27 protein-coding genes, 1 tRNA gene and 7 pseudogenes (1 of these 35 running past the window's edge) are annotated in these 57,671 nt (G+C 70.9%); 16 read left to right on the top strand and 19 right to left on the bottom strand.

Annotation, left to right across the window (positions count from 1 at the left end):
• Window positions 1-156 (top strand): annotated as a pseudogene (locus ACZ6KY_RS33535) (transposase); its annotated part reaches 319 nt to the left of the window's first position; the annotation flags it as partial.
• A gap of 231 nt (window positions 157-387) precedes the next feature.
• Here the strand turns inward: ACZ6KY_RS33535 and ACZ6KY_RS33530 are convergent.
• From ACZ6KY_RS33530 to ACZ6KY_RS33515, 4 genes are all read right to left on the bottom strand, one after another.
• Window positions 388-1,335 (bottom strand): CPBP family intramembrane glutamic endopeptidase, encoded by a 948-nt coding sequence (locus tag ACZ6KY_RS33530; RefSeq protein WP_469314015.1) that lies wholly within the window; start codon window positions 1,333-1,335, stop codon window positions 388-390.
• A gap of 330 nt (window positions 1,336-1,665) precedes the next feature.
• A complete protein-coding gene (locus tag ACZ6KY_RS33525; protein ID WP_469314014.1) occupies window positions 1,666-4,224 on the bottom strand; it encodes an ABC transporter permease in 2,559 nt (852 codons plus the stop codon).
• Window positions 4,225-4,227: 3 nt separating this feature from the next.
• A complete protein-coding gene (locus tag ACZ6KY_RS33520) occupies window positions 4,228-5,001 on the bottom strand; it encodes an ABC transporter ATP-binding protein (protein WP_469314013.1) in 774 nt (257 codons plus the stop codon).
• A complete protein-coding gene (locus tag ACZ6KY_RS33515) occupies window positions 4,998-5,243 on the bottom strand; it encodes a hypothetical protein (protein ID WP_469314012.1) in 246 nt (81 codons plus the stop codon). Before ACZ6KY_RS33515 ends, ACZ6KY_RS33520 begins: the two co-directional genes overlap by 4 nt.
• Before the next feature lie 222 nt (window positions 5,244-5,465).
• Here ACZ6KY_RS33515 and ACZ6KY_RS33510 point away from each other — a divergent pair, with 222 nt between their 5' ends.
• The 7 genes and pseudogenes from ACZ6KY_RS33510 to ACZ6KY_RS33480 all read left to right on the top strand — a co-directional run bounded on the left by ACZ6KY_RS33510 (window position 5,466) and on the right by ACZ6KY_RS33480 (window position 20,918).
• Entirely contained in the window at window positions 5,466-6,740 is a 1,275-nt protein-coding gene (locus tag ACZ6KY_RS33510; protein ID WP_469314011.1) for a sensor histidine kinase, read from the top strand.
• Between the two features lies 1 nt (window position 6,741).
• Window positions 6,742-7,401, top strand: a complete 660-nt coding sequence (locus tag ACZ6KY_RS33505) for a response regulator transcription factor (protein ID WP_328551230.1) — start codon at window positions 6,742-6,744, stop codon at window positions 7,399-7,401.
• A gap of 117 nt (window positions 7,402-7,518) precedes the next feature.
• A pseudogene (locus tag ACZ6KY_RS33500) lies at window positions 7,519-7,693 on the top strand (transposase); the annotation flags it as partial.
• 2 nt (window positions 7,694-7,695) lie between these two features.
• A complete protein-coding gene (locus ACZ6KY_RS33495; protein WP_469314010.1) occupies window positions 7,696-8,049 on the top strand; it encodes a hypothetical protein in 354 nt (117 codons plus the stop codon).
• Between the two features lie 135 nt (window positions 8,050-8,184).
• Window positions 8,185-9,663, top strand: a complete 1,479-nt coding sequence (locus tag ACZ6KY_RS33490) for an alpha/beta fold hydrolase (RefSeq protein ID WP_469314009.1) — start codon at window positions 8,185-8,187, stop codon at window positions 9,661-9,663.
• Between the two features lie 27 nt (window positions 9,664-9,690).
• Window positions 9,691-19,470: an amino acid adenylation domain-containing protein gene (locus tag ACZ6KY_RS33485; RefSeq protein ID WP_469314008.1), complete on the top strand. Its 9,780-nt coding sequence runs from the start codon at window positions 9,691-9,693 to the stop codon at window positions 19,468-19,470.
• Window positions 19,467-20,918: an MFS transporter gene (locus ACZ6KY_RS33480; protein WP_469314007.1), complete on the top strand. Its 1,452-nt coding sequence runs from the start codon at window positions 19,467-19,469 to the stop codon at window positions 20,916-20,918. Before ACZ6KY_RS33485 ends, ACZ6KY_RS33480 begins: the two co-directional genes overlap by 4 nt.
• On the opposite strand, the gene ACZ6KY_RS33475 is transcribed toward ACZ6KY_RS33480, so the two are convergent.
• The gene (locus ACZ6KY_RS33475; protein WP_469314006.1) at window positions 20,907-21,731 is read right to left on the bottom strand and encodes an ISL3 family transposase; all 825 of its coding nucleotides are present in this window, start codon (window positions 21,729-21,731) and stop codon (window positions 20,907-20,909) included. The genes ACZ6KY_RS33480 and ACZ6KY_RS33475 overlap by 12 nt on opposite strands.
• 116 nt (window positions 21,732-21,847) lie before the next feature.
• On the opposite strand from ACZ6KY_RS33475, the pseudogene ACZ6KY_RS33470 reads away from it, so the two are divergent.
• Window positions 21,848-22,357 (top strand): annotated as a pseudogene (locus tag ACZ6KY_RS33470) (IS256 family transposase); the annotation flags it as partial.
• Between the two features lie 800 nt (window positions 22,358-23,157).
• Here ACZ6KY_RS33470 and ACZ6KY_RS33465 read toward each other — a convergent pair.
• Window positions 23,158-23,835, bottom strand: a complete 678-nt coding sequence (locus ACZ6KY_RS33465; RefSeq protein ID WP_469314005.1) for a hypothetical protein — start codon at window positions 23,833-23,835, stop codon at window positions 23,158-23,160.
• Window positions 23,836-24,217: 382 nt separating this feature from the next.
• On the opposite strand from ACZ6KY_RS33465, the pseudogene ACZ6KY_RS33460 reads away from it, so the two are divergent.
• Window positions 24,218-25,062: pseudogene (locus ACZ6KY_RS33460) on the top strand (IS5 family transposase).
• Window positions 25,052-25,555: an MFS transporter gene (locus ACZ6KY_RS33455; protein ID WP_469314032.1), complete on the top strand. Its 504-nt coding sequence runs from the start codon at window positions 25,052-25,054 to the stop codon at window positions 25,553-25,555. The pseudogene ACZ6KY_RS33460 and the gene ACZ6KY_RS33455 overlap by 11 nt, the downstream one beginning before the upstream one ends.
• 13 nt (window positions 25,556-25,568) lie before the next feature.
• Here the strand turns inward: ACZ6KY_RS33455 and ACZ6KY_RS33450 are convergent.
• Window positions 25,569-25,836: pseudogene (locus tag ACZ6KY_RS33450) on the bottom strand (Tn3 family transposase); the annotation flags it as partial.
• Between the two features lie 39 nt (window positions 25,837-25,875).
• Between ACZ6KY_RS33450 and ACZ6KY_RS33445 the strand changes: the two are divergent.
• The 5 genes and pseudogenes from ACZ6KY_RS33445 to ACZ6KY_RS33425 all read left to right on the top strand — a co-directional run.
• Window positions 25,876-25,974, top strand: a pseudogene (locus ACZ6KY_RS33445) (HNH endonuclease); the annotation flags it as partial.
• Between the two features lie 237 nt (window positions 25,975-26,211).
• A tRNA-Met gene (locus ACZ6KY_RS33440) sits at window positions 26,212-26,285 on the top strand.
• Window positions 26,286-26,516: 231 nt separating this feature from the next.
• Window positions 26,517-27,677, top strand: coding sequence for a hypothetical protein (locus ACZ6KY_RS33435; RefSeq protein ID WP_469314004.1), 1,161 nt, complete (start codon window positions 26,517-26,519; stop codon window positions 27,675-27,677).
• A 118-nt stretch (window positions 27,678-27,795) separates the two neighbouring features.
• Window positions 27,796-28,344 carry a GNAT family N-acetyltransferase gene (locus ACZ6KY_RS33430; protein ID WP_469314003.1) on the top strand — a complete coding sequence of 183 codons (549 nt, stop codon included), beginning with the start codon at window positions 27,796-27,798 and terminating at the stop codon, window positions 28,342-28,344.
• Window positions 28,345-28,473: 129 nt separating this feature from the next.
• A pseudogene (locus ACZ6KY_RS33425) lies at window positions 28,474-29,258 on the top strand (transposase family protein).
• A gap of 159 nt (window positions 29,259-29,417) precedes the next feature.
• Here the strand turns inward: ACZ6KY_RS33425 and ACZ6KY_RS33420 are convergent.
• The 12 genes from ACZ6KY_RS33420 to eccCa all read right to left on the bottom strand — a co-directional run bounded on the left by ACZ6KY_RS33420 (window position 29,418) and on the right by eccCa (window position 57,497).
• Window positions 29,418-41,399, bottom strand: coding sequence for a WXG100-like domain-containing protein (locus tag ACZ6KY_RS33420; protein WP_469314002.1), 11,982 nt, complete (start codon window positions 41,397-41,399; stop codon window positions 29,418-29,420).
• Entirely contained in the window at window positions 41,396-41,746 is a 351-nt protein-coding gene (locus ACZ6KY_RS33415; RefSeq protein WP_469314001.1) for a WXG100 family type VII secretion target, read from the bottom strand. Before ACZ6KY_RS33415 ends, ACZ6KY_RS33420 begins: the two co-directional genes overlap by 4 nt.
• A 10-nt stretch (window positions 41,747-41,756) precedes the next feature.
• Window positions 41,757-42,221 carry a YbaB/EbfC family nucleoid-associated protein gene (locus ACZ6KY_RS33410; RefSeq protein WP_469314000.1) on the bottom strand — a complete coding sequence of 155 codons (465 nt, stop codon included), beginning with the start codon at window positions 42,219-42,221 and terminating at the stop codon, window positions 41,757-41,759.
• Between the two features lie 107 nt (window positions 42,222-42,328).
• Window positions 42,329-44,629, bottom strand: coding sequence for a WXG100 family type VII secretion target (locus tag ACZ6KY_RS33405; protein ID WP_469313999.1), 2,301 nt, complete (start codon window positions 44,627-44,629; stop codon window positions 42,329-42,331).
• Window positions 44,630-44,760: 131 nt separating this feature from the next.
• Window positions 44,761-45,366: a hypothetical protein gene (locus ACZ6KY_RS33400; RefSeq protein WP_469313998.1), complete on the bottom strand. Its 606-nt coding sequence runs from the start codon at window positions 45,364-45,366 to the stop codon at window positions 44,761-44,763.
• A 5-nt stretch (window positions 45,367-45,371) separates the two neighbouring features.
• Window positions 45,372-45,659 (bottom strand): WXG100 family type VII secretion target, encoded by a 288-nt coding sequence (locus tag ACZ6KY_RS33395; protein ID WP_469313997.1) that lies wholly within the window; start codon window positions 45,657-45,659, stop codon window positions 45,372-45,374.
• Between the two features lie 84 nt (window positions 45,660-45,743).
• A complete protein-coding gene (locus ACZ6KY_RS33390; protein ID WP_469313996.1) occupies window positions 45,744-46,085 on the bottom strand; it encodes a WXG100 family type VII secretion target in 342 nt (113 codons plus the stop codon).
• Window positions 46,086-46,189: 104 nt separating this feature from the next.
• Window positions 46,190-49,453 carry a right-handed parallel beta-helix repeat-containing protein gene (locus ACZ6KY_RS33385; RefSeq protein WP_469313995.1) on the bottom strand — a complete coding sequence of 1,088 codons (3,264 nt, stop codon included), beginning with the start codon at window positions 49,451-49,453 and terminating at the stop codon, window positions 46,190-46,192.
• The gene (locus tag ACZ6KY_RS33380; protein WP_469313994.1) at window positions 49,450-50,670 is read right to left on the bottom strand and encodes a hypothetical protein; all 1,221 of its coding nucleotides are present in this window, start codon (window positions 50,668-50,670) and stop codon (window positions 49,450-49,452) included. The genes ACZ6KY_RS33385 and ACZ6KY_RS33380 overlap by 4 nt, the downstream gene beginning before the upstream one ends.
• A complete protein-coding gene (eccB, locus tag ACZ6KY_RS33375) occupies window positions 50,667-52,046 on the bottom strand; it encodes a type VII secretion protein EccB (protein ID WP_469313993.1) in 1,380 nt (459 codons plus the stop codon). The genes ACZ6KY_RS33380 and eccB overlap by 4 nt, the downstream gene beginning before the upstream one ends.
• A gap of 13 nt (window positions 52,047-52,059) precedes the next feature.
• Entirely contained in the window at window positions 52,060-53,472 is a 1,413-nt protein-coding gene (eccD, locus tag ACZ6KY_RS33370; RefSeq protein ID WP_469313992.1) for a type VII secretion integral membrane protein EccD, read from the bottom strand.
• A 26-nt stretch (window positions 53,473-53,498) separates the two neighbouring features.
• Window positions 53,499-57,497: a type VII secretion protein EccCa gene (gene eccCa, locus ACZ6KY_RS33365; protein WP_469313991.1), complete on the bottom strand. Its 3,999-nt coding sequence runs from the start codon at window positions 57,495-57,497 to the stop codon at window positions 53,499-53,501.
• Window positions 57,498-57,671: the final 174 nt, after the last annotated feature.

Below are 57,671 nucleotides of genomic sequence, written 5' to 3'. Positions count from 1 at the left end.
ATCGCGGGTCGCGGTTTCGGTCCCGAAATTCCTCCGGGCGCTCGGCTGGCACCAGGTCACCGGCTCGATAGGGAGGGTCGGGGCCGCAGGCGACAACCCGGCCATGGAGTCGTCTTCAGCCTGTTGCGGAAGAATGTCCTCGACCGACGGAAGTATCGGCGCGCAGTCCCTCGGCGACGTGTCGGGGTCGCGGCCCGCAGCGTGGCGGTCGGCGACAGTCCCGCCTGGACCAGGTACCGCGGTTCGTGGTGGACGCCGGCGCCGTGGGCGTCGCTGCCGAGGCCGTCGCCCTGCTGCCCATCGCCGCACGGGCCGGCGGCTGGTACACGGTGGAGTCCGCAAGGTGAGCGAGTCCGGTCCCGCGCGTGACGTGGACGACCGCCGCGGTCAAGGCGTCCGGCCTGGCAGTGCGGAGGCGTCGTGTGCCGGTGGGCAGCCCAGTCGGCCGCGGGTGGTGACCAGCAGGACGAGGGCCGCGGTGGTGGCGCTGAGCAGGAAGGCGTGTGTGGCGTCTTCGCGGGACAGTGTGGGGAACATGGCGGACCAGGCGAGGGACATGTAGTTGTTGACGCCGCAGTGCAGCAGCATGGCCATCGGCAGGCTCTCGCCGGTGCGGTTGAACACCCATGTCATGACGAAGCTGAAGGCGATCGCGGTGGCGACGAACTCCAGCGGCGTGGTCCAGGACACGTGCGGCCAGTTGCCCCACTGGGTCAGGAACAGCGGGAGGTGCCAGGCGCCCCACAGCGGACCGACGACGAGGGTGCCGAACAGCGGGCCGTAGCGGCGCTGCAGGCGGGGCATGGCGAACTCGCGCCAGCCGGGCTCCTCGGCGAGGCCGGTGGTGACCATCTGCACGAGCAGGCCGGGCAGGAACGCGGCCAGCATGACGACGGGCGGCATCACGGGACCGCGGCCGGACAACGCGACCGAGGTGAGGGTCAGCACGGCGGGCACCGAGAGCAGGACCACGGCGTACCAGCGCCAGCCGACCTTGAACTTGGTCATCCGGCCGCGCCAGGCCCGTAGTCCACGGCGTCCTTCGGTCGCGCCGGTCACCAGGAGTGCTGACAGGATCGGGCCGAGGTAGGCGCCGGGCAGGACGCCGAAGAGCTGGCTGCCGGGGCCGCCTCCGGGAAAGGTGAAGTGCCAGACGCCCAGGCCGTTCTCGGACAGGACGTACGGCGTCCATGCGGTCCAACTCAGCAGGTAGGCCAGTGAGAAGAACCAGGTCAGGGGGCGGCGGCGGAGGCTGCCCCGTAGGCCGGTGCCGTCCTCGCGGCCCGTGTCGGCCGGTCGGGTTTCGATACTGACGGGGTCTTGGATGCTGCTCACCGTGGTGTCCCTTCGGAAGCGGTCGGAAGCTGTCGGAGCCGTGTCGGAAGCCGGCTGACGTGACGTGTTCAGCACACCAGTCACGCGTCCGCGGATCATTGCCGTGCGCGCCCCGAGTGGCGGTACAGCAGGCTGTACCGCCGTCGATCGGAGCCGTGGTCGCCGCCGGGCCGAGGGCGGCGTCCTGGTGGGTCGTCGCCGGGGGTGGACCCGCCGTACTCGCCTGAGCGCGGTGGCGTCAGGCCGCTGGGGCACCCCCGACGGCACCCCCGACAGGGCCGGACGTATCGCCGGACGAGCGGTCCCGCCTCGTCGTGGACGCGAGCCGGGTCACTGGGCGCGGATGGCGTCGGCGGGTGGTGTGCGCAGCGCCTGGCGGGTGGGGAGTTCGATGGTGAGGAATGCCGTGACGGTGACGGTGAGCCCGAGGGCGGGCAGCAGCCAGGCGGGGCCCGCGGGCCAGGGGCGGCCGAGGAAGCCCTGGCCCAGGAGGGCGAGGGGCACGGCGGACAGCAGCAGGGCCGTGGTGAGCGCGGTGGCGGCGGTCACCGCTGCCTCGCGCCGCATCATCGCGCGGATCTGACGGGGTGTGGTGCCGATGAGGCGGAGCGCCCCCAGTTCGACACGGCGCTGGGCGGTGGCGGCGACGAGTTTGTTGGCGATGCTCAGCAGGAGGTAGACGAGCAGGACCACGATGACGGCCAGGTTGATCCACACCTCGGGCGGGGCGTCCCTCAGACCGTCGCCGGACGGGGGATTCGTGTCCTCCAGTGCCAGACCCGGGTGGGACGCGGCGAGGGCTGTCAGTGCCTGGCGGGCGGTCGCCGTGCCGTCCGTGCGCACGAGGATGCTCTGGTCGAGCCCCGTCGTGGTGTGTCCGGCCGCCAGATCGTGGGAAAGCACCACCGTGCCGAAGCCGAGAGCACGGGCGTAGACGGCGACGACCTCGGCGTCGACCCGCGCGCCGTCCCCGAGGACCAGGCTCACCCGGTGGCCCACTTCCGCGGCGCGCGAGCGGGCGACATCGCTGCTCACGGCGATCGTGGCGCCGGTGAGACGGTCCAGGCTCCCCGCCCGTACATCGAGGTCGAGGACGTCCGACGCGTCCGGGGTGAGGATCGTCGCGGAGCCGGAATCGGTCTCCGTGTCGCCGAACATCTTGTACGGCCACACCACCGTGGTCGTGCTCACCGGGGCCGCCGCCCGTACGCCGGTCGTGTCCCGTACGGCGGAGAGCGTGCCGTCGGGCAGTCCGCCCAGGCCCGGCGCGCCGAGGCGCTGCTGGGCGAGGGTGCCGACGCGGGTCTCGTCCGCCGTGGCGGCCAGCACGGTGGTCTGGGTGAGGGTGTACGTCAGGACGAACACGACCGCCATGGCCAAGGAGCTGACGATTCCCGCGTTGCGCAGGGCGTACGCGCGGACGTTGGCCATCGCCAGCCAGGTCGGCGCGGAGACGCCGGAGCGGGTGCGCCGGGCCGCCGCGTTCCCGATGCCCCGGACGAGAGCCGGGCCGGCCAGGGCCAGGCCGATCGCGCCGAGAATGCCCGCGATGGAGGTGGCCGTCGCGCCGATGGCGGTACGGGAGAAGAGGGGTGTGGCCGACATGGTGGTCGCGGCGACGATGACGAGGAGCCCGATGCGCGTCCGGGTCCGCGACGGATCGCGCGGCTCGCTGCGCGACTCGGCGACGGCCTCGGTGGCCGGCATGCGGGAGGTGCGCCAGGCCGAGCCCCGTGCCGAGACCTGTACGACCAGGGCCATGAGGACGATCGTCGCGAGGGCGGGCAACGGGCTGAGGGTCAGCGGGAGTTCGGAGGGAACGACCCCGCGGTCCGCCAGCAGCCCGCGGAACTGCCCGGCCAGCAGGTAGCCGAGCGCCACACCGGGGACGAGGGCCATGGCCGCGACGACGGTGGACTGGGCGGCGGCAAGTCGCCGGATCTGCTTCGGAGTCGCGCCGACGGCCCGCATCAGCGCCAGGTCGCGGCGCTGCCCGGAGATCGACACGGCCAGCGCGCTCGCCATGACGAACCCGGTGATCAGCAGGATGATGCCGGCGAGCGAACCGGCGAGGAGGACCAGGAGGGAGCGGCTCGCGCCCGCGCCGGGCGACACGAGGTCCCCGCGACTCGCGCCGGTGACCGCCTCCAGCCCCGTGAACCCCGTGCCCTTCAGCTTCGTACGGACTTCGTCGGCGACCCGCTCCTCGGAGCCGGGTGCGGTGCGCAGACCGATGAGGTCGACGGTCCCGGCGCGCGAGTGGCCGTTCCGCCCATCTCTCCCGGACAGTCGTACGGCCGTCCTGTCGGCGAAGAAGACACCGGCGCCCGGCGCGTCGACGACCGCCGAGACGCGATAACGGGCGGCGGGCCGGGCGCCCGCGACGGCCTCGATCGGGTCGCCCACCTTCACTCCCGCCGCGGCGGCGGTGGCGCTGTCCACGGCGATCTCGCCGGAACCGGACGGCCCGCTGCCGTGGACCTGAGCACCGTCCAGCAGCTTCACCGAGGACCAGCCGTGCCCCGATGCCCGGGGATCCCCGGCCGGTACGACCTGTCCATGGGCGTCGACGAGGGCGGCGGGGAAGCCGATGTCGCCGACCGCCTCGGTGACACCCGGCAACTCGGCCAGTTTCCCGACCAGTTCGGCCGGGACCGTACGACGTTCCGGGAGCGCGATCGGCAGGTCGCCGCTCGGGTGGAACTCCTGGTCGGCCGCGACGACGACGCCCGCGCCGCCGAGACGGCCGACGGGCAGGTGGGAACGCAGACCGGACTCGGCCAGTACGCCGGTACCGGTGATCAGGGCCGCGCCGCCGAGAACCGCGCAGGCCACGGCGATCAGCGCGGTGATCCGGTGTCCGACCATCCGCAGGGCGAGAGGGAACATGACTCAGCCCCCCGCCAACGCGACGAGACGGCGGGCCAGTTCGGGGGCGGTCGGCGTTTCGAGGGCCTCGACCACCCGGCCGTCGGCCATCACCAGCACGTGGTGTGCCCGGGCCGCGGCGGCCGGATCATGGGTGACCATCACCACCGTCTGGTGCAGGTCGTCGACGAGGTCGCGCAGCAGGTCGAGGACCTCGTGGGCGCTGCGCAGGTCCAGCGCGCCGGTCGGCTCGTCGGCGAACACGACGGCCGGCCTGGCCACCAACGCCCGTACGACGGCGGCCCGTTGCTGCTGGCCGCCGGAGAGTTCGGCCGGGCGGTGGGTGAGCCGGTCGGCAAGACCGACCCGCTCCACCAGAGCCCGCAGCCAGTCGTGGTCCGGGGTACGGCCCGCCAGTCGCAGCGGCAGCAGGATGTTGTCCGCGATACTGAGGGAGGGGATCAGGTTGTACGCCTGGAACACGAAACCGACGCGTTCCCGGCGCAGTTCGGTACGGCGGTTCTCGTTCAGGCCGCCGATCTCGTGGCCGTCGATACGGACACTGCCCGACGTCGGGGAGTCCAGCCCCGCGGCGCAGTGCATCAGCGTGCTCTTGCCGGAGCCCGAGGGGCCCATCACCGCGAGGAACGTGCCGCGTGCCACGGTCAGCGACACCTCGTCGAGGGCGCGTACGCCTCCCGCGTACTCCTTGACGACCCGGTCCAGGGCGATGACCGGCGTCGACGCGTCGTGTGCGGTGGCCGCCGGGCGGCGGGTCCGGGCGAAGGCGGCGTTCATCGACGGCCCCGCAGGTGGCGTACGGCGAGGGTGCCCGCGCCGAAGAGGGTGACCGCACCACAGGCCAGGTGCACCCGGATGTCCGCCTCGGCGTAGGTGGCCACCGTGTTGGCGACCACGCCGGCCACGACCAGGATCCAGAGCAGCGTACGGACCACCTCCCCGCCGGTGACGGCGGGCGGCGACGCTCCGCGCGTGCCGTCGGCGGGAGTGGTGAGGCGGTAGGGGTCGGTGGTCGCCATGGGGCTTCTCCCGTGGTGCTGAGCGATGGGTCCGGGGGTTCCGGCTGACATCACCGAAGCTACGGATCGACACCCCTCCCGGCCGATCCCGCAGTCCGCCCGGTTCGAGGTACAGCAGGCTGTACCTCCACCCCGCCGCTGACGGCGAACTGGTGCACGTCATAGGGTCGTTCGCGAAGCGGGTGCACGGTCGCGAGACACGGCGGAAGGGAGGGAGAACGGATGGCGGTCCAGCAGGACGCGACAGCCGGTGACGGGCGGGTGGGCCTCAGGGACACCGTCGTAGGGACCACGAGAGCGGCCGGCGCCGCGATCGCACAACTCGCCTCCGGGCTCGGTACGGCCTTCCTCGCGCTGCTCGTGCTGCTCTGGCTGGCGGTCACCGCCGTGACGAGCCTGGTCGGGGTGGGACTGCTCATGGCGCCCGCGGTCCTGAGCGCGCTGCACGCCCTGGCCGGCCGGGAACGCGGCCGGCTCCGCCGCCGGGGCCTCGACGTCATCCCCCCGGAACCTCCGCCGACACGGCTGCGGCTCGCCCTCGTCGACCCCACCACCCGACGGGAACTGCGCTGGCTGGCCCGGCACGCCACCCTGGGGTTCCTCCTGGGGCTCCTCGGTGTCCTCCTGCCGGTCATCGCCGCGCGCGACAGTCTCTTTCCGCTGTACTGGAAGCTCTTTCCCAAGGACGCGACCGCCACGTCCTTGGGGCTCGGCCACGCACACTCCTGGCCACAGGCGCTCGCCGTGGTCATGCTGGGCGTGGGCTGGATCGCCATCATCCTGGGGCTCGGCCCCGGCATGGCCCGTTCCCAGGCCCGGCCCGGACGCCTGCTCCTCGCGGCCGGACCGGAAACGGATCTCTCGCGCCGCGTCGCCGAACTCACCGCCACCCGTGCCGCCGCCCTGGACGCCCACGCCACCGAACTGCGCCGCATCGAGCGCTCCCTGCACGACGGCACCCAGAACCGGATCGTCTCCGTCACCGTCCTGCTCGGCGCCGCCCGCCGCATGGTCGCCCGCGACCCCGCGGGCGCCGACGAACTCCTCGAACGCGCCCAGTCCGCCGCCGAGCAGGCCCTCGCGGAGCTGCGCACGGTCTCCCGGAGCATCCTGCCCCCGGTGCTGGACGACCGCGGGCTGGCCGGCGCGCTCTCGGGGCTCGCCGCGAACTGCGCGGTGCCCTGCCGGATCGACGTGGCGGTACCCGAACGGTGTGCCGCCTCCGTCGAGGCGACCGCCTACTTCATCGTGGCCGAGGCTCTGACCAACATCGCCAAACACAGCGGCGCCGCAAGCGCCACCGTCATCGCGCGCAGCCGCGGCGGGCGCCTCCACCTGTGCGTCGAGGACGACGGCCGGGGCGGCGCGGACGAGGACGGCGGCTCCGGACTCACCGGCATCCGCCGCCGGATCGCGGCGCACGACGGCGCCCTCTCCCTGGCCAGCCCGCCCGGCGGCCCGACAACCCTGAAGGTGGACCTTCCCTGTGGATCGTGACATGCGGATCGTGATCGCCGAGGACGACCCCTTGCTGCGCGAGGGCCTCGCTCTGCTGTTGCGCGCCGAGGGCCTCGACGTGGTGGCCACCGCGGGCACCCCCGACGAGGCGCTGGCCGCCATCGACGAACACAAGCCGGACGTCGCCATCCTCGACGTACGGATGCCGCCGACCCACACCGACGAGGGGATCGTCGCGGCGGTCGAGGCCCGGCGCCGGCGGCCCGACCTGGCGGTCCTCGTGCTGTCCGCGTACGTCGAGCAGTCCTTCGCCACCGAACTGCTCACCAGTGGTGTGAGCGGTCTCGGCTACCTGCTGAAGGAACGCGTCGGTCGGGTGGAGGAGTTCCTGGACGCGTTGCGGCGCGTGACGGACGGCGGTACCGCCATCGACCCCGAGGTCATCGCCCAGCTCTTCACCCGCTCCCACCAGGACACCCGCCTCGACCGGCTCAGTCCCCGCGAGCGGGACGTACTCGCCCTGATGGCCGAGGGGCTCGGCAACACCGCCGTCGCCGAACGGCTCGTCGTCACCGAGGGCGCCGTCCACAAACACATCCGCAGCATCTTCGCCAAACTCGACCTGTCGCCGACGGACCGGGTGGACCGGCGGGTCGCCGCGGTCCTGCGGTATCTGGAGGATCCACGCCGTCCGGCCTGAGCACATCGGGCTCCACCGCCGGCCGACCTGACCGGACTCCCCGAGCGGTTTCTGCCATCAGGATGCCGTGTCCGGGTTGCTCCCACGGCGCAGTACAAGGGCGCACCAGCCGATGACCAGGGCGTTGACCAGTGCTCCGAGAACCATGGCCGCCACCGCTGGGTCGTCGAGCGGACGATGTCCTGGTTGTACGGCTACCGTCGCCGCACCGTCGCTACGAGCGCAAGGCTGAACACTTCCTCGCTTCGTCGGCATCGCCGGCACCCTCATCTGCTACCGCAGAGCCGACTGACCGTGCTCGCCCACCGCCAGAGCAGCGAGCCCACCGAAGGCCAACGGCAATGGTCGGCCAGCGACATGAGCGGTGAAGGCAGCGAGCACATGGAGCTGATCGACCGATGGCTGCGTGGCGAGGTCGTGGACGGCAAAGTGGGCATCAAGGTCCAAGGCGGGCCGTTCCACGGTCGCATCCGGATCGTGGTGCTGGACGAGTCAGGTCAGCCGCCGACACGGCAACGCGCGCGTGGCTCGCGCAGGCACACGCCGACCGATGTGTGGCACGTCTACGAGCTCACACCCGCTCCCGACACAACCGCGAAATGGTCGTACGACCACGCCGGAACCCAACCCTGCAACGTCACGCGGTAGACAGCAGGCCAACTGAGACAACATCCAAATGCCCCTCGCCCATGTACGCCGCCGAAGTATTGTTGGCTCGTCCTCAGCGCCTGGACTCTGGGCATCCCACTGGAACTCGCCAATGAGCAGGTAGAGGAGGGCAGCATGGCACAAACATTGTTCTGCATCCCGCCCGCCGGAGGTACCGCCGGTGTCTTCCGAGACCTGCACCTGTACCTCGGGGACAGCGTGCGGCTGCACCCGGTGGAGCTTCCCGGACGTGGCGCGCGAGCCGTGGAGCTGCCATGCACCGACTTCGCCCATGCGGTGCGCGACATCGCCGACCAGATACGCCAGGCGGCACCGTCGGATGGCTGGGCCGTCTTCGGACACAGCATGGGCGGGTTGCTGGCCTACGAGGTGGCCCGGAGCCACCGCTCGTTGGGGCTGTCCCGGCCGATCTCACTGATGGTCGCCGCCTGCGCGGGTCCCCTGCGGCACTCCGCGATCGTGGCGGCCGACGCGGGCTGGGGCACCGACCAGGAAATCGCCGACCGGTTGGTCGAACTGGGAGGCCTGCCCCGAGAGATCGCTGCGGATCCGGATGCGGTCGCCTACTTCACCGGGTTGGTTCGGGAGGACGGGAGGCTGCTTGCCGGATACCGACACGAGCCCGACGGGGACGTGCTCGGCTGCCCCCTGGTCTTGTTCCTCGGCTCCGAGGACCCGCTGACGGACGACGGGATCGCGGCGGACTGGAACGAGGCTGCGGGCGGCCTGGTGCACGTGCGGCGCATCGAAGGCGCGGGTCACTTCTTCGTCACGGAACGCCCCAAGCAGACGGCACAACTACTGACCGAAGAACTGAGCGGGGGACGGGTGACCGCGACCGCGGACACAAATCGTGATCGATACCTGGACTTGATGAAGAAGATCCTGACCAACGTCGTCTACGAGGACGTGCCCCTGGCCAGTGAGTGGTCCCCGGACTCCGAATACGACCTCATCAGCCGCAGCACCGGTCTCGACTGGCCGAGCGTGGCGCACACCATGGTCGGATTGCGACGTCTCGACAACGTGCAATTCTGCGTCGAACAGGTGCTCCGGGACGCTGTCCCCGGCGATTTCATCGAAACTGGAGTGTGGCGCGGTGGCACCTCTATTTTCATGCGGGCGTTGCTTCAGGCATGGGGTGTGACGGACCGGATCGTCTGGGCCGCGGACTCCTTCCAAGGCATGCCGGAGGTTGCGGAAGGCGCACACCCCAAGGACGTCGCACTCGGCACGCACCGGTTCAACGACGTCATGGGCGTCTCATTGGAGACCGTAAAACGCAACTTTCAGATCTATGGCCTGCTTGACGACCAAGTGCGCTTTCTGCCGGGCTGGTTCAAGAACACGTTGCCCTCGGCGCCAGTCCGTGAACTGGCCCTCATCAGGCTGGACGGTGATCTGTACGAGTCGACCATGGTCGCTCTCGAGCACTTGTACCCGAAGCTCACGGTCGGCGGCTTCGTCATCGTCGACGACTACATCATTGACGTGTGCCGCCAGGCCGTGCACGTCTTTCGGGACCGCCACGGCATCACCGACCCCATTCAGGACATCGACGGCGTTGGAGCGTACTGGCGCCGCACCCGTTGAGCACCGTCGTTCAAGGAGACAAGTGCCATGGGCCAGCAGGAGACGCCCCGTCGGACCGACAGCGCACGGCCGCTCGCCCTATGTCATGGACCCGAGATCACCCGGGACCCTATGGCGCCGCGTGATGTCGGCATGCTGCTGGCCCATGCGGCGCAGACGGCCCCGGAGCGGGGGGTGCTCACGGTGGACGACGTCGGACGAGCATTACTCACTCCCTATCCGGAGTTGCTGGAGCAGTCCCGTGCGCTCCTGTCCGTCCTGCGTGACCATGGCTTTGCGCCAGGCGACCCGGTTCTTCTGCACGGCCTGCCTCTGACGGACTTCTTCCCGTTTCTGTGGGCCTGCCTGGCAGGTGGGCTCGTTCCTTTGGCAGTCGAGGCAGGTGACGACGAGGCGGCACGGGTCCGGGCCGCCGAGCGAACGGTTGAAGCCTGTGCGCTCCTTGACGGCCCCAAGCTGATCACGGACGCGGCGAGCGTGGTGCGGCTCGCCGCGGCGGGGCTCGACGCGAGCGTCCGCGTAGTCGACGCCGCCGAATGCAGTGACGCGGCGAGAGCCGTTCCACGTTCGGCTCCCCAGCCCGAGCTCGCCCCCGTCGATCCGGCATCGGCGGCGCTGCTCATGCTCTCCTCGGGCAGTACGGGGCGCGCCAAGGTGATTCCACTGACCCATGAAGGGCTGCTCGAGTTCGCCCAGGGGTCGCGCGACGCGCTCGGCTGGCGGTCCGACGAAACCACTCTGAACTGGTTGCCCGTGGACCACAGCGCCAGTCTGCTCCTCTACCACCTGCTGCCCGTCTACATGGGCAGTACCAACGTGCACGTCCGGTCGTCGCGTGTGCTCGGCGATCCGCTGTGCTGGCTGGACCTGTGCGCAGAACACCGGGTACGGCACACCTGGGCGCCCACCTTCGGCTACCAACTGGTCCGGCGGGCCTTGGTTGACCAGCCCAACCGTTGCTGGGACTTGTCGACGATCCGTACGCTCGTCAGCGGTGGGGAACAGATCGTGCCAGAAGTCGTCGACGCCTTCTTGGCTGCCACCGCACCGTTCGGCGTGCGCGGTGATTGCTTCATCCCAAGCTGGGGCATGTCCGAGACCTGCACCGGCATCACCTGGGGCCAATACGGGGAACGCGGAAGTGTTCAGCCGATAGCGCTCGACGGGCCGGATGGCCAGGTCCGACACCTGGATGCCGCCGCCCCAGGAGCGCTGTGCCTGGTCGCCGTCGGGCGGCCGGCACCGGGCGCCGCCGTCCGGATCGTCGACGACCATGGGCGAGTGCTGCCGGAGGACACCGTCGGCCGGCTCCAGGTGAAGTCGGTGCGGATCACTCCCGGATACCTGGGGGATGACGAAGCCAACTCCCTTGCCTTTCCCGAAGGAACGGGAACGGGCGTGTGGTTTGACAGTGGCGACCTGGCCTATGTCAGTGAGGGCCAGGTGGTCATGACGGGCCGTCGGAAAGACATCGTCGTCCTCAACGGCGCGAATCACTACTGTCACGCGATCGAGGCAGTGGTGGCCGCCGTTCCCGGAGTGTCCGACACGGCTGTCGCCGTGTGCGGGGTGCCGGATTCTTTGACGGGCAGCGAGGTGCTCGCTGTCTTTCTGTCCGGAGCGGACGGCAGTGCTCCCACCACCGAAGCCGTCCGAGCCGTGCGCGCGGCGCTGGCCGAAAGGCTCGGCCTTGTTCCGGGTCACCTCGTCGGGCTTACGGCCGCGGAGTTGCCGCGTACGTCAAGTGGCAAGATACAGCGGGCTGCTCTTGCCGCGTTACTCCCCGCTGCCGGCCAACCGGAGGAGAACCGCAGCCCCGGGGAGCCGGCGATGGCTGCCAGTTCCGTTTTGGCCGAGCGGATACGGCGCGCGGTCGTCGAGGTGCTCGGCGAGGCACCTGCGTCGGAGGGTTCGTACGACGACGTTCCGCTGCGGGAGCTCGGGATCACGTCGGTAACGCTGGGACGATTGAGGGCACGACTGCAGCGGGAATTCGACCGTGAGCTACCAATGTCCGCCCTGTTCGAGCATCCCACAATCACCTATCTTGCGACCTACCTCGGCAAGGTCGCGCCGTTGCCCGACGCACCGGAGCCCAGCACCCGGCAACCTCCGGGCGCGGCGGCGGACGGTGAGCCCATCGCCGTCATCGGCATGGCGCTGCGCTTCCCCGGCGCCTCCAGCCCGGACCAGTTCTGGGACAACCTTCGACACGGTCGCAACTGTCTGACCACATTCACCTCCGACCGACAGCGCGCCGCCGGACTCACCGAGGCAGAGGTCGCAGATCCAGCGCGCCGACCGGTCGCCGGTGTCTTGGACGACGCTCACGCCTTCGACCCTCAGTTTTTCGGCATGAGCCCCGCGGAGGCTGCCCTCACTCACCCCGCCCATCGGCTGTTCCTCGAATGCGCCTATGAGGCGCTGGAATCCGCCGGATACGCCGATGCTCCCGACACCAGTCGCATCGGCCTGTACGCGGGCGCCGGGATGAACCTCGTTGACTATCAGACGGCTTCTTGGGCTGCCACCGACGGCGATCTGGCAACGTCGATGCGCGCCACGCTCGGCAGCGAGCCGGACTTCCTGGCGACTCGTACGGCATACCGGCTGGGACTCACTGGGCCCGCTGTGTCGGTGCAAACGGCCTGTTCCACCTCCCTCGTCGCTGTTCACCTCGCCGTGCAGGCGCTGCGAAGTGGCGACGCGGACATGGCACTGGCCGGAGCCGCCGCCCTCCATCTGCCGCAAGAGTCCGGATACGTGTACCACCCTGGCGCAGTGCTGTCCGAGTCCGGCAGTTGCCGTCCCTTCGATATCGAAGCGGACGGCACGGTAGGTGGCAACGGCGTCGCTGCCGTCCTGCTCAAGCCTTTGGAAGCGGCGCTCGCCGATGGCGACCCAATCCTCGGCCTGATCACCGGCACGGCCGTGAACAACGACGGGGCCCGCAAGGTCGGCTTCACCGCCCCGAGCGTCGTCGGCCAGATCGATGTCGTGCGCGCTGCTTTGCGGCGTGCCGGGGTCACCGGTGGCGATCTCAGTTATGTCGAGGCGCACGGCACCGGCACACCGATCGGCGACCCGATTGAAATCGAGGCGCTCGGCCGAGCATTGGCCGACACTTCGAGCAGAACAGGTCAATGTGGCATCGGCTCCGTCAAGGGAGACATCGGACACCTCGATACTTGCGCTGGTATGGCGGGGCTGATCAAGGTGCTGCTGATGCTGCGGCATCGGGCCGCGGTCCCCACGGGGAACCTTCGCGTTCCGCACCCGGCGCTCGGCACGGCCAAGAGCCCGCTCAGACCGACCACGGCGTACGGGCCGCTGTACCCCGCCCGAGCCGGGGCGCCGTTACGTGCCGGGGTGAATGCGTTGGGCGTCGGGGGGACCAATGCATTCGTCGTGGTTGAGCAGGCCCCAGCGGAGGCCGAGCCAGTCACCTGGCGCGACGGTCGGAGCCGCCCCACCCTGGTGTCGCTTTCCGCCCGTACCGATGGAACGCTTCAGAAGCTCGCCGCACGTCTCTGTGACTGGCTGCGAGATCATCCGGAGACCAGCGCCGCAGCCGTCGCGGCGAGCCTGGCGACCCGTAGGCAACGTCAGGTTCGTGCCGTGGCTTTCGGAGTCTCGTGCGCGGAGATCGTCGCGGCCCTGGAGCCGCTGGCCGAGGGGCCATTGCGGGAGCGCGGGCCGGCCCACCGGGCTGGGCGGTCCACTCCGGCCGCCGACGCCGGTGTCGTGCTGGCCTACTCCGGTCAGGGAACCGCCACGTACGGCATGGCCGAGGAGCTCTTCCGGGCCGTACCTGTCGTACGGGAGGTCCTGGAACACTGTGATCGCGTCCACGCGGACGCCCACGGCCCCGGCTTGCTCGACGTCTTGCTCGACGGGTCCGCGGACGTTGCGTTGCCCGCCCGCCTTGCCCAGCCGGCCCTGTTCGCCTTCCAAGCGGCGCTCACCGCGTACTGGCGGGCGCTCGGTGTCGTACCGCGGCATGTACTCGGTCACAGCCTCGGTGAGATCGCGGCGCTCCACGCTGCCGGCGCCCTCTCGGTCGATGACGGTGTACGGCTCACCGCCGAGCGTGGGCGGTTGATGGCTGAGGGCACGGCGGAGGGCATGATGCTGGCCGCCCGCCTGGGCGATGATGCCGCGCGGCGCATCGCGCGAGCCTGCGGACTCGACATCGGTGCCCGCAACGGGGCCGACTCCGTGGTGCTGAGCGGCGCGCCCAGCGCGATCGAACATGCGGAACGTCTGCTCGATGAGGGAGAGTTCGCCTGGCGCCGACTGGCCGTCGACCGGGCCTTCCATTCGGCGCTCATCGACCCGGTCCTTGAGCGGTACGCCGAATCCGTTCGCGCATGCGACCTCAACCGCCTTGACATCGCCCTGATCTCCGGCGTGGACGGCAGGCTTCATCCAGCCGGGTCGGCGATCGATCCCCGGCAGTTGGTGGACCAGGCCCGCCGCACCGTACGGTTCGACCTCCAGTTGGAGTCGCTGGCCGAGACAGGCACTCCGGCGGTGATCGAGATCGGTCCGCGCGACGAGTTGACCGTGCTCGGCAGAAGGGCACTTCCCGAACTCCGTTGGATTCCCACGGTGGACCGCTCCGGCGATCCGGTGCGGTCGGCCTTCCTGGCAGCCGGGGAGTTGCACTGTCAGGGGTATCCAGTCGAACTCGGCGCCGGGTCTTCTCCCGTACAGCGCGTGCCACTGCCCGTGACTCCCTACCAGCGCCGTGACTTCCGATCGACAGACCGGCGCCCCGTGCGGCGCGAACAGCCCATACAGCAGGGAGACCGGCATATGTCCGACGAGTTCCTCACGGCAGTGACCGACCTGGTGGCACGTCACCTTGGGTTGCGGCCCGAGGAAGTGGAGGCGGACAGTGGGTTCGTCGCGATGGGCGGGGACTCACTGAGCCTGGTCGCCTTGGCGCGGAACGTCGAGCGGGAGCACGGACTGCGTGTTCCCGTACGGGAGCTGTTCACAGGCTGGGGTACCCCGCGCAAACTGGCCCAGGCAATCGCCTCCCTGCGCCCCGGCGCCGGCGCGGACGGCAGTACGGATGCGCCGGCCGCGACGGCGAAGCCCGTGGCCGACAGCGGGCTCGGGGCCGGGCAGGAGCCGTCCAGGCGCCGCTCCACGCCCCGGGCCGACCGCGACGTGCGGCCGGTTCAGGAACCGGCGGCCGAAGCGCGGTCGACGGCGGTCGGCACCGGTGATGTGGACTCGTTCCTCCGCGCCCAGTTGGGAGTCGTCGACAACCTGGTCCACCAAGTCACCGATCTGCTTGGTCGTCAACTCGACACACTGTCCGCGGCACGACACCTACCACCGGCAGAGATTGCCGAGCGGGCCCAGGCGAGGGAAACATCCGGCGCGGCAGCGGACACAACGGTGAACACCGCAACAGAGTATGACGTTGCTGCTCATTCCACCCGGAGTGTCGCCCCGATGCGCAGCCGATCGGTCCCGGTGGCGGATGCGCACGTCGGGGCAGGGAAGAGCGCAAGGCTGGGCGCGGCCGCGGTCGACTTCAGCCTCTACTTCTTCGGTGACTATCCGGATCAGTCCGGTGGGGGCCGGTACCAACACATCCTGGATGCCGCGGAGTTTGCTGATCGCAACGGATTCCACGCCCTCTGGTTACCCGAGCGGCACTTCCATTCCTTCGGCGGCCTCTTCCCCAATCCCTCGGTCCTTGCTGCGGCACTCGCCGCGCGTACCTCACGCGTCCGGCTGCACGCCGGTTCCGTGGTTCTCCCCCTGCACCACTCCGTCCGCGTCGCGGAGGAGTGGTCAATGGTCGACAATCTGTCCGGCGGTCGCGCCGGAGTCTGCGTAGCCTCCGGGTGGCACGCCAGGGACTTCGTCCTCGCGCCCGACAACTTCGGGCACCACAAGGAGCTGATGTATCAGCAACTGGAGGAGGTGCGTGCCCTCTGGGCGGGGGAGCGCCTGTCCGCCACTTCGGGAACTGGTGCACAGACCGAGGTCACGCTGTTCCCTCGCCCGGTACAAGGAGACATCCCGCTCTTCGCAGCGGTGGTCGGCAACGCGGACAGCTTCCGCCGTGCCGCCCGTCACGGCCTGGGCATCGTCACCAACCTGATGTCTCAGAGCGTGGCTGAGCTGGCGGACAACATCGCCCTCTACCGGCACGCCCGGGAAGAACACGGGCTCGATCCTGCCGACGGCCGGGTGGTGGTACTCATGCACACCTACCTGGGGCAGGACCTAGCCATCGCGCGCCAGGAGGCTGCCGGCCCCTTCGTCTCCTACTTGAGGTCCTCGTTGTCGCTGTTCGACAAGGTGGCGAACAGCCTTGGACTCGACGCCGATCTGGAACGGACGGCGCCGGAAGACGTGGACTTCCTGCTGCAGCGCGCCTACGAACGGTACTGCGAGGAAAGGGCTTTGATCGGCACGGTCGAGAGCAGTGCGTCGATCGCGGCAGCTGTCCGCGATGCGGGAGCAGACGAGATCGCCTGCTTCGTCGACTTCGGCATGCCGCCCGCGTTGATGGCGGCCGGCCTGCCCTTGATCTGTGAGCTGCGTGAACGGCAGGCCGCCGGCTCCACCAGTACCCCCACGGTGCCGTCTCAGGTACCTGCCGTCTCGCCGACCCTCCCTGTCCAACGGACCGCTGGTACCGCGGTGCCTGGACGTGACACCGGCACCGCAGCCTCACCGGCTCAGCGCCGGCTGTGGGTGCTCGATCAGATGTACCCGGGGCAGAACGACTATCACGAGCCCAAGGGCATCCTCCTCAGCGGACGCTTGAACACCTCCGCGCTTCAGGACTCGCTCGACCGTGTTGTCGCCCGGCATCCACATCTGCGCTCGGTCTTCCGCGAAGTCGAGGGTGAGGTACGACGGTTCGAGCAGCCCGCCGTGCCCGTGCCCTGCCCGACCATCGACTGCGAGGGCGTGTCGGTGGACGAGGCACTCGCCGATGCGGTGCGTGCGGAACGGCACACCGTGCTCGACCTGGCCAATGGCCCGCTCCTGCACGCGCGCCTGCTGAGACTCTCCGACGAACGGCACGTGCTGTTCCTCCTCGCACACCACATCATCTTCGACTCGCTCTCGACGCAGGTGTTCGCCCGCGACCTCGGCGCGTACTACCGGGTTTGGCCTGGACTGCCCACGGACCTTCCTCCGCTCGTTTCCAGTGCCGCAACGCTGCCGCCGACAGAGGGACCGAGGGAGGGTGGGCTCGACTTCTGGGTGAAGGAACTCGAAGCGGCGCCCGTACTGGAGTTGCCGACGGACCATCCGCGTCACGGTCGTACGCACGGCCGGGGTTCCCATCTCGTCCATGAATTCGGCGAGGATCTCGCTGACCGCCTGTCGGCGTTCGCCCGCGGTCAGGGAGCAACGCCGTTCATGGTGCTGGTTGCCGCTGTGAGCGCCGCCTTGGGAAAGATGAGCGGGCAGCAGGACCTGGTGCTCGGCACCGCGGTGACCAACAGGCCTTCAGGAGCGGAGGGGGCGGTTGGCCTCTTCGTGGACACCGTGGCGCTGCGGATTGACCTGTCCGGCGAGCCTGGGTTCGGCGATCTGGTCCGAAGGGTGCTGGAGCGCAGCACACGCGCGTACGAACATCAGGACGTCTCATTCGACGACCTCGTGACGACCCTCAGCCCGCCACGAGTGCCCGGGGCGAACCCGCTCTTCCAGGTGATGGTGGAGTACGAGAAGCACACTGGTGTGGAGTTCGCCGAACCCATGGTCCGAGCCGAACTCCTCGACGTCCCCAGTGACCGGGCGCCGTTCGACCTGACATTTTACCTTGCTCAGCACGACGGCGGCATGCGCTGCACCATCGAGTACCGCGCCGACCTCTACGCGGAAGCCATGGTGCGCCGCATACTCACCTACGTTGCGCAGGTCCTGCGCCGCGGCTGCGAAGATCCCGAAATGCGGCTCGCCGAGCTCACCACTCCCACCAACGCGGAACGGGACCGCCTTGCCGCCTGGCAAGGCTCGGAGGGCAGGGAGCCGTCGACCACGCTGCACGGACTGGTCAGAGACCAGGTCAGAGCCGTACCGCACGAGCCCGCCGTTCTCGACGGTGACTTGGTCCTGACGTATGCGGAGCTGGACAGCGCTGCCGATAGGATGGCTCGCCACCTTGCCGACCGGGGGATAGGCCCGGGCGACCTCGTCGCCGTCGGGATGGCACGGGGAGCGAGCCTCGTCGTCGCCCTGCTCGCCGTGCTCAAGACCGGTGCGGCCTATCTCCCCTTGGACCCTGCGCTGCCGACGGCGCGGCTGGATTACTTCGTCTCCGACAGCGCGGCCGTGTTGCTCGTCAGCGATGCGGGGTTCCGTAAGGAACATCCGGTGCTGCAAAGGAACCTCGACGACCTGGACTCCGAGCTCGAAGGGCTTGATCGCAAGGAACCCGGCAACGGCGTAGCCACCGAGCCCGGCGGTGCTTCTGTGTGGCCGGACAGCCCCGACGCCGTCGCCTACTGCATCTACACCTCAGGCTCGACCGGCCGTCCCAAGGCCGTACAGGTTCCGCATCGTGGGCCGGTCAACTTGATGCGATGGCACCTGCGAGAGAACAAGCCGCTGCGCACCGCGCAATGGACGTCAGTCGGCTTCGATGTCAGTGTCCAGGAGATTTTCGCGACGCTGGCCTCCGGCGCCGCGCTCGTGATCGTGCCCGAGGAGGCACGACAAGATCCCGCCGTTCTCGAGAGGCTCATCGCCCGGCACGCGGTCGAACGGCTCCACCTCCCCAGCACGCCTCTGAAGTACCTGGCCGAGTACGGGCTGCAAGTCCCCTCCCTGAAAGAGGTGTGTACGGCCGGGGAACAATTGGTGATCACGCCCGCACTGCGTGCCTTCCTGGACGCTCATCCGGAGCTGAGGCTCTTCAACCAGTATGGTCCGACGGAGGCATCGATCATCGTCACGTCGCACGAGGTGACGGAGCGGGACGGCGGCCGCGTGCCGATCGGCCGGCCGATCGCCGGGGTCACGACCCATGTGCTCGATGGGACCGGCCGACCCGTTCCGGTGGGAGCGGCCGGCGAGCTCTACATCGGTGGCACAGCTCCCGCCATCGGATATCTCGGTGACCCACGGCGTACAGCCGAACGATTTGTCACCCTCCCCGCTGTGTCGGGCAACCGTCTCTTCCGCACCGGAGATCTCGTACGCCAACGAGCCGACGGCGCAATGGAGTTCCTTGGCAGGCTGGATGACCAAGTCAAGATACGGGGACACCGGGTGGAGCCCGGCGAGGCGCAAGCCGAGCTGTGTCGCCTCGACGGTGTGCGGGATGCTGCGGTCACTGCCCGCACGGACGAGCAAGGCGAGAGCACCTTGGTAGCCCATGTGGTCCTTGCCCCGGAACCGGCCGGGGACGCGGACTGGGCGGCACCCCTGCGTGCCGGACTCAGGGCAGTGCTCCCGGACTACCTCGTACCGGAACAGTGGGTGAGAGCGACCCACCTGCCTGTGGGGCCCAACGGCAAGCTGGCAGTCGATCGGTTGCCGGAGCCCTCGCACCCATCCATCGAACCTGACCTGCGCGATACGCGGAAGCAGTTCTTGTACGACACGTGGTGCCAGGAACTTGGCATCGCCTCTGTCCCCGATGACCAGTCGTTCTTCGACATCGGCGGGAACTCGCTGCGGGCGGTCCGGGTCCTCACCCGGATCAGAAACGAGTTCGGAATCCAGTACCCGATGGTCGACTTTGTACGGGAACCCACCCTGCGGGCCCTGGCCCACGGGCTGTCTCAGCTCGAGAAGGGCAAGGAGCGCCGGTGACCACGGCCCGCCGCACCGGGGTGCAGCACGTTCCACCGCCACGCATCTGGGGCCGTGCCCTCATTCCGACCCTGGCGTCCTGTGGCACGTCAGTCTCCCTCATGAACACCTTGCCCGTGCCGATGCTCCCTCGACTGCCCCAACTCCTCGGTACCTCGGCCACGAACGTCTCCTGGGCTGTGACCGCGACCCTGCTCGCCGCTGCGGTCTCCACGCCGATCACTGGACGGCTGGGGGACATGTACGGCAAGCGGAAAGTGATGCTCTATTGCCTGGCCCTGATGGCCGGTGGCTCACTGCTGTGCGCCGTGGCCGATTCGGTCGGGGTGCTCGTTGCCGGTCGAGCGTTACAAGGTTGTGCGGCGGGCATTCTGCCGCTGGGCCTGAGCACCTTGCGCGACGAGTTGCCACCGGAGCGGCTGGGTCGTGCGCTGGCCTTGGTGAGTTCATCCGTCGGACTCGGCGGAGCCGCCGGGTTTCCTCTGGCCGCGTTCATGGCGCAGCACTTCGACTGGCACGCCGTGTACTGGACGGCAGCCGCGCTGAGCGTGGTCAACCTCCTGCTGGTCGTCCGGTGCGTCTCTCCCTCACCGACAGCACTGGGCGGCAGGTTCGACCTTCTGGGTGCCGTCGGCCTCACTGTCCTGCTCAGTTTGCTCATGCTGGGGATCGCGAGGGGGGCTGAGTGGGGCTGGGGGAGTCCCACCACTCTCGGTGCGTTCGGAGTCGCCACCGTGACCGGCTGGGCTTGGGCTCACCACCAGCTCCGGCGCCCTGACGCTCTGGTGGACCTGCGTGCATCCGCAGGGAGATCCGTGCTCACCATAAACGTCGCCTCGCTGCTTGTCGGCTTCTCCATGTTCGCGCTGTCGATGATCCTGCCTCAGCTCCTGCAGATTTCCCGGGCAACCGGGTACGGCTCCGGACTCTCGATGGTGGGCACCGGTCTCTGCCTGGCTCCCGCAGGCTTGGTGATGATGCTGCTCTCGCCCCTGTCAGCTCGGTACTGTGCGCGGCGGGGCGCCGACTCCATCCTGGCGTGGGGAGCCGCGGTCATCGGACTCGGCTACATGGCAGGCCTACCGTTGCGCGGTGGGGTCTGGGGGATGGTTCTCGTATCCGTCCTCGTCGGAGCCGGACTCGCCCTGGCCTTCAGCGCCATGCCGGCCCTTGTCATGGCTGCCGCTCCGCCTCAGCACACGGCGGCGGCCAACGGCCTCAACACACTCATGCGTTCTATCGGCATGACCGTGTCCAGCGCGGTCATGACGGAGATCTTGGTGCACAGTGCCAAGCCCGCAACGGTCGCCAAAGGTGCGGTACCCATACCGTCGGCGGGCGGTTTCCAGACCGCCTTCGCCGTGGCTGCCCTGGCGGCGGCAGCAGTCGTATTCATAACGATGGCGTTTGCAGTCCGCGTTCCGGCGCAGCGTCTATCACCTGAATGAGCAGGACGGGCACCGGGGCGCGATCTTCAGCTCTGCCGGCGGCTGGACCACCTGCGGTTCCTCGGGGGTGTCTGCGGGTTCGGAAGACGGTTCGGCCAGACGGGAGCGACGAGCGTTCACTGTCTTCTCGACCGCCTGGCCGAGATTGGCCCACAGGTGATAGCGATCAGCGACCTGCTCGGCCTGCGGCGCTCCGATGCGTGCGCCCTCCGCGTAACCGCTGGAGCGGTCCCGGCGGATGACCTTCACCTCGGGATGGTCGCGGAGCCATGCGGCGAGGTCTTCGCCCTCGCGCCCCTTGCAGAGATGCAGTGGACGGTGGGTGGCCATGTCGATCAGCACCGTGCCGTAGTGACGGCCCTTGCGGAAGGCGAAGTCGTCGACGCCCAAGACCTCCACCTCACCGACCTCCGGTTCGGGCAGGGCTCTGACCAGCCGCAGCAGCGTGTCCTTGCCCACGGTGATGCCGACCGCGGAGGCCAGGCGGGCTCCTGCCCGGCCGGCCGGGGCCAGTCCGATCCGCGTCAGCACCCCGCGCGACAACGGGGTCTGCCGACTGTGCGGGGTCGTCAGTCCCACGATCTGTTCGGCGAACGTCACCGCCGTGCAGGCAGGGTTCTCGCAGCGGAACCGGCGTATGCGTATCTCGATCACCACGCCGAGCCCGCCCACGGCGACGTCACGCAGCTTGCGTACGTACCGGCCGTGCACCCGAGCGGAGCTCTGACCGCACCGGCAGGACCCGCTCGCCGCCCGCATCCTCGTCCTCAACACCACCTTGTCCGGCCATCGCTCGACCTCCTCGATGAGCAATGCGGACAGGTAAGGAAACAGCTCCAAAAGCACATCACGAGAGCACGCGATGCATGATTGCGAACGGTCGGCACGAACCGCTCAACCGTCCGGATCACAAGATCGTCGACAGAACCAAGATCAGGGACGGGAAGGTCGCGAACCGGCCCATCTATGTCGTCATGGCCGTCACCGTCGAGGGCACCCGGGACATCCTCGGCATCTGGGCCGGCGATGGCGGAGAGGGCGCGAAGTACTGGCTGCAGGTGTTCACCGAGCTGAAGAACCGCGGCCTGGACGATGTGCTGATGCTGGTCTGCGACGGGCTCAAGGGCCTCCCCGACGCGGTCGAGACCGTCTGGCCCCGCACCGTCGTGCAGACGTGCATTGTCCACCTCCTGCGCAACAGCTTCCGATACGCCTCGCGTGCGGACTGGGACAAGATCGCCAAGGCGCTCAAGCCCGTCTGCACCGCGCCGACCGAGGACGCGGCCACGGCACGGTTCCTGGAATCCGCCGAGACCTGGGGCAAGAAGTACCCGGTGATCGTCCGCCTCTGGGAAAGCGCCTGGGCCGAGTTCGTGCCCTTCCTCTCCTTTGACGTCGAGATCCGCACCGTCATCTGCTCGACGAACGCCATCAACGCGAGCCGGGATCAGCGATCACGCGAAGGTCCATATGTTTTTGGTCAAGAAACACCCGCCCGCTTTTGGACACGGGGCCGTCGATGTGGTCGGGCAGGTCGCGGAGGGGATCACCCAGTCAGGCCGCTGACAGTGTGCCCGGCGGGGTGGCCCCGGACGGTGGCCCGTCCGTAGCTCGGGCTGGGGCCAGCAAGCCGGTGTGGCGTCGGCCACGGACGAACCGTCTGGGCGAGAGGCGGTCAAGGGGCAGAACCGGACACTGCGGGCTGGATGAGCAGTCTGCGGCCAAGGCCGTGCACGATGTCCGACACCGGGTGGAGCCCATCGAGTGGGCTCCACTCAGCCGAGATCAGAACAGCCCATGGCTGACGCTGGGCGCCGCAAGCGCACCGAACATCTGCTCCGAGGACCCGCAACCGTGCACCGGGTTGAATACCGCACGTTCCGAATGACGCTCCCCGCCAGCTGGTGGCTTCGCGTGGGATGCGGCCCGGCGTGAGGCGTACGCGAACGACCAGGTATCCCCGCTGACGCCGATTGCGGTGACCGCGAAGTCGAACCGGTCCAAGGCCGACAAGGACCCTGCGCAGTGGCCGCCGCTGGCTGGCGGTTGCCACTGCGAGTACGTCGCCCAGTGGACGGCGACGAAGCTGCGCTGGAACCTTGCCGCCGACGACGCCGAGCGCCAGGCCCTGCTCGGGGTGGCCGAGGACTGCCCGAACACCAGTGTCGTCTTCGGTGACGCGCACGCGGGCGCGGTGTTCGTTCGGTGTCGGGAGTGGCGGATGTGCCGCGCAGCCGGGTCAGCCGGTGGTGAACGTGGCGGTGTGTTTCTGGAGCACGACTCGGTCCTTGCCGGTGCGGGTTTTGCCGTCGGTGGTGCGTCTGCCCTTGGTCTTGGTTCCGGTGATCTCGACCTGGTAGGTGCCGGGCTGCAGGTTGGTGTAGGTGCGTGTGACGGTGCACAGGTAGGAATCTGATCCCGTACCGGCGTGGAAGGCGTGGCTCTGCAGGACGTTCTGGTCCTGGCTGAGGGCGATCGTCCCGTCGATGACCGGTTTGAACTCCTCGGACAGGCCTTCTCCCTCGCGGTGCCACATGATGGCGTCCCAGAACCAGCACTCGGCGTCGTAGCGGACGGTGGCTTCCTGGAATTCCTGACCCCAGGACACTTCCACGGTCAGGACGGCGCCGACGCTGGAGATGTTGCCGTTGTCGCCCTTCGAGTCCAGCGTCCCGGTCTGCGGGGATCGAACGGTGGTGGTGACCGCGGGCGACCGGGACTCGATCCAGTCCACCTGCCCGAGGGCGCCCTCCTGGCAGGTGGTCACGTACCGGCTGTCGCGCTGGCTGCGCCGGCGGGTGCCCTTGGGCCGCTGCGATCCGTCGTTGGCCACGCAGTAGTCGATCGCGCCTGTACCGGGGAGTTTGATCGGCTGGGGAGGCGTCCACAGGGGGAATCGCTCCTGATCGTCTGTCATGAGTGAATCTTCACCGCTCACGCTGGGAATCAAGCCCCGCCGCTCGTGGCACCACCCCGTAAGACGATCTGGGCGGCGAACGCCACAGGCGAGCACAACCTTCTCCGACGCGTACGCCGAGGGTATCGACGCAGCGGTGAAGTCTCAGAGGACGTCCGCATTACCTTTGCGACTATTTCAGAGGGTTTAATACCCGCCAGGATTGGCCTTATACAGGCAGAACAAGCAGTATGTCGCACCAGCCGAGGCGGACATGACCTTGCATTTTGCCCCGATTCTCACCGAGAGCTCCTGTCCGGTTTGAATACGGGCGTGAACGCCGCTTTTGCCTCGCCCGATCGAGCGATATGCCCGGCTGGACACCTCGTGCGTCAGTATCCTCATGACCTCTTCGAAGCAACGCGAGCCCTACCTGAGCGATCTGTCCGACGCCCGCTGGGCCCTGATGGAACCGACCTGACGGCCTGGCGGGCCGAGCGGCAGAAGACCTCGCTCAACCTCGGCGGCAAGGTCACTGGCCTGCGCGAAGTGATGAACGCGATCCTCTTCCTCAACCGGACCGGCGTCCCCTGGCGCTACCTTCCGCACGATTTCCCGCCACACACCACCGTATTCAGCTACTTCACCGACTGGACAGCCGACGGCACCATCGAGAAACTCGGCGTCCGCCTGCACCGGATGGTCCGTGAGCAGGAAGGACGCACCGCCGAGCCCACCGCCTGCGCCATCGACGCCCAAAGCGTCAAGACCGCCCCCAGCGTCCCCACCGACAGCCAGGGAACCGATGCCGGCAAGAAGATCGTGGGCCGCAAACGCAGCATCGTCGTCGACACCCTCGGCCTATTACTCCTGGTCATGGTGACTGCCGCCAACATCTCCGACAATGAGGCCGGCAAACAGCTCCTCACCCGGATCGCCGCCGACCACCCCACGATCACCAAGGCCTGGGTCGACACCGGCTACAAGACCCAGGCCATCGAACACGGCGCCACTCTCGGCATCGACGTCGACGTCGTCCCGAGGAACACCCAGGTCAAGGGGTTCTCAGTGGTCCCGAGGCGGTGGGTCGTAGAACGAAGTTTCGGTTGGATCATGATGCACCGCCGACTCGCCCGCGACTACGAGGCCAAACCCGCCCACTCGGAGAGCGTGATCCGAATCGCGATGATCTCGAACCTCGCAAAACGAGCAACCGGCGAAACGCCCATAACTTGGCATAATCCATGAATTATCGCTCAATCAATCGGGACGTCCTCTAATCTCAGCGCAGGGAGTCGGCGCGGTCGCCTCCGGCGTCACGGCGGCCCCGCTGATGCGTCGCCTCAGTGAAGGCCTCCTCGTCGCCCTGGGCCTGGCCGGCGCCACGGTCGGGTTCCTGCTGCTGACAGCATCCTCGACGCCAGCCGTGCTCGTGGGCGTCGCACTCATCGGCTCAAGCCTGCCGTGGATCACCGTCGGCATCATGACCCTCTTTCAGCGACGCACACCACCAGAGCTGATGGGCAGGACGGATGCAGCACTCAACGTGGCACTCTCCATTCTGCAGACAATCGCGATCGCCACAGGCGCCGCACTGATTGCCGTCATCGACTACTGGATCCTCCTGCTGGCCATCGCGAGCCTGGCTGCCCTGTCGTCCGCCTACCTGCTCACCCGACCCGAGCGGCGCCGCAACGTCGACACCGAACCGGCGAAGGCCACCGCTGACAGCACCCCATAGTCGATCCCCCGTCGACCGCGGCGTTCAAGTAGCGGGAGTTCCACACGCCACGGCGTTCAGGACCAAGCCGTGATCGGAGCTGGTCCTCCTGCCCCTCGCGGTACACCTGATGGATCTGGCCGCGTTTGCCGTGGCACAGGGTGGCCAGAGTGTGCCACGGCTCCTGCACCGTGAGCTGCCGGTTCATCGTCCGGCGGTAGGTATCGTCGACCCGGGTCCACCACCGTCAGCAGGTGCATCGTCGTGTCGACCCGCCCGTACTCGGCGAACGCCGCACCCAACACGGAGGCCGGCTGCGAGGTAGCGCGCCACCGTGGCGTTCTTCGAAGGAACGCGAGGCCTACGCCAACGATCTGGGTGACGACCGCGCCCTCATCGCGGTCTCCGCCGCCAGCAACCGCAGCAAGGCCAACCAGGACCGCATCGCCGTCGTCCTCGCCCGCTGACCCCCGCACCCCAGTCCGTGCGGCCCGAGGTCCTCGGCCGGGGCTCGGGCAGGGCTGTCACACGGCGTCACACTCGCGGCTGAAGCGATTGGCCTCCGCGGCGGAACCCGACCTTTGGTGCAGCCACAGCCGTGTTCGCCAGCGCCCTCGCGGCAGACTGTCGATCATGGTTTTGGTGTGGGGACAGTTGGCGTAGGATGGAGCAATCGACGCGGGGTGGAGCAGCTCGGTAGCTCGCTGGGCTCATAACCCAGAGGTCGCAGGTTCAAATCCTGTCCCCGCTACTGAAATCTGAGGGGCCGGCACAATGTGCCGGCCCCTCAGGCGTGTCCGGCCCCGGGGCGCGCAGCGTTGCAGTATGCGCGCCGGACGGCCCGAACTACGCCGTCGGCCCGAGGCGTCGTGCTGTTGCCCGGGCAGGCGCCTACGGATCGCCTGCTGGCCGTAGCCCGTCTTTCCACACACCCGGCATTCGTGGTCCCCTGAAGCCTTGTGGATCAAGGGGGTTGGAGGCGTTGGAGAAGGCACGCCTGTACCAGGACGGCACAGTCGGCGAGAAGGTCTTCGCGCACGCGATCGACGACGAACCCTGGTGGCGCCGCCAGAAGGTCCCCTTGATCTGCGCGTTCTGCATGACGCCGGTGGTGTCCCAGCGCACCACGGTGGGCCGCGCTCCCCGGGCCGCGCTGTTCCGGCTTGCCCGGGACCGGCAGCACGAGGACGTATGCCCCCTCAACCCCACCGAAGTCCTGCAGAACATCGCGCACGGCTCCCAGGGCATGGCCGTCATCGAAGGCGACGAACTGCACCTGCTGCTGCCCGACGACCTGGGCCAGATCGGCGCCACCACCCCCGCCGTCGACACCGGCCCCGTCGGCCCCGGCGACCGGTTCGGCGTGAACATCTCCACGGTGCGGCCGCTGCTGCCCCCTTTGATCAACAGCGCGGTCGTCATCGCCCGGTTCCTGCAGAAGCACGACTACGACGCCGACGTGGTCGCCCAGTTCAGGGTGCGCCGCCCCGGCGAGACAACGGCGGTGGGCTGGGGCGAGTTCTGCCACGGCCCCGCATCCGGCGACCATGCCCGGCTGTATGCGCGTCTGACCGGCGGGTCGAAGCCCGAGCACCCCGTAGCCGTCTACGGTCGTGTCACCGCTGTCGAGCAGGACAGCCAGGACCGGCCGGTCCTCCGGCTCGCCGACGGGCGCGGCTTCACCGTACGCATCCGGTCCGAACACGCCGGCCTCCTGGACCCGCGGCCCCGGCACACCCGCCCGTGCCGCCGCGGCCTCCGGCACCACCACGGCCGGCTGCCCCGCCCTGCCGCACGCGCCGGAGCTGGTGGCCGTTCAGCCGCCAGCGCTGAATCACGCGCAGTCGACGGAGACTTGCGTGAACCTGCGGCCCGCGGGCGGCGGCAGTCCCATCCCGTGCTGTGTCAGGTGCGGGTCCACTGCCGTACCGTGCCACGGGCATGTCCGCCCGGTCCAGCAGCTCGCCCCGCCACCGCCAGCCGCCTGCGGTCAGAGGCCAGCCCACCGCTCCTGGGCGGTGTGGCTTCGTTCACTTCAAGCAGCAGCGTTTGTCCATCGGTTTGGGTGGCGATGGACGATCGGCGGGGCCGTGGATGTTCACGAGAATTGACGTCAGATCCCATCCTTAAACCCGCAGGGTGAAGCAGTGCGGGTTGTGGCTCGTTGGAGGGGATGTGAAAGAAGAAGGACGGGCCCGGGCAGGCGGGTTGACCGATCCGCGAGCCTTGATCGCTACCGAGCCTGCTGATTAGCTGGCTGCATGACTGAGTTAGGACCCGTCGCCTGGCCACCTGCCCCGATCAGGACCGAAAGGCTCGTGCTCCGTGAGCCCGAGGCCCGGGACCGTGCGGCGGTCATCGAGTTGTTCACCTCGCCCGAGGTGGGCACTTACATCGGTGGCCCTCGACAGCGTGACGAGTTCGAGCGTGCGGTGCCCGAGGCGCCCAAGCGGCGCCCTGGCCTCTTCGTGGTCGATCTCGACGGGGCGATGATCGGGATCGTCACGCTCGACCGGCGCGACCCGGAGCATCCGATCCACGTCCGCCCCGGGGCCTCGGAGGCCGAGCTCGGCTACATGTTCCTGCCGCGGGCGTGGGGACACGGGTACGCCGCGGAGGCGTGCGCGGCGGCACTCGACTGGTGCGTTGGCGCGCTGCCCGGCGAGCCGGTGGTGCTCACCACCCAAACTGCCAACGAGCGCTCGATGCGTCTCGCGGCGAAGCTGGGGTTCACCGAGGTGCAACGGTACGAGGATTGGGGCGCCGAGCAGTGGTTCGGCATGTGGTCCTCGGTCGCGCTGTCCGACTGAGGTCGTGCTCGGCAGTGAGCCTTTTCCAAGCTGGTGGTGTTGACCGCGAGTTGGACAGTCCTGCGCAGCGACGAAGCCCTGACAGACGGGTCCTCAACCAAGATCACCCGTGTCTGCCAGGAGCTTCGCGTGCTTGTCCACCCGTCCTCGATTGATCTGCCCAGCCGCACCCTGCGGTTCCTGACCGGACAACTGACAGCCGGGCGGCAGGAGATCGGAACACGGCGGCGGCGCCTTTCCGCCGCACGTCAGGCCCTGCTCGCCCCGGCCCATCCACGGTGCGGTGACACCTACGCCCAACCCGCCGCCGGATTCGGCATCGGGATCACGACCGTTCACCGCTGCATACGTGAAGCCGTCGACACCCTGTCCGCCCCTGCCCCGCCCCTGGCCGAGGCGATGAGGACGATCCGGGCGAAGGCGTCCGTCATCCTCGACGGCACCCTGCCGCCGATCGACTGGGGGCACCTCCCGGCCGAAGGCTGGGGGACATCGCCGCCGACACCCCGTACCACTCCGGGAAACACAAACGCCACAACATGAACGTCCAGATCCTCACGGATCCGTTCGGACGGCCGCTCCGGGCCTCGCCGGCTCCGCCCGGTTCGACGCACGACCTGACCGCCACGCGACAGCACGGGATCATCGAAGCCCTCGCCGACGCGGGGCTCAAATACTGCGCGGACAAGGCGTACCAGAGGGCCGGTGAACCCGTCCGGGTACCATTCCGGGGCCGCCGCCTCAAGAGATGGAAGCGCCGCCACACCACCACCCACGCCAAGACCCGTTGCCCTGGCGAGCGGGCCATGGCCACCCTCAAGGGCTGGCGCCTCCCACGGAAACTCCGCTGCAGCACCAACCGAATCACCGACGTCGTGAAGACTGCCCTCGCCCTTCACCACGCGTCAGCGTGAGGTTGGAAAACGCTCACTGTTGCTGAGGTCCGTCAGAGACACGGTCGGACCGTAGCAACCAGGAAGTGGGTATTGCGGCGCTCCTGGGGACGAGGGCCTGATCCGGGGTGTGGTCGCTGCGCACCGATCGGCCCCCCTCCCTCTCAAGTAGCTTGATTTCTATGCCTGGTTGCGCGTCCTGCCCGCCATCCCCGGGATCTCCAGATGCAGGCACGCCGCGAAGTGGACGTTGCCCATGCCCGGGCGCAGGAGTGCCGACAGCCGAATGTCGTGGGTGAACGTGAGGGAACGGCCCGCCAGTTGGCGGTCGTTCAGGGCGAGGACCGTCACGGTGGTGGGCTGGGTCGGGTCGAGTTGAACGTCGTAGCCGCCGCTGGTGGCGGTGATGGCTACCGGGGAGCCGTGGATGTCCAGGCCGCTGGGGGCGTGGATCGTGTAGTCGGGCATGGTGTGGCGGCCGTCGCGGACGCGTTGGGGCAGCAGGTCCCTGTCGCCCGTCTCCACGCGGGCTCCGTTGGCGTCGAGGACGGTGTTGCCGTGCATGCAGTACGTGTGCACCTTGACGCCTGCGGGGACCTGGAACTCGCCGTTCGCATGGTCCCAGGAGCCGTGGCCGCTGAGGACGATCCCGTCGGCGCGGCCGGGGGTGTTATGGGCTTCCCATTCGTCGTTGGTGCCGGCGTTGACCGTCGGGCGGGTGGTGGGCATGCGCTGCACGGTGGCGGCGGGAGGCGCTTCGGGGGTGTGCGGGTCGTCGTGGGTGTGGGTGCGCTGGGGGTGCGGCTGGTTCATCGCCCGCCGTGCAACGGGTGGCATGGCCTGCCCGTCGGACGGCCCGGCCATCTGCTCGTCATCACTGTCTCCGCTGCCTGAGTCCGATTCGTCTTCGTAGCTCACCGTGTAGGCCTTCTTGAGGCGGGGCGTGCGGAAGTCGTCGCCCGGCTGCCGCTTCGAGCCCGCGCCGTCTCCCGGGGCGCGTGCGGCGGGGTGGGTGAGTGCCTCGTCCGGTGGCAGCGGGTCCGGACCCGTCTCGTGCGCGGTGGCGACCGGGGCAGGCCGCCGGTCCCCGGTGGGCAATGGATGGTCGCGCAGCGGTGTGCCGTCCTCGCTGATCCGTTCGATCTCGGCGAGATGGCGGTGGGGCAGCATGAAGGGGGCAGGCTCCGGGGTGCCGCCCATCAGCCCGTCGGTCGCCGTCGGAGTGCGGCGGGTCGAGTCCGGGTCCCGATACTCGTCGTTCAGACCTGCGTAGTGCAGGAGCTCGTGGAGCAGGTCGACGTCCGTGTGCTCCAGGTCCAGGTAGTGCTGGTTGGCCCGTGCCGGAGCGGTGGTCCGGGACTCGTGCGGCCCGGTTACCGTGATCGCCTCGGAATGGTCGGGCGCGTGCGTGAAGGTCGCCTCGAAGTGCAGTTGGTCACCGGAACGCGGGAGGAGCAGGCCGGTGTTCAGGCGTTCGTCGAGCAGGGCGCGGATCCGGTCCTGGAAGCCGGGGAGCTGCTCGTGCGACATCCCCGGCCCGGGGCGCACCGGCAGGTGGAAGGAGATCAGGCGCACCCACCGGCCGTCGTCCGCCTGGATCCGGCGGACGGTGTGACGGACGTAGACGAGGCGACCGGTCAGCAGGCCGGGCCGCCACGAGCTGAGCGCGTCGGGAGAGGCCTGGAAGCGCTCGGTGCGGCGCGTTGCCGGCGGCGCGGTGTCGCGGCGGTGCTGCCACTGCTCGCGGGTGACCGGCGGTCGCACGGCCGGCGCGTGCTCGGCGCCGTCCTCGGCCGATGCCTCCTCCTCGTGCCGAGCAGTGGCCGCCTCCCGGGCCGGCACGGCGGTGTGCTGCGGGCCGGGCGGATGCGGCGGGGTGTCCGCGTCGAGGCGTGCGGGCACCTCGGCGGTGAGCACCACCCGGTCGTGTGCCCGCGCAGAGTGCTCGCCGACGGCCGCCGGTCCGGCCTGCTGCAGGCCGTGCGCATGGGCCCGGACCGTGATGCCCTCACTGTGCACCGGGGCGGATGCCTCCTCCCGCAGCGTCACCGGGTGATCGCCCAGTCCTGCCTGGAGGGCGTCGGCGACGCTCTGCGCGCGTTGCCGGCTGAGCTGGAGCGACTGCCCGAAGTGCGGCAGGCCGCCTCGGTGGACCTCGGCGTAGCCGTGGACGGTGACCACGGGGGGCCTACCGCCGGCCTCGGCGCTGCGGGCACCGAGCTCGGCCACCCGGTCGGCGACGTCGGTGACGGTGCGCTGCTGGCGGGGGGTCAGCTCGATGGCGTCCGGATCGAGATGGATCTCCACGACATGCTGCCTGCCGGTGCCGGTGCCGGCGTCCACGTGGGTCCCGGCCGGCGCAGCGGCCGCCCGTTCCATGGGGACGGGGGCGGGCGAGACGGGAGCTGCTCGCTCCACGGCGATGGTGGGCGCGGGAGCCGGCGCCTCCGCTTCCGCTGGGGTGTCGTGGTGTCGGGTGGACCAGTAGTACAGGTCGCCGGTGACCGTCTCGCCCTCGCCGTAGGGCTCGTGGTCGTGTCGGCGCACCGTGATCCGGACCTGCTGGCGCAGGAGAACCGAGGGGTCCGACACCTTGGCCTTGCCCGGCTCGGTCACCGGCTTGTCGTGGGGAACCGCGCCGGGCGGCAGCGTCCTGCTGGGGGTCCCCGGGGGCCGGGTCACCGGGACCGGCCGGTCCACCGTCTGGTTGCGACCGTACCGGGCACTGTTGAACGGGATGCTCACGATCGGAGCGTTCGTCAGGGCGAGCGCGTCGAACGGCGAGGCGGTCCAGGAGTAGGCGGCGGTGGAGGTGGTGGCCGACTCGTCCTCGGTCGAGCCCGTGAGTTCGTCCTCGCCGCCGGTCCGGGTGCCGATCACCTGTGCCGCACTCGTGGGCTCCAGACTCAGCACGAGGTGGGTCCGGCCGTCGAGACCGAGCGGGACGGTGTGGTAGCCCGTCCCGGTCACCGTTCCTGTTCTCCCGGCCTGCAGCCGGTGGAAGACCGCGGCGAGCGACTGCGGGGAGAGTGCCTGGCGGAGCGCGGCCTGCTGCTCGGGTGACAGGCCGCGCTCGATGACCAACGGGTTGGCCGCGTCCAGCCGGGGGTCGGCCAGGAAGGAGTTGACGACCTGCTCGGCCTTCGTGAGCACCGGTCCGAGGACGCTGGTGGCCGCGAGTACGCGGGCTGCCGGGCCGACGACCTGCCGGCCCTGCCGGTGGAGCGAGGAGGCGGCCGCACCGATCCGGCCCAGCGGGCCGGTGCCCCAAGGGCGGATGGTGGTCAGGACGCTGGTGGCCCTCTCCAGCAGCTCGTCGGCCCGGCTGAATCCGACCAGGTCGTGACCCGAGTCGAGTGATTGCTGCCAGTCGGTCCGGTCTCCGAGAGGTCCCGGTGAGGGGGGCGGATTCTCCTCCAGCCGGGTCATCGATGTGGGGACCCAGACCTTGACGTCCCACGCCGGGGTGACGGGCCGGGGACGCTCGGGGAGGTTGACGTACCGGCCGTTGACCTGGCGGACGACCGTCACTTCGAAGGTCATGCGGGTGCCGAAGGCGACGCCGCCGCCGAACTTCGACGTCTTGTGTTCCACCTTGGTGGTGATGCCCGATTCGCTGCCCCGGCTGAGACTCCGCTCGCCGCCGGCGCCCGGGGCCCAGGTGACGCTGCTGAAGTGGGTCACGGCCCGGGGTGTGCCGTAGGAGGGGCGGACGTTGACGTCGAGCCCGAGCGAGCGGCTGTCCCCCGCATTGCCCTTGACGGTCCGTGCCGAGGTCACCTTGCGGGTGGTCTCGGCGGTGGAGCGCTCCCCCAGGTCGCGCCAGCCGTCCTCGGGGACGATGCCCCGGACCAGAACCCTGGTGACGGTGGGACCGAAGCGGCCGTCGTGCGCGTGGTGGTCGAAGATGCCCTTGTTGAGCAGGTCGTCGAAGTTCGCGGCAAGGCTCTCGGGTGAGAAGGTGTCCGCGAAGTGCAGCGCCGCCAGCGGCGGGCCGTCCTGCACATGGTCGGCCCGGAGCTGGCGGTCGATCTCGCGCAGGATGTCGTCGGAGGTTCGGATCTCGGCGACGGCGCCGCCGGCGACTCGGGCGTCGAGGAGCATGGCCCGGCGCCGGGCCGGCGCGATGGCCGTCCGGTCCGCCGTGGTGTCCCGCTGTGTGGTGGTGAGCGTTCGTACGTCGGCGTCGGAGAGCAGGACGAGGACGCTGTGCGTGCTCGTGCGGGCGGGGCCGTGGGTGACGTCGCCGGTGGGGCCGGTGAGCCGCCCGCGCAGGGTGATCTCGGCATCGGTCCGGTAGACGTGCCAGGTCCCCTTCTGAGCGAGCTTGCGGCTGGTCGACATCTTCTCCTTGACGGAGTCGTTGTCGTCCACCCCGTAGGAGCCCTTGGCCTTGACGCCGCCGCGGAGCTGGTACCGGGAGGTCTGGAGGCCCAGCGGGGTCTCCGGGACGAGACCGCCGTCCACGCCGACCGTGCCCTTGCCGGTGGTGGTGCGCTTGTCAGCCACGGCGTCGGAGGTTCCGGACTTGATCTCGACGGCGAGCTTCCCGTTGCCCGACAGGGTCTCCTGGTAGTGCAGTTGGCCCAGCCGGGTGTGCAGGGAGAGTCCGACGGTGTCCCGCTGTCGGCCCGAACCGACGTGCAGGTCACCGGTGTTGGCCCAGCTGCCGACCGAGGAGGAGATGACGCCGCGCAGTTGCAGGGGGTCGCTGAGCAGATCCAGGGCGTCGCGAAGGTCCCGGTGGAGCGGGTCGAACGCGGCCTCGATGCCGTCGGCTCTGCTGCGGTAGGCGCCGTTCAGCGTCTGCCCGACCTGCTCCCGGAACTGCTCCACGTCGGCGACGTCGCGCACGACGTGCAGCAGGGGCAGCCGGTCGAGGGTCTGGGCGGGGCGGTCGGGGACGACCTCGGCCGGCCGGCGCACCTCCAGGACCAGGTGTCCCTGCTCCAGGGGCATCGATGTGACCCGCGGGTCGGCCACGGCCTGCGGATCCGGCAGTGTCCGGGTGGGCTGCGCCGGGTCCGCGAGCCCGATCAGCACCTGGTAGCCGACCGGGTATTCGAACGCGTCACCCGTTCCCTCCTGGCTGAACTCCCGCTTGACCTCGCGCTCGGCACCCGTGGTGACCTGGTGCGCGTTCGCGCGTGAGACCTCCACGCCGGCCGCGCCGAAGAGGCGGATCGTGTCGGGCGGGTTCAGCGCCCGGCGTGCGTTGCCGCCGCCGGTGAGGACGTGCTTGCCGGCGCGGCCGACCGCCGTGTCCACGCCGCTGGCGCGGCTGACGATGTCCTTGACCGTGGAGGTGTCCGAGTACAGGTGGTGCCCCTTCCTCGGATCGAGCCGGATCACGATCTCGTGCGTCCGGCCATTGAGCAGCGGCAGGTGGGAGCTGTCCAGGGTGATCCGCAGGGTGCCGTCGAGCAGTTGCCGGGCCCCGGCACGCAGGGCGTCGGGGGAGAGGCGCTGCTGCAGGCGGTGCAGGTTGGTCCACGCCTGTGGGGTGATCCGCCGGGCCGCCGCGGGGGAGGGCGGCAGCAGGCCCGGAGCCTGGGTGGTGAGCCTGCCGACGATGTGTTCCACCAGCTCGGCCGAGCCCGGGACCTGGAGGTAGGACGTGCGCTGCCTGACCAGCGGGTGGCGCAGGTCGGCGATGCCGGGCGCGGGCCGGACGGCCCGCTGCACCGTCGCCGTGGACCCGGCGGCGGTGTCCGGGGCGCTCTCGGCCTGCACGTCCGGTCGCAGGTCCGGACGCGGGAGCAGCCGGAGGACCTCGGGGGGCTGTGGCGTTTCCACCTGGATCACGAGGTGTGGGCTCGCGTCGTCCGTCGTGCGCGGGGCGTGCGTGACGTCCGGCGGGGTCGCCCGAGGAGGGTCCTGCTGGGCGGGCGGCAGGGTGATCGGGCTGCTCCTGCTTCCTCGGAGACCGTCCGTTCCCACCGAGACGTGGTGCCGGATCAGTTCCACGCGGAACCGCACCCTGGTCGTCACCAGCTGGGCCGGGCTGGGCCGTTCGTGGCTTTCCTCGGTGGAGACGGTGGTCCTGGCCTTCGCCGCGTGTGTGGTGGTGCGTGTGTGGTTGTAGCCGAACGTCCCACCCCACCAGGCGCTCTCCGCGTCCGTCGCCGAGTGCCACGTCTGCCGGCCGGCGCCACCGCCGCCACCCAGTGCCCAGTTACTGCTGTCCACCCGGTTGCTGGCCTGTTCGGTCGACGACTTGGCGCCCACCACGTTCTTCCCGTCGACGATGCCGATCACCTCGGACCGCTCCGGTTCGAGGGTCAGCCGCAGGAAGCCGGCCGGCCCCTGCGTGAACGTCAGGCCGGGGGAAGCCAGACCCCAGCTCGATGCGTGCTGGAAGCCGTTGGCCACGTTCTCCGGGCTGAAGAAGTCGACGATGGCCTGATGTGCCAGGCCGTCCGGTCGCCGCTCGGCGGGAAGGGCGGCGAACACCGCGTCCCGGGCCGCCGACAGGCCGGTGACGGTCACCGGTTGGCCCGTGGCCGGCGCGGTGCGCATGCGCGTCGCGGGTGCGGCGGCCGGCGCCGTCGACGGCGGTTCCCAGCCTTCCCAGTCCCGACGGTCAGCCCCGGACGGTTCAGCGGTCCGAGGGATGTCGGCCGTCACCGTGTCGTCGATGCTGTCCTGATGTTCCGTCAATTCGATTCCGAGCGGGGTGCCTTCCTCGTCGCGGACCAGGACCTCGTAGCGGAAGGTGGAGGTGTACCGGTCGGCCTGGCCGGTGAAGGCGACCTTGTTCGCCCCGGTCGCCGTGGTCTTGGTCGATGTCTCGGTGGTGTGACCGGCCCCGCCCAGGGCGATGGTCACAGAGCCGTTCGCGGTCGCCGTCGGGTCGATCGACCCGGTGTAGCCCGGGGACAGGTCCAGGCCGGCCTCGCTGAAGGCGAGTTGGGTTTTGGCGATGCCTAGCTCGTGGCTGGACCCGGACGGGATCTCGTATCCCTCGCCGTCGTTCGCCACCTCCGGCGCGGCGGACTCGGTGGCCGTGTCCGTGCGAGTCCAGGCACCCACGGTCGCCGAGATCTGCACCTCGTACGGCTTTTCCCCGACCCGGAGCGGGAAGCGCCAGCCCCCGTTCACCATCGCGGCGTGCTGCTTGCGGAAGTTCGCCGGATCCAGCTGCACGTCCAGTCGCTGCCTCACCTGTTGTTCGTCGGCGTGGCCGCCGAGCAGGGCGTGCAGGCGGGAGCGGACGGCGGCGGGGCCGGGCTCGTTGGTGATCTTGATGCCCGCCAGGGACACGCGGTGCCACTCGGCGGGCGGTGGAGGCGGTGTCGGCTCGGACTGCGGATTCGGGGCCTCGTTCTCCTGCGGTGCCGTCACGCTCTCCGTGTCGGCCTCGTCGGCCTCGCTGCGACGGTCGGCGGCGGAGCGGTTGTCCCGGTCGGTGCCGTCGGCGGCCGTTCCGCTGCGGGAGCCGGTGCTTCCGGTGTCGCTGGTGTCGCTGTGGTCGGTGCTGCTCCGGTCGATGTGGCTGTGATCGGTGGCCGTCCGGCCGGTGGCGCTCTGCGCGTCCTCGTCGTGGCCGATGTGGCTGTGGCCGGTGTCGCTGTCCGCGGAGCCGGATGACTCGTCGGTGGAGGTGCCGCCCGGGTCGCGCCCGTCCTGCGGGTTGTCGTCCTGCGGGTTCTCGATCGGGTCGTTCGGCTCTGCGAGGAGGCTGTCGAACTCGTCGGTGCTGGGGACCGCGTGCGGGTCGAAAACGGACTGCTCCGGCCGTTGCTCGGTATCCGTGTCGATGCTGTCGCTCTCCTGGGATTCCGGTCTCCGGCTCAGCTGTGCCTGTGCCGAGCCGAACTCCCGGCGACTGCGGGAACCGTCCGAGGCACGGGTGCCGTCGCCACTGGACCGGGTGGCGGGCGGCGATGCCGAGACGCCCGGAGAACTCGCGCGGCTGGTGCGGCTGCTGGACCCCTGGCTATCCGTCGGCCGGGTCTGGCCACCCTCGTCCTCCGCGTCACCGTCGTAGTCGGAGGATCCGTCGGCGGAATGCTCGTGGTCGCTGTCGCGGAGGCTGCTGGTGGCCGAGAAGAACTCGTCGTCGGAGGAGTACTCGTGCCCCTGCGACAGTCCGGGGTGTCCCGGGAGAAGTCCGTCCGGCTCGTCGGTGCCGGGTGCCGCTCCCGGACCGGGTGCGTCACTGTTCTCGTCCGCGTCCTCGATGTCGCTCGGCCTGCTGCGTGCCGAGAAGTACTCGTCGGAGGAACTGCCCGAGGCGGGGCCGGTGCTGCCGGAGTCGCTGCCGCTGGAGCGACGGTCGTCGCCGGTGCTTGCGTCGGAGCCGTCGTCGCCACCATGGCGAACGTACTGTGTGGCGGGGGTCCGTTCGGTCTCATGAGTCTCGTGAGGGCTGTTCCGCCCGGTGACGAGGTCGTCGAGACCACTGGCGCCGGGGGTCTCGTTCGGGTCGTGGGAGTCCTGCTCGGTGGTGGTGTCGACGGCCGCGCGTCGCCGTCGCTCCGTCGTCAACTGCGCCTGTGACGATCCGGGTTCCGGGGCCCTGCGCGTCTCGTCACCGGTGGGCGACGCGACGGGCGGCGTCGTCACCGGACCGGGGTGCGCCGGTACCTCCACACGATCGGGCGTCACGTGGTCGGGCGCCGGGCGGTCGGGGACGTCCGGCAGCGAGCCGAGGAGGCTGTCGGTGTCCGTGGTGTCACGATGGCCGCCGTTCTCGTCGACCGGTGGGGTGCGGTCGGAGCCGTCGCCGCTCTCGGTCCGGGCGCGCACCGAGACCGCGTTGTCGGTGATGCGGTCGAGATGGCGGACGTCCTCGGGGCGCTCCAGCGGGCGGCTCAGCTCCTGGTGCAGGTCGCGCATCTGCTCGGTGAGCGGCCGTATGCTGTCCAGCCGCCGTTGCGTCTGGCTGATCTGCTCGGTGGTCCGGCTGAACGCGTCGTCGTTGCCGTCGGCCAGATGTCGGTCGCGTTCGTCGCGAAGCGAGTCGAGCTCGTGGCGGGCGGCGTCGATCCGGGCCAGCCGGTCGGTCTCGTGGCGGGCGGCGTCGATCCGGGCCAGCCGGTCGGTCTCGCGCTGCTGCTGATGCCGGTCGAACAGGTCGAGCGCGCGCCGGCTCCCGTCGACGGTGGTGGCCTCGCGCGCCTGTCGGTGCAGTTCGGACGCGCGGGGGTCGCCGAGCAGGGCGTCGAAGCGGGCGTGCAGTGCCGAGTCGTCGTGGTCGGCGGGCGTCTCAGGGGCGTCCCGGAGTCGGTCGAAGCGCCGCTGGAGTTCGCGGTGGGTGATCAGGTCGCCCAGCGCGTCGTAGGCGGCCTGGCGGTCGGGCGCGTTGTCGAGCCGCAGCCGCAGTTCGGCCTCGTGGGGGTCGGCGTCCTCGTCGGTCAGGGCCCGCAGACGGGCGTGCAGTGCCGCGTCGCTGGTGTCGGACGGCGTCGCGGGGTCGTTCCGGAGTCGGTTCAGCCGTTGCCGGAGCTCACGGAGGTCGCTCAGGTGGTTCAGTGCGTCGTGGGCGGCCTGGCGGTCGGGCGCTTCGTCCACCTGACGGCGCAGTTCGGGGTCGTCGTCGGCGCCGAGCAGGGTCCGGAAGCGGTCGCGCAGTTGGTCGTCCGTGGCCGACGGCGGCTCGGTGCCGTTGTCCTGGAGGCGGTCCAGTTGCCGCTGCAGGTCGGCGACTTCCCGATGGTGCGTCAACTCGGCTCGGGCTTGGGCCTCTTCCTGCGGGGTCTGGGCTCGGAAGAACCGCTCGTGGAGGACGGTCTCGTCCCGGCGCTCCGCCGAGCCGCCGGAGGTGAGGGCGTGCAGCCGCCGGCGCAGTTCGCCGTCCTGGCGCAGTTCCGCCAGCCGCCCGCGCAGTTCCTGGACCTCCTGCGGGTCCTGCGCGGTGTCCAGTGCGCGGTTCACGTCCTCGACCCGTGGGTCGAAGGGCCGCGGTGCGTCGCTGCCGTGCAGCACTTCCGGGGGCATCCGGTCCTCGATGAAGGCCGTGTACTGCCGCAGACTGGTGTCCAGCCGACCGGGGTCGCCCGAGCGCCTGGCGTCGTCGACCGCGTCCACCCGCCGCTGCCACTCGGGCCGGGAGACGTCCAGCGCACCGAGCCGGTCGAAGCCGCTGTCCACGTGGGCGCGGAAGCTGTCGTAGTGCCGGAGGAGCGAGTGCGTTTCGACGTGGTCGCGGAAGCTGGTCAGCTGCCGGGTGGCCTCGGGCCAGTCGTGCGCGGCCGTGGCCTCCCGCACCGCCCGGATGAACTCCCGTCGCTGCTCGGGCGCCATGCCGCTGCTGCGCGCCATCCGGTTCAGCTCGTCGGTGCGCTGCTCGATGTGCCCCTTCGGCGAGCGCAGCGAGGGTGTGGTGGGGTCGAGGAGGTGGTCGCCGCCAGTGGTCGGGGGCACGTCGGGCAGGTCGTCGAGCGGGTCCATGGCGGTGTCACGCGGGATGCCGGGCAGGTCGTCGAGCATGTCCAGGGTGCGCAGGACGTCCGGGGCGTCCGGGCCGCTGGGGACGTCGGGCAGGTCCAGGACGGCCGTGTGGTGCGGATCCTCCGGAGCCGGGAGCTCACCGATGGAACTGACCCGCAGCTCGACCGGCGAGTCGAGGTCGGAGGGCACGGTGGTGCGCTCGACGTCGGTCGAGGTGCGGACCGTGCTCGGGCCTGGGCGGCCGCCCGTCGGACCGGCGGCGTCAGCGGCCGGGCCCTTCATCCCCGCGGTGTTCCCCGTGCTTTCCGTGCTGACGCGCGGGGCCGACGGGCGCGCCGACTCGGTCACGGTCGAGCCCGACCCCGACCCCGAGCCTGTGCCCGAGCGGGTGGCGGGGCCGGTGGCAGGGGCTCCCTGTCCCGGTGCGGCCGGTCGGGCGGTGCCACCGGACCCGGCGGCTGCCGATGCGCCCGTGGACCGGCTGCCGAGGCCCTCGTTCTCCGTGACGGGCCCACCGCCGGTCCCGGCGCGGGCCGTCGGGGAGGACTCGAAGCCGGGCAGCTCGGACGGTCGTCCGGTCGCGGCCGGCGGAGAGTGGGTCGCCGTGTCCGGCGCGCCACCGCTGTGTGCCGACTCCTCACCGGTGGTGCCGGAGCTCTCCCGGCCGGCCGGGGCGCCGTCACGCCGCTCATCGAGCGAACCCGCGCCGCGGCTGCCCTCGCCGCCGGCCGTGCTGTTCTGATCGGTGGACCTGGTGGTGCCGTCGCCGAGCCCGGCTCCGTGCCCGTCGCCGAGGTCGGCGGTGGACGGGTGCCCGAACTCGTTGCCGAGCTCGCTGCCGGTGCCACTGCCGGTGTGCGCGCCGAGATCCGCGCCGAAGTCGACGCTCGGTGGTTTGCCGAGCTCGTCGAACGACGGCACGTGCACGTCGGGCAGGTGCAGGTCGAGGTCGCCCTTGCCGCCCTCGGGTTCGTCGCGGGGGGAACTCCCGTGTCCTCCCAGGCCGCCGATCAGGCCTGAGCTCAGTGCGCCGCCGAAGTCGGTGTCCCCTCCGAGGGCGATGTTGGTCACGACAGTGCCGCCCAGGCCGGACGCCCCGCCGATCGTCACCTTGCCGAGCAGGCTGCCGGTGAACTTCGGGGCCAGCACGTGGCTCGCGCCGCCGATGAAGCCGCCGACCGCTCCGCCGATGGCACCGCTCTCCAGGGCCCCCAGGGTGTTCTTGGCGTCCCAGTGCGTCCGGTCGCCCTTGAGCAGCTGGATGGTCTGGACCAGTACGTCCATGCCGACGTTGAACGCGATGCCGGTCGCGACCGACTTGAGCAGGCGCTGCACGATCAGCTTCACGATCGCCCGGGCCCCGGCGACCGCCGGTGGGATCGCCTCCGGCGCGGAGAACGAGAACTGGATGATCTCGTAGGCCAGCCAGGCGAGTTGGAGCAGAATCATGTACTTTGCGTACTCGACCTGGACGGCGGTCTCCCGGCTGTAGTCGCCCAGTTTCCCCGCCGCGTCCGACATCTGCGGGAGATTGGACTCCATGGCGCTGGTGAAGGACTGGAACTGCATGGCCACCGCGCCGCCCAGACTGTCCAGTACCCCCTGGGTTCCCGGACCGATCTCGTCGGCCAACGACACCAGGTGGCCGGCGGTCTCGTCCCAGATGTCGCCGAGCGTCCTGAGCTTGTCCTCGTCGCCCCGGGGCCAGTCCTGGCCGGCTGCTATGCGCGAGACCCAGGCCAGCTCGGGCGGCACGTCGATGCTCATTCCTTGCCGGGCCTTCCTTCGGGGCCGGAGATGTGCGGGCCGTCGCCGCTGAGACCGAGGTCGCGGAGGGAGTGGACGTTGTCGTCCTCCAGCCGCTCGAACCTGACGGCCATCGTCGTGATGCCGTCGACGGTGCTGTCCATCACCAGGCCGAATTCGCCGATCCCCTTGACGAGCCCGTCCCTGGGGTCGGCGTACTCGCTGACGAACTGTCTTCCGGTGGTGTCGTCGCCCCAGCATTCGCCGAGCCCGTCCAGCCGCGCCTGCAGGTCGGCGCTCAGACCCTTGAAGCGTGCCGCCAGATTCTGCATGTAGGGCGACTGCTCGTGGAGACCGTTGGTGTCCACCGAGATCTCCTCAGACACCGGAGCCCCCCGCGTCGATCTGCCGGACGGCACGGGCGCGCTCCGGCACCCCGTGTTCGAGGTACTCGTGCACCAGGTCGGGGCCTGCCGGCTGCTCGGGCAGCAGCGCGGTCGGGTCGACCCGGCCCTGGAGCAGGTCGGCGGCGCTGATCCCCGGCGGCAGGGCGAGCGAGGTCAGTTCGGCCACCTGTTCCAGTGCTGCGGCCCGGGCCTGTCGGATGGTGGCCAGCAGGATCTCGGAGAGCTCCCTGGGTGCCAGCCGGTGGTAGGCACCGGTGGGGAACTCGATGGCGGTGACGTCGCCTTGGGAACTCACGGTCGCCTTGACGGTCTGCCGGGGGGCGGTGGCGGTGCCCGTGACCTCGTTGATCCTGCGCCGGGTCTCGGCTGCCTCCGCACGCCGGCGCTGGTACAGCGCCAGCAGGTCGTCGATCTCCTGGTCGTACGGAGAGCTCATGTTGTGCCCCTCCTCGGGTCGCCCGGGCCGCCCCTGGCGGAGCGGACGGCCTCATCGGTGTGGTGTCGGTCGCTGTTCGGTGCTGCCGGAGGAGTTCCGGCGCGGTGTCAGGCGAGTGCGTCGGGCCCCTGGGACGCCGGTGCGCCCCAGGCGTTCCGCTCCTGGACGAGCAGGTCGGGGATGCCGGGAGCCGGCTCCGCGGCCTTGGCCTCGGCCCGCTCCTGCGCCGCCAGCCTTGCCGCGTCCTCGTCGGCGAACGCCTGTTCCTGCTCGGGCGTGGCGACTCCGCAGGAGAGCTGGACGGCGCTGGGAGGGGATGTCCCCGCACCGGCTGCGGGGGTGCGGACCGGCTGCCAGGTCGCCCACGCGGGGCCCGGTGGAGTCAGGTCCGTGCCGGCCACCGTGGCCGTGGGGTCGCTCCCTCCGCCCCAGGTGGCCGCTCCCTCCCGTGCCCGGCCCGCGAGAGTGACCTCGGGTTCGTTCTCCGTGGGGGCGGTCCACAGCAGGGGAACGAAGGCCGCCCCGGCCACGTCCCAGTCGGCGCTGGACCCGGCTTCCTCGGTGCCGGCCAGGACCGGCGGGGCGGCCGGCCCGACGGGCAGCGGGGCGCCGTCCGAGCCGACCGTCGGGGCAGGGGCAGGGGCAGGGGCAGGGGCAGGGGACGCCTGCGTGGGCGCGGTCGGGGTGGCAGCCGGTGCCGTGGTGTTCTCCCGGCCCTCGGCGGGCACGACGGCGGCGGACGTGCCGTCGACGCTGCCGAGGTCGTCGAACTCGCCGGTCCAGGGCTCGTTCCAGGAGCTGACCTCGGTGTCGGGCCGGCCGGCTCCTTCGCCGTGCGCGTCCGGGCCACCGCGCTCGGCCGACGCCGTCGGCCCGGTGCCGCGGCCGGTGGCGGAGCCGAGCGCCGTGCCCGGGCCGACCGCCTGCACGATCGTCAGCTCCTCGGCGAGCTGCTCGCCCGGCAGTCCCAGGACCGCACCGCCGGCGGTGGCTCCCAGCGTCGAGCCGACCTCCTCGCCGGCCTCGGGCAACCCTTCCCAGGGCTCACCGTCGGCGTCGATCAGGCCGGAGGCATCGCTGCGGTCGGTGGGCGTCTGCTGCCCCGCGCCGCCGCCGAGCGGCATCATCGGCATGCCCGTGCCGCCCTCGCCGGCGCCTTCCCCCGCAGCGCTGATGCCCTCTCCCGCGCCGGGGCCGGACGAGGACAGCATGGTCGTGCGCGGCGGCGAGAACTCTTCGGGCAGGCCGGACTCGGTGACCGGACCGGTCGGGGTCCGGGAGCCCAGGTCGCCCACACCCGGGAACCGGCTGCCCCGGCCGAACTGCCCCGGGAGGCCGTCGGAGGCCAGGTTCCCGTCGAACGCGGACGGCGAGGACGACGGCAGCTTGAGGCCGCCCAGGCCGAGCCCGCTGCCGAGGGGGTTGAGCAGGTGGTCCAGCCCGCTCAGGTCCAGGTTGCCCAGGCCGGTCCCGCCGGGGAAGGGGGTCACGGTCGCGGGAGGCGGCGTGCTGCCCGTCCCGCCCTTTGAGCCCCCGGTGCCGCCGCCCAGTCCCAGGCCCCCGGGGAAGGACTGTGGCTCGGGCGCGGTCTTGTTGGCGGTCGGCGGTGGGACCGTGGTGAGCTTGGGGCCGCCGCCTGCTCCTCCCCCCGAGCCGTCCGTGTTCGGGCCGTCCTTGCCCGTGTCGTCCGTGTTGGGGCCGTCCTTGTTCGTGGTGTCCGTACCCGGGTCCTTGACCGGCGGGGTGATCGGGGCGGGCGCACGGATGGAGTCGACGGTGACCTGGTACTCGGAGGCCAGGTTCTTGAGCACGGTCCGCATGTCGTCGTTCATCATGGCGACCAGCTCCGGCTTCTGGCTGATCGGGATGAGGCCGTTGGACATCGCATTCACGCCCAGCTTCTGGGCCTCCTGGGCATACCAGAGGTCGATGGCGACGATCTTCTTCTGCGCGTTGTCGAGGGTGATGGCGTTGTCCGCGAGCTGCCGGTAGACCGAGCCGGTGCCCTGTGAGCCGCCGGAGAGCACGTCGGCGGTGGCCGCGACCTGCTTGGAGAAGGTGTCGATCATGGTCACGAACGAGTCCGCCGCGGCGCCCTTCCAGGGGCCGTCGCTGCCGGCCAGCGCCTTGGTCTGGTCGGTGAGGCTCAGCGCGATCCCGGACAGCACGTCGTGTACGTAGAAGAAGTTCTGCGCCGCCTTCTCCAGCGAGGCGGGATCGGCCACCGACTTCGCCTGGTTGCGGTTGGTGACGCTGTCGGGGCCGGCGGCCATCCCGAAGACGGCCGCCTCGATCTGCTTCCAGTCCCAGGAGGAGTAGTCGCTCGCCGAGCCGGGATCCGAGCCGGGGTTGCCGAAGATCGTGCCGTCGTCGCCCTGGGTGAATCCACCGCCGTTGTAGCTCGTCATGGTGAACCGTCCTCCTGTCGTCGCGTTGTTGTCGGGCCTGCGGTGCGAGGCGTCCGCCGTTGCGGCCCGCGGTCACCGGACCGGTCTCTGCCGGGGTCGCAGCGGTGACCGCGAGCCGCGGGGGCGGCAGGTCAGGAACCGCCGCCGGGCTTGGGGACATCGCCGAACATGGTGGTGAAGTCCCCCGGCGCCGAGGCCATGACGGTCTGCAGGTCGGTGGACGTGATCGAGTTGCGGTCCTCGGCCGACTTGTACTTGGTGGCCAGCGTGATGATCCCGTCGTGCAGGTCGCTCAGCCCCTTGCCCAGGTCGCGCAGGACGGCCAGGTACTGGCCCTTCAGGCCGGCGTCCGCGTTGGGGCCGTTGACCGTGGTGCGCATCTTGTTGGCGTCGTAGAAGGCGCCCGGCTCCACCTGGACGTCGTCCAGGCTGGTGATCGCGAAGTTCGTGCCGTCGATCAGCAGGTTCAGGTTGGTCGCGAAGAGCTCCATCGACGGTGTGTCCACGCTCGTGCCGCTGCCGCCGCTCTTGCCCTTCGGGACCGGGGGCGGCTCGAACATCACCGGCCAGGGGGCGTCGGAGTGCCCTGGGTCCACTCCGGTGCCGCCGGTGTAGTGATTCGGTGAGTTGTTGTCCATCTCCATCACGGGCTCGTGCTCGTTTGTCGGGGTCACTCCGGTGCCGCCGGGGTGGTTGTTCGTCGGTGCGTTGCCGCCGTCGTTCTGGTCGGTGGCCATGGTCACTACCCCCAGAGCTGAACGCCCTGGCGTTCACCGTTGGCGTAGTACTCGTTGATGGCGCCGAGCTGCTGGGCGGCTTGGGCGGACTTCGCCGTCATGTCGGCGGCGGCAGCGTGCCACTGCTCCCGGACCACCGCGTAGGTCTGCTGGGCGTCGCTGGTCCACTCCGCGAGGTTGGCCCTCGTCTGTGTCTCCAGCTCGGTGAGCGTCTGGTTGATCCGCTGGGTGATGGCGTTCATCTCGCCGACGATGAAGTCGACCTGTTCCATCTGGACGGTGTACGTGGTCATGCTGATGACTCCTTCTCGGAGGGCTGGATGGTCACAGGGCCGGGGGTCGGCCGACCGGAGGATCGGACGGCGGGATCGCGGCGGTCAGGACGCGAAGCCGGGCAGACCGGTGGCGCCCGAACCCATGCTCTGGGCCAGCTGGTTGGCCAGCTGCTGGGTGTTCTCGTGCGTGTTCGCATAGACGTTGGTGTTCGACGCGAGGTTCTCCAGCATCTGGGTCAGCGCCTGGTTGACCTTCTGGAAGTCGGCCAGCCACTCCTGCATGGCCTGGCTGTAGATCTGGGCCGCCTGACCCGACCAGCTGGCCCGCAGGCCCTCGATCTGGCCGTCCATCTGCACGTACGCGTTGGTGCTCTCGTCCAGGGCGTGCTGGAAGGAACCCTGGGCAGCGGTCATGCCCTGGATTTCTACGGAGGTCGCAGTCATGTGTCGTCCTTCGGTCGGGCGCCGGCCGGTGGACCGGCGGAGGGAGGGGGTGGTGCTGACCAGGTGTCAGCACCGTCGTGATGGGAGATGGCCCGGGGATGGGGTCACGAGTGCACCAGCGGTGCCGAATCCGCGGTCCGAGGTGCGGCTCGGGGTGCGGCCGGCTCGGGGACGGCGGGATCGGGCGACAGGTCCTCGACGGTGACGAGGCGGGTGCGAGCCGATCGGGCGAGGTCCTGCGCCAGCCGGTGGATCTCGTGCGCGCCGCCGCACGGTGGCTGCTCGGTGAACCGGTCCACCAGGGCCGCAACCGCCGGTCCGTCCAACCGGAACCCGACCAGTGCGAGTTGACGACGCGTCAAATCCATTGCCTGCTCCGCGGTGTACGCGGGCAGCTCGACGAACTCCGCGAACGCCGCGGCCAGGTCGGTGCGTTCTCGCAGCAGGTCCATCAGTTGCGGTGAACTGCCGCTCAAGGCGAGGACTGTGGCGTGCTCGGTGCCCTGCGGCGCGCCGGCCAGCTCGGTCAGCGCGTTCAGGACGGCGGTCCGCTCGGCGGTCGGCCGGTGGCCGAAGGCCGGGTCCAGGTCCAGCAGGAGCAGCCCGCCGGCCGCCTCGGTCAGGGCGGCGGCCAGCCCGAACCGGGGTTGCTCCGTCCAGCGGGCGGGCACCGTGGAGAGGGCCAGGCGGTGTGTCACGCCCGTGGGCAGCAGGCCGAGTTCGGCCAGCCGTCGCCCGTACAGCGCGGCCAGCGCCCGCCGTCCGCTGCCGGGCGGACCCTGCAGGACGACGTTCGCCAGGCCGGCGGTCGGCTTGCCGGACCGCTGCAGCCGGGCCAGGCCGGCCAGCCGCAGATTCAGCTTCTCCCGGGGGGTGTCCAGGCCGGTCATGGCGGCCAGCGCGCGCAGCGCGGGGGTGTCGGCGGGCCGGGTCTGCCCAGGTTCGTCCGTGGCGTTGCCGACGGCCTGCTCGCCGGGGACGGTGAGCACGTCGGGGCCGGTCAGCAGGCTCAGTTCGTCGTCGCGGTGCGGTTGGGCGGCGAGCCGGGAGGCCTGCTTGCTGATCATCTCCTCGAAGATCTGCCGGGCGACCCGTCCGTTGCCGAAGGTGGCGCCCTTCGGCACCTCCTCGAAGTAGCGGTTCAGCGCCGCCAGCGCGCCCTCGTCCAGCTCGTAGTAGTGCTTGGCGCACAGGCCGCGCACGATGGTGACCAGTTCGGCCGGGCTGTAGTTGGGGAACTCCACGGAGCGGGTGAACCGGGAGGCCATGCCGGGGTTGGAGGCCAGGAACTGGTCCATCTGCGCGGAGTAGCCGGCCACGATGACCACGATCTCGTCCCGGTGGTCCTCCATCAGCTTCATCAGGGACTCGACCGCCTCCTGGCCGAAGTCCGGTCCGCTGCCCCCGGACTGGTTGGTCAGCGTGTAGGCCTCGTCGATGAAGAGCACGCCGCCGAGCGCCTTGCGGAACACCTCGGTGGTCTTGATGGCCGTGCCGCCGATGATCTGGGCGACCAGGTCGGCCCGGGCGACCTCGACGATGTGGCCCTTGCTGAGGATGCCCAGCTCGGCCAGCACCGCGCCGTACAGGCGGGCCACCGTGGTCTTTCCGGTCCCGGGCGGCCCGGCGAAGACCAGATGGCGGCTCATCGGGGGCATCGGCAGCCCCATCTCCTGGCGTCGCTGGGCCATCTTGTTCAGGTCGATCAGGCCGGTGACCTGGTGCTTGACGCTCTCCAGCCCGACCAGCGACTCCAGTTCGGCCAGCGGGCCGGTGCCCGTGGGGCGTCCGGGGGAACCGCTCGCGGTCGTCGGCGCGTCCGGTGCCCGCTCGCCGCCGGACTGCGACCCGGTACCGGCCGCGTCCGCGGGCCGGCCGCCGTCGGGGCGGCCCGGATCGGCGGGTGGCCGGTGGCCGGCGCCCAGCCGGTGCACGGAACCGCCGCCGTTGTCGCGGATCTCGCAGTCGTGGACCCGCACCGCCTCCTCGGTGGTGCAGCGCACGCCGTCGCCGACGTTGTCGAAGACGGCGCAGTTGTCCAGCTCCGCCCGGGCGGAGGCCTGCACGTTCAGTCCGTGGCCACGGGCCCCGTTGATCCGGCAGCCGACCGCCAGGACCGACCCGCCACCGGCCAGCCGGATCCCGTCGGCGCCGGAGTCCGAGAACTCGCTGTCCGTGGCGATGAGTTCGGAGTCCGTGTCGATCAGGACCGGGCCGCCCCGCAGGACCGAGGCGGTCAGCTCGGCGCGCGCGGCGCCGGCCAGGGTCAGGGCGGTGCCGCCGGTTGAGCGCAGCCGCAGATCGGACAGCCGAGCCTGCGCACGGTCGCCCAGTTCCAGTCCCACGCCACCGTCCAGCGACAGGTCCGCCTCCTGCACCGTCAGGCCGCCCTGTCCGGTCACCCGGACGGCCACGGCGGCCCCGCCGATCGTCAGACCGGCGCAGTCCGCCGTGCTCCCCGCCTCCACCAGCAGGCCCAGCGGGCTGCCGGTGATCCGGCAGTTCTCCAGACGGGCGCGGGAGCCCGCGGTGACCTGCACCCCGCCGGTCGCAGCGGAGTCGATCACGCAGTCGCGCAGCAGAGGGGTGGCGCCCTCGCTGATGTGCACCGCCTGGCCGCCCGAGCCGGTGAACGAGCACTCGGCCAGCACGATCGAGGCGGCACTGGTCAGGTAGGCGTCCAGGGCGGCGCTCGCCGTGACGGTGACCTTGCGCAGCTCGGCCCGGCCGTTCTGCTCCACGGCCACCGCCGGCTTGCCGCTCCCGTGGATCCGGCTGGCCTCCATCAGGACGGCGCCGTTGCCGTTGACGCAGATCCCGTTGCCGCGCGGCCGGTCGACGCCACAGTCCCGCACGATCAGCCGCCCGTGCTCGGCGACCACCACGGCCGAGGAGCCCACCTCGGTGATCGCGCAGCGCTCCACCACGTTGCCACCGCCGGAGGTGACCACGATGCCGGCGCCCTGGGTGTTGGCAACCTGGCAGTCGCGCAGCGCCAGCATGCCGTCCTGCCACGCCAGTACGGCCGCCCAGGCTCCGCCGGAGATCTGGCAGTCGTCCAGGGCGGCCTGCCCGCGCCGTACGTCCAGCACCGGCGCCTGCGGGTCGGTGCCCGACAGCTGGAGGCCCGTCAGCTGCACGGCCTCCGCGTCCAGGACCACCGTGCTGCCGGTGGAGGCGTGGATGCTCACGGTCCCGGTGGCGCCCTCGGCGGCGAGCGTCACCGGCCGGGTGACGGTCAGTGTCTCCTCGTAGCGGCCGGGCGCCACCGTGATCAGCGCTCCCTCGGCGGCGTCGGCCAGGGCGGCGGCGATGGATCGGTGGGCGCCCGGACGGTCCGCGGACACCACGAGGACTTGCCGGCTCACAGTGTCGCTCCTTCGGCGGGCACGGGGGTGTTCCGCGCGGCTGCGGGCGTGCTCCCCGCGACGCGCGTCCGCGAGCGGGAGGCGAGGGTGATCAGTCCGGGCGGTGCGCCGAGCGGGGTACCCGCGGGCGCCGTGCCGGGCTTCCCCGCCGCCGCAGCCGCGGCGGCCGCCTCCTGGGCCCAGGCCAGCACCCGGAGGGCCTGGTCGAGGCCGTCCAGGGCGATCTCGTCGAGCGGCAGGCGCGGTGCGTCGGCGCGGCCGTCCTGCGTCCGCTCGTCGGCCAGCACCTCGCGCAGCAGGACGGGGGCGTCGGCCTCGGAGCCCGCCCGCAGCACCTTGAACGCGGTGCCGGGCGCGAAGATCACGCGATCGGGCGAGCCGGGATCCAGCAGGCTGGTGCGGCGGGCGGTCATCGACCAGATCAGGAAGTCGGTGCCGTCCTCGGTCCCGGCGTGCGCGGCGGCCTGCGCGGTACAGAATGCCCACTCGGTGGTCGTGTGCCCGGTGCGGTACCAGTCGCGCTCCGCGTGGCTGACCCGCGACCGCAGCAGCGCGGCCCCGCGGTAGGAGGGCAGCCGGCGCAGTCCGGAGGCCACACAGCGGGCCAACGGGACGTGCGGTCCCACAGTGGCCTGCCGCACGGCGTCGTCCACCGCGGCGCTGTCGCCCCCGAGGTACAGGCGCACCGCCACCAGGTCCGTCAGGGCGTCACCCTCCATGGCCCGCGAGCTGCCGCGCAGCCCGGGGGCCTGAGACAGCACCCGGGAGACGATGCCGGCCGTCGCGTGGTACTGGGCGCCGTACGTGCGCCGTACCCAGTCGCGCTCGCGCGCGATCCCGCGTTGTGGCGGGACGGCGCAGGCCGCCTTGGCCGGCACCGGCTGCACGAGGACGGCGGGGGCGACGGTGGCCGCGGTGACGGATTCCGGTTCCGGTGCGCCGGCCAGGGCGGGGCTGGGCCGGGTGGCTTCGGGCACGGGGCCTTCGGGCGCGCCGGACTCCAGCTGGATCCCGCCCATGAGCGGCGACCGGAGCAGCTGCACCACCGGCTGGGCCGCGGGCGGCCCGGCCCCGACGCCGCCCGCGGACGGCGGCGGGGGCAGCGGCGACGGCGAGGGTTCGAGGGCGGCGAGCACTGCGGCCTCGCCCGGTCGCTCGGGCCCGGGCCGTGGACCGTCGGGTGGCGTGGACGGCGCGGGCAGTGGCTGTGGCGTCATCGGCCGGCCTCCCGGACGGTGTCGGCGGCTGTGCGGGGGTCCAGCAACGGACCGTGCGTCAGCGCGCCGAGGATGCTCTCCGGCACGGCCGTCCGGCCACCGCCGCCCAGACCCAGGGCTGCGGCGGTGCTGCCGTCGGCCAGCGGGTAGGCGATCCCCTGATCGGTGATCAGGAAGGTCTGTGCGGTGGCGTTCGGCCGGGCGAGCTGGTCCAGGTCGACGGCCAGGAGGCCGGCGTCCGGCGGGATGAGCAGGGTCCGGCCGCTGGTGGCGGCGGGACCCCGCTCGACGACCAACTGGCTGGTCAGCTTGGCCCCGTGGGCCTGCTGGCGCAGGCAGACCGCCTGGCCGGCCTGGTCCATGGCGTGCGTGCCGAGCACGTCGGGCAGGGTGGTGAGCAGGGACTGGTCGTGGGAGATCGGGGCGCCGGCGATGTCGGTCGCGCTGACCCGCAGCACGGCCGGAGCGCCGGGCCGGGCGGCCAGCAGGGCCGCCTCGGTGGCGCTGGCCGTGGCGATGCCCTTGCCGGTCATCACGTAGTGGTGGTCCGTGCCGGTCGCCGCCGCACCCCCGTGCGCGGTGCTCCCGCTCGCGGGGGTCTCGAAGAGCTGGCCGACCGTCACCCGTCGCCCGCCCACCTGCCCGGCCGCCCGTCCGCTGCCGGCGATCCCGGCGGGAGCCAGCGTGACGCCGGTGGGGAGCGCGGCGAGCCAGGTCGGCAGGGCGGAGAGCGGGTGGCCGCCGTCCAGGCCCAGCGCGATCAGCGCGGCGTCGTCGGGCAGCGGGTACTTGACGCCGCGCCACAGCACGAAGCGCTGTCCGTGGGGCCCCGCCACCAGGATGCGCCGGTCGGCGGGGACCGGGGAGGTCTGCCCGGCCGGGTCGAGGTCGAGCAGTTGGCCACCGGCCAGGTCCGGACGCAGGCACCAGGTCCACGGGCCCGGCAGCAGCGCCGCGGGCGCGGGCAGGGAGTCGGGTGCGCCGTTGATGCCGACCGGGGCACCGTGCGGGGTGCCGGCGAGCGACTTCGCGGAGACGGAACGGACCGCGGCGCCCTGCCCGGCCAGCAGCAGGGCCGAGGCGTAGTTGCGCACCGGGCGCAGCGTGCCGCCCAGGAAGAGATAGCGGTTGCCGGTCTGCTGCTCCACCACGATGGACCCCGGTTTGCGCCAGCTGGTGTCCGCGGCCGGGGACAGCAGTCCGAAGGCGGCGGATCCCGCGCAGAGGAGCAGCACGACGCCGGCTCCGAAGAAGGTGCCGAGCGAGGCCCGCCTCGTAGGACTGTCGCCCCGGCCCGTATCACCGCTGACCAGGGCGGTGGCCAGCCGGCCGATGGCGAACCGGTGGGCGTGCAGGTGGTCGCGTCGCGTCTGCATCTGCCGCCGCCCCTCAGCCGGCCAGCGCGCGGATGTGGGCGTACACGTCCAGGAACTGGAGCAGCAGCGGGAGCAGGGCGATCGCCGCGATCATCTCCAGCACGTCCCCGCTGTGCCCCCAGACCGGCAGCAGGCGCCCCGACATCCGGGGGGCCCACACCGTCAGCAGTACGGTCGCGGTCAGCAGCACGGCCAGCACCAGCGCCCGGTCGCCGGTCCCTCCCGCACCGGCGCGCACCAGCAGCACGGCCAGGCCGAGGACGCCGGAGACCACCATCGGCCCGCGCTGCAGGGTGCCGGTGAGCCCGCGCGAGCGCAGCAGCACCGCGCCGGTGAACACCAGGGGCAGCGTCCAGCCGACCCAGCCCCCCGCGTGCGCCAGGGCCAGGAACGCCGACGCGTACACCACGCAGGAGGCCAGGCCCAGGACGTTCAGGTAGTCGTTGGCCGCCGTGACGCGCTGTTCGATCCGCTCCTGCGGTTCGGGGGCGATGCCCTGCTGGAGCTCTTCGGCGTTGTGCGGCAGCAGCGGGGCCTGCACGCGGGCCAGTCGCAGCGCCAGTCGCGGTCCCACGTGTCCCAGGACGAACAGCGCGACCGCGACCACCGCGACCGCCTGATCGGTGCGCCAGTGGAAGGCGTGCACCAGCCCTGCCCCGGAGGCCGCCGCCAGCGCGGTGAGCAGGGCGGTGCCGGGCACGACCGGCGGCAGCGGCCGCAGGGTCAGCAGGACGGCGGCGACCACCGCCACACCCCCGGCGGCGACCAGGACCGCCCCCGGCCCGGAGGTGAAGCCGCCGTGCGGTCCGCTCCGCAGGGCCAGCCCCTCCAGCGCGCCGTGGGCCAGCGCGCCCAGCGCGGCGATCAGCACGGCGCCGCGGTCCCCGTCGGGCCGCGAGGCCACCACGCAGGCGGTCACCAGCAGCACGGCGGTGATCACCCCGGCGCACTTGGCGGAGAACGGTCCGGGGTCGCTGCTCAGCAGGGAGGCGCTCAGTGCGGCCAGTACCAGGACGGCCAGCGCCAGCGCCAGGCGGCGGCTGGTCGAAGGCTGCCACCGGTCGGGCCGCGCCCTGACCACGTGCGCCACGCCGTCGGCGACGTCGTCGAAGTGCAGGGCGGGCAGGGCCGCGTCGGCGGGCCGCAGGTGCAGTTGGTCGCCGTGCCGCAGCCCCAGGCTCTCGGGCGTGCCGTCCGGGTCCAGTGGTTCCTCGCCCAGCCGCTGGAGCACCAGGGGGGTGCCGCGCTCCTGCGGCGACTGCGGGAGGTGGCGCAACAGGGCCGGCAGCAAGTCACCGACGGACGTGGTGAGCGGGACCGAGACGTCACAGCGGCCGCCCGGGTGGACGATCGTGAGTCGGCAGACCTCGCTGGACGAGGGGGACACCGCGGGCGCGGCGGTCGACATGGTGCTCCTCTGATGCACGGCGGGAGTGTGGGCGGGCGCGGTCGTCATGAGGGCGTCACCAGCCCGGTCTGGACGAGCCGCACGGACCGGCGGGTGACGAACTGGGCCCGGCCGGCGGGCAGGGTGCGGGGCTTGGCCTCGCCGAGGAACTTGCCCTCCTCCTTGGGGTAGGAGAAGAGCAGGGCCGGGTTGCCCAGCTCCCACATGCGCCGCAGCATCGGATCCATCATGGCCCGCATCGCCCCGGAGGTGCTGCGGGAGACCACCAGGTGCAGGCCGATGTGCTGGCCCTGGGCCAGCAGCGGGACCAGCGGTGCCATGGGCGAGGGCACACCGGCGGCTCCGCAGACCAGGTCGTAGTCGTCGACGATGACGAACAGCCTCGGGCCCTGCCACCAGTCGCGCCGGGCGAGTTGCTCGGGGCTGACGTCCGGGCCCGGCACCCGCTTGCCGACCGAGACGGCCGCGTTGGCAGCGAGCTCGGCGAGCGCGTCGCGGTCCACGACGTAGCCGACCCGGTACGCCTCGGGCACCGAGGCGAGCAGGCCACGACCGGGGTCGGCGACCATGATCCGGGCCTGGTCGGGGGTGTAGCGGGAGGTGATGGCACGGATCACCAGGCGCAGCGTGTTGGTCTTGCCGCTCTCGCCGTCTCCCATCACCATCAGGTGCGCACTGGTGGCGAAGTCGTGCCAGGACGGTTCGAGGCGCTGCTCGTCCCAGCCCAGACAGACCCGCAGATCGCCGTCGGCCGCAGGGAGTTGGTCGACCGGCAGCCGGGTGGGCAGCAGGCGCACGCCGGGGGCGGCACGCCCGGTCCAGAAGGCGTCGACCTCCGCCACGGCAGCCTTGGTGGCCGTGGTCAGGTCGTCGGTGGCGCCGGAGTCGTCCAGTCGCGGCAGCGCGGCCAGGAAGTGGTGGCCGACCGCCGTCAGGCCGCGGCCTGCCTGGTGCGGCACGGTGGCCGCGATCCGCGAGCCGATCTCGGACTCGGTGGCATCACCGAGCCGCAGCTCAAGCTTGGTGCCGAGCAGGTCGCGCAGGCGGGGGCGGATCTCCGACCAGCGCACCGCCGAGGCGATCACGTGCAGCCCGAACGAGAGGCCCCGGGAGGTGAGTTCGATGACCTTCGGCTCCAGATCCTCGTAGTCCTGGCGCAGCGTGGACCAGCCGTCCACCACCAGGAAGACGTCCCCGTACGGGTCGTCGATCGTGCCGGCGGCGCGCAGCGCGCGGTAGGCCGCCATCGACTCCAGGCCGCGCGAGGTGAACTCCGCCTCGCGCCGTTCCAGCAGCTGGGTCAGCTCCGCGATCGTGCGCAGTACCCGGTCGCGCTCCAGGCGGGTGGCCACCGACCCGACGTGCGGCAGGCCCGCGGTGGAGACGAGCCCGCCGCCGCCGAAGTCCAGGCAGTAGAACTGGACTTCCTGCGGGGTGTGGGTCAGGGCCAGCGAGAGGATCAGGGTGCGCAGGGTCGTGGACTTGCCGGTCTGCGGGGCACCCACCAGGCCGACGTGGCCGTCGGCTCCCGACAGGTCGGCCACCAGCATCTCGCGCAGCTGCTCGAAGGGCCGGTCCACCAGGCCCAGCGGGACGCGCAGCGCGCCGAGCCAGGGATGGTCCGCCGCGCTCATCCCGCGCACCGGGTCCGGCACGATCCCCGGGAGCAACTGGTCCAGGCTGGGGGAGGAGGTCAGCGGCGGCAGCCAGACCTGCCGGGCCGGCGGCCCGCTCTGCGCCAGCCGGTCCACCAGCACCTCCAGCAGGCTCGCCGTGCTCTCCGCGCCCGGCTCGCCACCGGGCGCCGGACCGGCCGGCTCCTGAAGCCGGGCCGGGTGCAGCGACTGCTCGGCCAGCGCCCGGGCCGCCAACTCCGATCGCAGCGGGCCCTGCTGGGCCAGCCCGAAGAGCGTCAGCTCCGCTGCCGGGGTGTCCGGCAGCGCCGAGCCGGCGCCCGCGGCGGCCGGTTCGGGAGCCGGACCGGAGACGTAGGCCGCCTTGAACCGGGCCAGGTTGGTGGTGTCGATCTTGAGGAAGCCGTTGCCGGGGGCGGAGGGGAGCTCGTAGGCACTGGAGACGCCGATCACGCTGCGTGACTCCATCGCGGAGAAGGTCCGCAGCGCGATGCGGTAGGAGAGATGGCCTTCCACCTTGTGGATCCGGCTCTCGTCCAGTCGCTGGGAGGCGAGCAGCAGGTGGACGCCCAGACTGCGCCCGAGGCGGCCGATCGACACGAAGAGGTCGACGAACTCCGGCTTGCTGGCCAGGAGTTCGGAGAACTCGTCGACGATGACCAGCAGTGAGGGCAGCGGGGCGAGGCCTGCGCCGGCGCCCCGGGCCTTCTCGTATTCGAAGAGCGAGGAGTGGCCGGACTCGCGCAGCAGCTCCTGACGGCGGATCATCTCGCCGTTGATGGCGTCGCGCATCCGGTCGACCAGGTGGATCTCGTCGGCCAGGTTGGTGATCACCGCGGAGGTGTGCGGCAGCCGGTCCATGTTCAGGAAGGTCGCGCCGCCCTTGAAGTCCACCAGGACCAGGTTGAGCACCTCGGAGGAGTGGGTGGCCACCAGGCCCATCACCAGGGTGCGCAGCAGCTCGCTCTTGCCCGATCCGGTCGCGCCGATCAGCAGGCCGTGCGGTCCCATGCCGCCCTGGGCGGACTCCTTGAGGTCCAGCTGCACGACCTCGCCGTCCTCGGTCACCCCCAGCGGCACCTGCAGGCGGGCCGCCTGCTGCTGCCGTGGCCGCCAGGTGGCCGCGACGTCGAAGGTCCGCGGGTCGCGGATGCCGAGCAGGGTGACCAGGTCAAGGTCCGACTCCAGCGGGCGCTCGGCCAGGTCCACGGTGCTGCTGGTGCGCAGCGGTGCCAGGGCGCGGGCCAGGCGTTCGGCGCCGACGGTGCTGAGGGTGTCGGCGTTCGCCGTCACCAGCTCGTCCCCGGAGGGGAACTCCACCTGGTCCTCGGTGACGTTCAGTCGCAGCACCTTGGGGCCACCGGCCATCGAGCCCGTCGCGTCGAGCAGGACCACGTTGCGCAGGCCGCCCGCCAGCAACCGCGAGGTGGCGGGGATCCGCACCCCCTGGGCCACGATCACCACGAAGGGTTCCGCGACGCTCGGCGACGCCGCCGGGTCGTGGTCGGGGCGGTCGCGCACCTCAGAGCCCAGCAGGTCCATCAGCGCGTCGAGGCTGTCGGCGGCCAGTCGCACCGGCCCGGCCGCGTCCTCCTCGCCGGGATGGGTGTTGTGCGGCAGCCACTTCAGCCAGTCCCACCCGGCCTGCGCCGCGGCGCTGCCCAGCAGGGCGATGCGCAGTTCGTCCGGGGAGTGGAAAAGGGCCAACTGTCCGATCATGGCGCGTACCAGGGACGACGCCGGCTCAGTCGCACCGGCGAACTCCACGCTGGTGAAGCGCCTGAGGGCGACCGGGACAGGGAGCTGGGGGATCGTCTGGTGCGCCTCGGTGAAGCGGCGCAGGGACACCGCCGACAGCGGCTCCAGGTCCTCCACCGGTTTCGTCTGCGGTGGCAGGAACTCCAGCGTCGCCCGCCGCAGGCCCAGCGCGATCCGGATCCGTGCGAAGTCCTCGTGGCTGGGGCGGCGTTCCCACAGGCCGGTGCCGTGGGCGAGCGCCTCCAGGTGCCGTGGGTCCGGGTTGTCCCAGAGCAGGGCCGCGCGCTGCTCGGTCGCCGCCTGCCGGGCCTGGCCCCGCTTCTGCGTCAGGTACCGCAGGTAGTCCCGGCGTTCCGCCCGCAGCCTGCGCCGCCGCTCGCCGCCCGCGCGGCCGATCTGGGTCAGCGTCATGCTGACCATCGCGACGCCCATCATGCCGGACATCAGGTAGGTGCTCTGGCCGGAGCCGTGGATCGAGAACATCAGCACCATGGCCCCGGTGCCCAGGCCCATCGGCAGGTACATCAGCGCCGAGCCGAAGTCCGCGACGGCCGGCTCGCCGAGCACCGGGGGCTCGGCCAGTTCGATCTGCCCCTCGGGCAGAGCGGGGCCCTCGGCGCGCGGCGAGCGCTTGACCAGGACGGTACTCACTCCCGTTTCCCTCCGTGCTTGGGCATGCCGTACTCCAGCGACTGCAGAGACATCAGGGGCTGTCCAACCGGGTTCTTGGACGGGAGCTGTCGGGGGGGGGGGGGGGGGGGGGGGGGGGGGGGGGGGGGGGGGGGGGGGGGGTGGTGGGGCGGCTGTATGGGGAGAGGGGGTGGA

Source organism: Streptomyces sp. NPDC042002 (genome assembly GCF_055588305.1).
The sequence above is the reverse complement of the archived record's forward strand: the minus strand, read 5'-3'. Positions and strand labels throughout refer to the sequence as shown.

Bases quoted from the DNA above. Each gene is read 5' to 3' on its own strand.
- ACZ6KY_RS33410 (WP_469314000.1), bottom strand. From the start codon at position 42,221: ATGAGCTCTCCGTACGACCAGGAGATCGACGACCTGCTGGCGCTGTAC.
- ACZ6KY_RS33490 (WP_469314009.1), top strand. From the start codon at position 8,185: ATGGCACAAACATTGTTCTGCATCCCGCCCGCCGGAGGTACCGCCGGT.
- ACZ6KY_RS33405 (WP_469313999.1), bottom strand. From the start codon at position 44,629: ATGACGAGCTACAACGGCGGTGGATTCACCCAGGGCGACGACGGCACG.
- ACZ6KY_RS33465 (WP_469314005.1), bottom strand. From the start codon at position 23,835: ATGACAGACGATCAGGAGCGATTCCCCCTGTGGACGCCTCCCCAGCCG.
- ACZ6KY_RS33505 (WP_328551230.1), top strand. From the start codon at position 6,742: ATGCGGATCGTGATCGCCGAGGACGACCCCTTGCTGCGCGAGGGCCTC.
- ACZ6KY_RS33395 (WP_469313997.1), bottom strand. From the start codon at position 45,659: ATGACCACGTACACCGTCCAGATGGAACAGGTCGACTTCATCGTCGGC.
- ACZ6KY_RS33525 (WP_469314014.1), bottom strand. From the start codon at position 4,224: ATGTTCCCTCTCGCCCTGCGGATGGTCGGACACCGGATCACCGCGCTG.
- ACZ6KY_RS33380 (WP_469313994.1), bottom strand. From the start codon at position 50,670: ATGACGCCACAGCCACTGCCCGCGCCGTCCACGCCACCCGACGGTCCA.
- ACZ6KY_RS33520 (WP_469314013.1), bottom strand. From the start codon at position 5,001: ATGAACGCCGCCTTCGCCCGGACCCGCCGCCCGGCGGCCACCGCACAC.
- eccB (WP_469313993.1), bottom strand. From the start codon at position 52,046: ATGCAGACGCGACGCGACCACCTGCACGCCCACCGGTTCGCCATCGGC.
- ACZ6KY_RS33430 (WP_469314003.1), top strand. From the start codon at position 27,796: ATGACTGAGTTAGGACCCGTCGCCTGGCCACCTGCCCCGATCAGGACC.
- ACZ6KY_RS33510 (WP_469314011.1), top strand. From the start codon at position 5,466: ATGGCGGTCCAGCAGGACGCGACAGCCGGTGACGGGCGGGTGGGCCTC.
- ACZ6KY_RS33400 (WP_469313998.1), bottom strand. From the start codon at position 45,366: ATGGCCACCGACCAGAACGACGGCGGCAACGCACCGACGAACAACCAC.
- ACZ6KY_RS33390 (WP_469313996.1), bottom strand. From the start codon at position 46,085: ATGACTGCGACCTCCGTAGAAATCCAGGGCATGACCGCTGCCCAGGGT.
- ACZ6KY_RS33515 (WP_469314012.1), bottom strand. From the start codon at position 5,243: ATGGCGACCACCGACCCCTACCGCCTCACCACTCCCGCCGACGGCACG.
- ACZ6KY_RS33420 (WP_469314002.1), bottom strand. From the start codon at position 41,399: ATGAGCATCGACGTGCCGCCCGAGCTGGCCTGGGTCTCGCGCATAGCA.
- ACZ6KY_RS33485 (WP_469314008.1), top strand. From the start codon at position 9,691: ATGGGCCAGCAGGAGACGCCCCGTCGGACCGACAGCGCACGGCCGCTC.